The organism is Aquisalimonas asiatica (assembly GCF_900110585.1).
In the GTDB taxonomy this organism is placed as follows: domain Bacteria; phylum Pseudomonadota; class Gammaproteobacteria; order Nitrococcales; family Aquisalimonadaceae; genus Aquisalimonas; species Aquisalimonas asiatica.
The window spans coordinates 114,212-160,728 of record NZ_FOEG01000007.1 but is presented as its reverse complement, the minus strand read 5'-3'; the positions used below and the strand labels follow the sequence as shown (position 1 = coordinate 160,728).

40 protein-coding genes and 1 tRNA gene (1 of these 41 cut by a window edge) are annotated in these 46,517 nt (G+C 66.4%); 13 read left to right on the top strand and 28 right to left on the bottom strand.

Going from position 1 to position 46,517, the window contains the following annotated elements:
- The coding region (locus BMZ02_RS14545) for an AMP-binding protein (protein ID WP_091645206.1) at window positions 1-1,085 on the top strand (1,085 nt) is incomplete at its 5' end.
- Between the two features lie 60 nt (window positions 1,086-1,145).
- On the opposite strand, the gene BMZ02_RS14540 is transcribed toward BMZ02_RS14545, so the two are convergent.
- The 3 genes from BMZ02_RS14540 to BMZ02_RS14530 form a co-directional block, all read right to left on the bottom strand.
- Window positions 1,146-2,051, bottom strand: coding sequence for an MBL fold metallo-hydrolase (locus tag BMZ02_RS14540; protein WP_091645204.1), 906 nt, complete (start codon window positions 2,049-2,051; stop codon window positions 1,146-1,148).
- Between the two features lie 65 nt (window positions 2,052-2,116).
- On the bottom strand, window positions 2,117-4,162 hold the full coding sequence (locus BMZ02_RS14535) for a cytochrome c biogenesis protein ResB (protein WP_091645203.1): 2,046 nt from the start codon (window positions 4,160-4,162) through the stop codon (window positions 2,117-2,119).
- Between the two features lie 72 nt (window positions 4,163-4,234).
- Window positions 4,235-5,176, bottom strand: coding sequence for a cytochrome-c peroxidase (locus BMZ02_RS14530; protein WP_245754045.1), 942 nt, complete (start codon window positions 5,174-5,176; stop codon window positions 4,235-4,237).
- A gap of 275 nt (window positions 5,177-5,451) precedes the next feature.
- On the opposite strand from BMZ02_RS14530, the gene msrP reads away from it, so the two are divergent.
- Both msrP and BMZ02_RS14520 read left to right on the top strand, forming a co-directional pair.
- Complete coding sequence (gene msrP / locus BMZ02_RS14525) at window positions 5,452-6,399, top strand: protein-methionine-sulfoxide reductase catalytic subunit MsrP (RefSeq protein WP_091645200.1); 948 nt, start codon at window positions 5,452-5,454, stop codon at window positions 6,397-6,399.
- Entirely contained in the window at window positions 6,396-7,040 is a 645-nt protein-coding gene (locus tag BMZ02_RS14520) for a ferric reductase-like transmembrane domain-containing protein (protein ID WP_171909941.1), read from the top strand. The genes msrP and BMZ02_RS14520 overlap by 4 nt, the downstream gene beginning before the upstream one ends.
- On the opposite strand, the gene BMZ02_RS14515 is transcribed toward BMZ02_RS14520, so the two are convergent.
- Complete coding sequence (locus tag BMZ02_RS14515; protein WP_091645197.1) at window positions 7,003-7,479, bottom strand: RrF2 family transcriptional regulator; 477 nt, start codon at window positions 7,477-7,479, stop codon at window positions 7,003-7,005. The genes BMZ02_RS14520 and BMZ02_RS14515 overlap by 38 nt on opposite strands.
- Window positions 7,480-7,650: 171 nt before the next feature.
- On the opposite strand from BMZ02_RS14515, the gene BMZ02_RS14510 reads away from it, so the two are divergent.
- On the top strand, window positions 7,651-8,574 hold the full coding sequence (locus BMZ02_RS14510) for a malate dehydrogenase (RefSeq protein WP_091645195.1): 924 nt from the start codon (window positions 7,651-7,653) through the stop codon (window positions 8,572-8,574).
- A gap of 40 nt (window positions 8,575-8,614) precedes the next feature.
- Here BMZ02_RS14510 and BMZ02_RS14505 read toward each other — a convergent pair whose 3' ends face one another.
- Window positions 8,615-9,637: a histone deacetylase family protein gene (locus tag BMZ02_RS14505; RefSeq protein ID WP_091645193.1), complete on the bottom strand. Its 1,023-nt coding sequence runs from the start codon at window positions 9,635-9,637 to the stop codon at window positions 8,615-8,617.
- A gap of 94 nt (window positions 9,638-9,731) precedes the next feature.
- Window positions 9,732-11,756 (bottom strand): excinuclease ABC subunit UvrB, encoded by a 2,025-nt coding sequence (gene uvrB / locus BMZ02_RS14500; RefSeq protein WP_091645191.1) that lies wholly within the window; start codon window positions 11,754-11,756, stop codon window positions 9,732-9,734.
- A gap of 159 nt (window positions 11,757-11,915) precedes the next feature.
- On the opposite strand from uvrB, the gene BMZ02_RS14495 reads away from it, so the two are divergent.
- The 3 genes from BMZ02_RS14495 to BMZ02_RS14485 all read left to right on the top strand — a co-directional run bounded on the left by BMZ02_RS14495 (window position 11,916) and on the right by BMZ02_RS14485 (window position 14,061).
- Entirely contained in the window at window positions 11,916-13,097 is a 1,182-nt protein-coding gene (locus tag BMZ02_RS14495) for a pyridoxal phosphate-dependent aminotransferase (RefSeq protein ID WP_091645189.1), read from the top strand.
- A 68-nt stretch (window positions 13,098-13,165) separates the two neighbouring features.
- Window positions 13,166-13,241, top strand: a tRNA-Asn gene (locus BMZ02_RS14490).
- 178 nt (window positions 13,242-13,419) lie between these two features.
- Window positions 13,420-14,061, top strand: a complete 642-nt coding sequence (locus BMZ02_RS14485; protein ID WP_091645187.1) for a VTT domain-containing protein — start codon at window positions 13,420-13,422, stop codon at window positions 14,059-14,061.
- A gap of 1 nt (window position 14,062) precedes the next feature.
- On the opposite strand, the gene BMZ02_RS14480 is transcribed toward BMZ02_RS14485, so the two are convergent.
- The 16 genes from BMZ02_RS14480 to BMZ02_RS14405 all read right to left on the bottom strand — a co-directional run bounded on the left by BMZ02_RS14480 (window position 14,063) and on the right by BMZ02_RS14405 (window position 32,833).
- Complete coding sequence (locus BMZ02_RS14480; protein WP_091645186.1) at window positions 14,063-14,527, bottom strand: hypothetical protein; 465 nt, start codon at window positions 14,525-14,527, stop codon at window positions 14,063-14,065.
- The gene (locus BMZ02_RS14475; RefSeq protein WP_216110850.1) at window positions 14,524-14,916 is read right to left on the bottom strand and encodes a DUF6152 family protein; all 393 of its coding nucleotides are present in this window, start codon (window positions 14,914-14,916) and stop codon (window positions 14,524-14,526) included. The genes BMZ02_RS14480 and BMZ02_RS14475 overlap by 4 nt, the downstream gene beginning before the upstream one ends.
- Before the next feature lie 86 nt (window positions 14,917-15,002).
- On the bottom strand, window positions 15,003-17,591 hold the full coding sequence (locus BMZ02_RS14470; protein WP_091645183.1) for an EAL domain-containing protein: 2,589 nt from the start codon (window positions 17,589-17,591) through the stop codon (window positions 15,003-15,005).
- Window positions 17,592-17,729: 138 nt separating this feature from the next.
- Window positions 17,730-19,193, bottom strand: coding sequence for a hypothetical protein (locus tag BMZ02_RS14465; RefSeq protein ID WP_091645181.1), 1,464 nt, complete (start codon window positions 19,191-19,193; stop codon window positions 17,730-17,732).
- A gap of 111 nt (window positions 19,194-19,304) precedes the next feature.
- On the bottom strand, window positions 19,305-19,607 hold the full coding sequence (locus BMZ02_RS14460; protein WP_139209226.1) for a hypothetical protein: 303 nt from the start codon (window positions 19,605-19,607) through the stop codon (window positions 19,305-19,307).
- Window positions 19,608-19,713: 106 nt separating this feature from the next.
- Window positions 19,714-20,604 carry an SMP-30/gluconolactonase/LRE family protein gene (locus tag BMZ02_RS14455; RefSeq protein ID WP_091645177.1) on the bottom strand — a complete coding sequence of 297 codons (891 nt, stop codon included), beginning with the start codon at window positions 20,602-20,604 and terminating at the stop codon, window positions 19,714-19,716.
- A 39-nt stretch (window positions 20,605-20,643) separates the two neighbouring features.
- Complete coding sequence (locus BMZ02_RS14450; protein ID WP_091645212.1) at window positions 20,644-22,443, bottom strand: IlvD/Edd family dehydratase; 1,800 nt, start codon at window positions 22,441-22,443, stop codon at window positions 20,644-20,646.
- Between the two features lie 84 nt (window positions 22,444-22,527).
- Entirely contained in the window at window positions 22,528-23,934 is a 1,407-nt protein-coding gene (locus BMZ02_RS14445; RefSeq protein WP_091645175.1) for a sugar porter family MFS transporter, read from the bottom strand.
- A gap of 36 nt (window positions 23,935-23,970) precedes the next feature.
- Window positions 23,971-25,131 (bottom strand): endo-1,4-beta-xylanase, encoded by a 1,161-nt coding sequence (locus BMZ02_RS14440; RefSeq protein ID WP_091645174.1) that lies wholly within the window; start codon window positions 25,129-25,131, stop codon window positions 23,971-23,973.
- 65 nt (window positions 25,132-25,196) lie between these two features.
- The gene (locus BMZ02_RS14435) at window positions 25,197-26,102 is read right to left on the bottom strand and encodes an aldose 1-epimerase (protein ID WP_091645172.1); all 906 of its coding nucleotides are present in this window, start codon (window positions 26,100-26,102) and stop codon (window positions 25,197-25,199) included.
- Between the two features lie 23 nt (window positions 26,103-26,125).
- On the bottom strand, window positions 26,126-27,172 hold the full coding sequence (locus BMZ02_RS14430) for an ABC transporter ATP-binding protein (protein WP_091645171.1): 1,047 nt from the start codon (window positions 27,170-27,172) through the stop codon (window positions 26,126-26,128).
- A gap of 62 nt (window positions 27,173-27,234) precedes the next feature.
- Window positions 27,235-28,839 (bottom strand): glycoside hydrolase family 43 protein, encoded by a 1,605-nt coding sequence (locus BMZ02_RS14425; protein WP_091645169.1) that lies wholly within the window; start codon window positions 28,837-28,839, stop codon window positions 27,235-27,237.
- 12 nt (window positions 28,840-28,851) lie between these two features.
- Window positions 28,852-29,679 carry a carbohydrate ABC transporter permease gene (locus tag BMZ02_RS14420; RefSeq protein ID WP_091645168.1) on the bottom strand — a complete coding sequence of 276 codons (828 nt, stop codon included), beginning with the start codon at window positions 29,677-29,679 and terminating at the stop codon, window positions 28,852-28,854.
- Window positions 29,676-30,608 (bottom strand): carbohydrate ABC transporter permease, encoded by a 933-nt coding sequence (locus BMZ02_RS14415; RefSeq protein WP_091645166.1) that lies wholly within the window; start codon window positions 30,606-30,608, stop codon window positions 29,676-29,678. The genes BMZ02_RS14420 and BMZ02_RS14415 overlap by 4 nt, the downstream gene beginning before the upstream one ends.
- 74 nt (window positions 30,609-30,682) lie before the next feature.
- Complete coding sequence (locus tag BMZ02_RS14410; protein ID WP_216110848.1) at window positions 30,683-31,984, bottom strand: ABC transporter substrate-binding protein; 1,302 nt, start codon at window positions 31,982-31,984, stop codon at window positions 30,683-30,685.
- Between the two features lie 78 nt (window positions 31,985-32,062).
- Window positions 32,063-32,833 (bottom strand): SDR family NAD(P)-dependent oxidoreductase, encoded by a 771-nt coding sequence (locus BMZ02_RS14405; protein WP_091645164.1) that lies wholly within the window; start codon window positions 32,831-32,833, stop codon window positions 32,063-32,065.
- A 364-nt stretch (window positions 32,834-33,197) separates the two neighbouring features.
- On the opposite strand from BMZ02_RS14405, the gene BMZ02_RS14400 reads away from it, so the two are divergent.
- The 3 genes from BMZ02_RS14400 to BMZ02_RS14390 all read left to right on the top strand — a co-directional run bounded on the left by BMZ02_RS14400 (window position 33,198) and on the right by BMZ02_RS14390 (window position 37,297).
- Entirely contained in the window at window positions 33,198-34,400 is a 1,203-nt protein-coding gene (locus BMZ02_RS14400; protein WP_091645163.1) for an ROK family protein, read from the top strand.
- A 136-nt stretch (window positions 34,401-34,536) separates the two neighbouring features.
- The gene (locus BMZ02_RS14395) at window positions 34,537-36,114 is read left to right on the top strand and encodes an aldehyde dehydrogenase (NADP(+)) (RefSeq protein WP_091645161.1); all 1,578 of its coding nucleotides are present in this window, start codon (window positions 34,537-34,539) and stop codon (window positions 36,112-36,114) included.
- 4 nt (window positions 36,115-36,118) lie between these two features.
- A complete protein-coding gene (locus BMZ02_RS14390) occupies window positions 36,119-37,297 on the top strand; it encodes a fumarylacetoacetate hydrolase family protein (protein ID WP_091645159.1) in 1,179 nt (392 codons plus the stop codon).
- Window positions 37,298-37,317: 20 nt separating this feature from the next.
- On the opposite strand, the gene BMZ02_RS14385 is transcribed toward BMZ02_RS14390, so the two are convergent.
- From BMZ02_RS14385 to BMZ02_RS14360, 6 genes are read right to left on the bottom strand one after another with little or no spacing between them, the layout of a single operon-like run.
- A complete protein-coding gene (locus BMZ02_RS14385; protein ID WP_091645158.1) occupies window positions 37,318-37,977 on the bottom strand; it encodes a hypothetical protein in 660 nt (219 codons plus the stop codon).
- Between the two features lie 31 nt (window positions 37,978-38,008).
- Complete coding sequence (locus tag BMZ02_RS14380) at window positions 38,009-39,661, bottom strand: OmpA family protein (RefSeq protein WP_091645156.1); 1,653 nt, start codon at window positions 39,659-39,661, stop codon at window positions 38,009-38,011.
- A 47-nt stretch (window positions 39,662-39,708) separates the two neighbouring features.
- Complete coding sequence (locus BMZ02_RS14375) at window positions 39,709-40,911, bottom strand: toxic anion resistance protein (protein WP_091645154.1); 1,203 nt, start codon at window positions 40,909-40,911, stop codon at window positions 39,709-39,711.
- Between the two features lie 50 nt (window positions 40,912-40,961).
- Complete coding sequence (locus tag BMZ02_RS14370) at window positions 40,962-41,846, bottom strand: glycine betaine ABC transporter substrate-binding protein (RefSeq protein WP_091645152.1); 885 nt, start codon at window positions 41,844-41,846, stop codon at window positions 40,962-40,964.
- 46 nt (window positions 41,847-41,892) lie between these two features.
- Window positions 41,893-43,614 (bottom strand): hypothetical protein, encoded by a 1,722-nt coding sequence (locus BMZ02_RS14365; protein ID WP_171909940.1) that lies wholly within the window; start codon window positions 43,612-43,614, stop codon window positions 41,893-41,895.
- 8 nt (window positions 43,615-43,622) lie between these two features.
- Window positions 43,623-44,054, bottom strand: a complete 432-nt coding sequence (locus BMZ02_RS14360) for an OmpA family protein (protein WP_091645149.1) — start codon at window positions 44,052-44,054, stop codon at window positions 43,623-43,625.
- 223 nt (window positions 44,055-44,277) lie between these two features.
- Between BMZ02_RS14360 and BMZ02_RS14355 the strand changes: the two genes are divergently transcribed.
- The 3 genes from BMZ02_RS14355 to BMZ02_RS14345 form a co-directional block, all read left to right on the top strand.
- Window positions 44,278-45,294, top strand: coding sequence for an ABC transporter ATP-binding protein (locus BMZ02_RS14355; RefSeq protein ID WP_091645147.1), 1,017 nt, complete (start codon window positions 44,278-44,280; stop codon window positions 45,292-45,294).
- On the top strand, window positions 45,291-46,052 hold the full coding sequence (locus tag BMZ02_RS14350; protein ID WP_091645145.1) for an ABC transporter permease: 762 nt from the start codon (window positions 45,291-45,293) through the stop codon (window positions 46,050-46,052). Before BMZ02_RS14355 ends, BMZ02_RS14350 begins: the two co-directional genes overlap by 4 nt.
- A 130-nt stretch (window positions 46,053-46,182) precedes the next feature.
- Window positions 46,183-46,517, top strand: partial view of an SDR family NAD(P)-dependent oxidoreductase gene (locus tag BMZ02_RS14345; RefSeq protein ID WP_091645143.1) — the 5' portion only. Its footprint extends 403 nt past the window's final position; only the first 335 of its 738 coding nucleotides appear in the window; its start codon is at window positions 46,183-46,185; its stop codon lies beyond the right edge, outside the window.

The following is a 46,517-nucleotide window of genomic DNA, read 5'->3' as shown; positions in this document are numbered from 1 at the left end:
ACGAGTGGGACGCCATTGCCCTCAACTACACCTCCGGCACCACGGGCGACCCCAAGGGCGTGGTCTACCACCACCGCGGCGCCTACCTGAACGCCGTGGGCAACACCATGGTCTGGGATCTCGGCCACAGCCCGGTCTATCTGTGGACCCTGCCCATGTTCCACTGCAACGGCTGGTGCTTCCCCTGGACCATCACCGCCTGTGCCGGCACCCACGTGTGCCTGCGCAAGGTGGATCCGGAGAAGATCCTGCAGTTGATCCGCGACGTGGGCGTCACCCACATGTGCGGCGCCCCCATCGTGCTCAACGCCATTCTCAATGCGCCGGAGGCCTCCAAGCAGGGCATCAACCACGCGGTCAAGGCCATGACCGCCGGTGCCGCCCCGCCGGCGCAGGTGATCGGCGGTGTCGAGGCGATGGGCATCAGCGTCACCCACGTCTACGGGCTCACCGAGGTCTACGGGCCGGTGATGGTGTGCGCCTGGCACGACGAGTGGGATGAGAAGCCGCTCGAGGAGCGGGCGCGGCTGAAGGCGCGCCAGGGCGTGCGTTACCCGACGCTGGAAGGGGTGATGGTGGCGGACTCGGAGACCCTGGAGCCGGTGCCGCAGGACGGCGAGACCATGGGCGAGATCTTCATGCGCGGCAATACGGTGATGAAGGGGTATCTCAAGAACCCGAGCGCCACCGACAAGGCCTTCAAGGGCGACTGGTACCACACCGGTGATCTGGCGGTGTGGCACGCCGACGGCTACGTGGAGATCAAGGACCGGCTCAAGGACGTGATCATCTCCGGGGGCGAGAACATCTCCACCATCGAGGTGGAGGACACCCTCTACCGGCACCCGGCGGTCATGGAGGCGGCCGTGGTGGCCCGACCGGACGAGAAATGGGGCGAAGTGCCGTGCGCCTTCGTGACCCTGCGCCCGGGGCATGAGCACACCACCGAAGAGGACATCATCAACTTCTGCCGGGAGAACATGGCGCGCTTCAAGGCGCCGAAGAAGATCGTTTTCGGCGAATTGCCCAAGACGTCCACGGGCAAGATCCAGAAGTTCCGGCTGCGCGAACAGGCCGGGCAATGACGACGGGCCGGACCGGTGATACCGCACCGCTGGGTATCACCGAACGGTCCCCCGTGCCGGTCACTCCCCCCAGCTCGCGCCCTCCAGGGCGTCCAGCGGCAACTTGAGGTAGCGCCTGCCGTTACCTTCCGGTTCCGGCAGGCGACCCCCGCGGATGTTCACCTGCAGCGAGTGCAGGATGAGCTTGGGCATGGGCAGATCGGCATCACGGCGATCGCGCATGCGGATGTAGTCAGCCCGGCTCATGCCTGCAATGTGCGGGTTGCTCGCCTTCTGCTCGGCCACGGTGCTCTCCCACAGGGGCTCACGGCCATCGGGCATGTAGTCGTGGCCCGTGAAAAGCCGCGTGCTGTCCGGCAGCGCCAGGATCTCCTGCATGCTGTCCCACAGGCGGCCGGCATCGCCGCCCGGGAAGTCCGCCCGCGCGGTGCCGAAATCGGGCATGAACAGCGTATCGTGGACGAAGGCGGCGTCTCCGATGACGTAGGTCACCGACGCCAGAGTATGCCCCGGGGAGAAGAGCACGCGCCCCTCCAGGTTGCCCACGCGGAAGGTATCGCCGGCGGCAAACAGGCGATCCCACTGGGAGCCGTCCGTGCTGACCGCGTCACCGAGGTTGTAGAGCGTCTGCCACAGGCGCTGGACATCGGTCACGTGGGCGCCGATCCCGGTCGGTGCGCCGAGGGTGTCGCGCAGATAACCCGCGGCGGAGAAGTGATCGGCGTGCGGATGGGTATCCAGAATCCACTCCACCTCCAGCCCCTCCCGGCTGATGTAATCCAGCAGCGCATCGGCGGAGTGGGTACTGGTGGCGCCGGATTTCTCCTCGAAATCGAGCACAGGGTCGATGATCGCGCACCGCGCAGTCTCCGGGTCACTGACCACGTACTGGATGCTGAACGTGCGCGGCTCGAAGAACCCCGCCACCACAGGAATCCCTTGTGAGATACGGCTGACCTGGGACACGGAACCGACCCTCCTTAAGCTATTTCGTTATATAATTATAACCTATTGGTCTTATGCTTCGGAAGTCACTCCTGTCCACGGCCCGGGTCGCGCTCCAGCCGATCTGCCAGCGCCTGGAACTCGGCACCGAACAGGCTGCTCCGGCGCTGCTCCCACCCGGCCAGCAGCCAGCCCACGCGGCCATCGCTCCCCTGCTGCAATCGCAGCCAGACACGCCGGTGCCGGACGTAGAACATCAAACCCAGGCCGATGACCAGCATCAGTGATCCAGCGTAAACCACCCCTTCGCCGGGCGCGCGGGTGATCTGTAGCCCGGTGGCCTGCCGGTGGTCGAAATCACGCAGCTCGGGAAGCAGCGGGGCACCATAGCCCGGCAGGACCATCAGCACGTCCATGGCATCGCTGAAGAAGCGGCGATCCGCCTCCCCCATCTCGGCGGGGGACACGGTGCGCTCGTACTCCCGCTCGAGCACGTCGGCATAAGCCTGCAGCAGCGCCGCATGAAAGGCGTCCCGCATCAGCCCCCGCACCACCTCTCCGGCGTCGTCTTCCAGCCCACCCTGGCGCACCAGGGCGTCGATGCGCGCTTCCACAGCTGGCACGCCCCCCTGGAGCAGTTCACCCACAAGGCTCTGGGCAACCCCGGCCAGATAGGGCGCCAGCCCGGCCTGGGAGCCCTCGGCGCCACGGAGCATGCCCGCAACGCCGGACTCCGCCGACGCGCGCAGGCGGGTGTCATCCTTGAGCGCGTCCTGGAACGCCATGAACCGGTCAAGACTGTCATCCGCGTCCGCGGGAATGTAGAGGTACTGGTAATCCTGTCCCGGCGCCTCACGCATGCCGGTCAGAAAATACATGCCGTCATCCACCCGCTGGGGGCGCATGAAGTTGCGGTACTGCCGGGCCTCCCCGGTCGGACCGCGCAGCCGATACGTGAAGCTCGGCCCGAAATCGGTCCCCTCGCCCGCAGCGTGATCGTCCGGCCGGGTGGTCCGGCGGGAGAAGTCCTCCATCTCCAGGGTGTAGGTACGCTCCCCGAGCGTGATGGGCAGCTCCCCGTGCACGGCGACACGGCCATCCACGGGCGCCGCCGCGGTGGAGTGCATGGGCCAGAAACGGAGATCCATCATGGTACCGCCATCGCTGTAGCTGGACTGGTAGATGGCGTGACCGCGGTGATGCACCGGATCGTTGACGGCCACCGTACGCTCCAGGGGCGCGTCCAGATCGGGATCGTGGATCAACAGATCACTCTCGTAGGAACGGGGCTCACCGTTGGCGTAGTAGTCGATGCGGAACTCCACGACCTCGATGATGAACGGCAACTCCTGGGCCAGGTAGCCGTCGCGCACGTCGATGTAGACGGCCCGCCCGGCGTCACCTTCGGGCAGGCTGATGGTGCCCCGGAAGGCCGTGCTGCCGGGAGACAGACGACTCTCCGGGTCGAGCTCGCTGAGCGGCAGATCGTCACGGGTCTCGATGCGCAGCTGGCCCGCCCACTGCTGGAACTTGAGCCCCATGTTCGCATCCATCAATCCGCCCACACAGATCACCACGATCGCCAGATGGCTGAACAGGTAACCCAGCCGGTTGCCCCGCCCACGCATTCCGGCCAGCACCACGCGGCTGGCGTCCTCGTGCGCCCGCACCCGATAGCCCTGCGCCTGCAACCCATGCCGGGCCCGGGCAAGCGCCGCGTCCAGCGACTCCTCGGTATGCCACTCACGCCGGTGCCGGTGCGCCCGCAACGCGCCGTCGCGCTGACGCTCCCGGAACCGCGTCGCCTCCTTCCACACCACCGGGCCATGCCGGTAGATGCACACCGACGTGGACAGCACCAGGAACAGCAGCATGGCGATGAACCAGGGCGCCGAGTAGACGTCGTAGAGCCCGAGCACACGGTAGAGTTCGAACCAGAACGGGCCGAATTTCTGGAGGTAGGTGTTCCAGGCCTGGTCCTGCTGGAGCACCGAACCGATGACCGACGCAATGGCCACGGCGACCAGCAGCGTGATCGCGAGGTTCATGGAGCCCAGGAAAACCAGCAGACGCTGGGTCTTGACACGCTTCTCCCGCGGGACAGTGCGGGCGGCTGGCGAGGCAGCACTCATGGCGGTGGTACCAGGGTCTTCATGGGGTGAGGCACGCTGGCCGGTCACCCGACCGGCCAGCGGCGAACCGCATCAGGGCAGTGCGGGGAAGGAGATGTCGGGCATCTCCCCGGTCATGGCGTGCAGGAACTGCTCGATGTCCTCGACCGTGTCGTCGTCCAGCTCGCTGCCCAGCATCTGCTCGGCCATGATGTTGATGGCCTCGCCAAGGTCGTCGACCATGCCGTTGTGGAAGTAGGGATAGGTTACCCCCACGTTACGCAGGCCCGGCGTACGGAACGCGTACTTGTCGCTCTCGTCCCCGGTGATCACGTAGCGCCCCTCGTCGGTGGGACCGTCGGGCAGTTCAAACCGGTGGAACTGGCCATCGGTCAGCGCCGGCCCGCTGTGGCAGGCGATGCAGCCGTTATCCACGAACGCCGCCATGCCCCGCTTCTGCTGTTCGCTCATGGCTTCCGTGTCGCCGCGCAGGTAGCGGTCGAACGGTGAGTTCGGCGTGTTCAGCGTGCGCTGGAAGCTGGCCAGGGCCTTGGCGACGTTCTCTTCGTTCACCGGGTCGTCCTGGCCCGGGAACGCCTCGTCGAAACGCTCCGTGTAGGCCTCGAAGGACTCCAGCTGCTCGATCGCCTCGTCCAGGTCCATGGCCATTTCAATGGCATCCTCGATGGGGCCGAGTGCCTGGCCCTCGAGATCATCCTCACGGCCGTCCCAGAACTGCGAGTCCAGGAACCCGGAGTTGAGCACCGTCGGCGTGTTGCGCTTGCCGACCTGCCCCTGGTGACCTACTGCCTGGGGGATCCGGTCGGCCCAGCCGAGCGCGGGGTTGTGGCAGGTCGCGCAGCTGATGACACCACTCGAGGAAATACGCGGCTCGAAGAAGAGCATTTTGCCGAGTTCAATCTTCTCTTTCGTCAGGGAATTGTCCGACGGAATTGGCGGGAGAGCCGGCAATGGCTCGAATCGATCCCGGTACTCCGCATAGCCGTCATCATCGGCAAGACTCTGCCCGGCCATACCGAGTAACGATACGCCCGCAACGGCGATGATCCCGCGTCGCAGCACTCCTGAGGCTTTCACTCTACGCATGGCAGTTGCCCTCCGTTTGACCGTATGACCGACACGTCGGCACGGCTCACATTTGCTTGGACTCAAAATTAACCGCCCGGCGGCGCGGTGTAAAAACGTAATTCAACTACCGCTTTGCAGATGAATGATTCACTCAAAATACTGATTAATAATGACGGTCGTTTCCGGTGTAATGAGGCCAGCGTTCCGAACTCGAGGTCGTCATGCCTGTTTTCCGCTATCCGCAACCCAAACCCTCCGAGATTACGCCACAGAGGCTGTTCGAGCGCCGCCGCGAGTTCCTGCGCCGCTCGGCCGGATCGCTGACGCTGGCCGCCGTACCCGGCCTCTGGCCACTGGGGGCACAGGCATGGACCGGGCGTCTCGGCGACGCGGAGAGCACACCGTTCGCCACCGACGGTGACCTGACGCCCAAAGACGCCATCACCAGCTACAACAACTTCTTCGAGTTCGGCACGTCGAAGGACGATCCGGCAGAACACGCGCACAGGCTCAAGACCGACCCCTGGACCGTGACCATCGACGGTGAGGTGGAGAAGGCCGGGACATTCGACCTGGAGGATGTGCTCGCGCCCCATGCCTTCGAAGAACGGATCTACCGGCTGCGCTGTGTGGAGGCGTGGTCCATGGTCATCCCCTGGGTGGGCTTTGAACTGGGCGCACTGCTCAAGCGCCACGAACCCACCTCCAGGGCGAAATACGTGGTCTTCGAAACGCTCCACGACCCCGAGCAGATGCCCGGTCAACGGCGGGACATTCTCGACTGGCCCTACCGCGAGGCCCTGCGCATCGACGAAGCCATGCATCCGCTGACCATCCTCGCCGTGGGGTTGTACGGGGATGTGCTGCCCAACCAGAACGGCGCCCCGCTGCGGCTCGTGGTGCCGTGGAAGTACGGTTACAAGAGCATCAAGTCCATCGTACGCATTCACCTCCAGGAAGAGCGGCCCACCACCACGTGGGAGGCGGAGCGCCCCAATGAGTACGGGTTCTACGCCGTGGTGAACCCCGAGGTCCGGCATCCCCGCTGGCACCAGGCCACCGAGCGCCGGATCGGCGAATCCGGCCGCCGACGCACCGAGAAGTTCAACGGTTACGGCGATTACGTGGCCGACCTGTACGACGGTATCGACCTGAGCGAGCACCTGTGACCCGCCGAGGACGCGAGCACCGCCCGCGCACGGCCGGGCGGGGGCCGGCGCTGGCCCTGAAGACCGGAGCCGCGGTCTGCTGTGCGCTGCCGCTGTTCTGGCTGGCGTGGCAGTGGCACACCGGTGGCCTGGGCTTTGATCCGGCGGAGGCGGTGGTTCACACCCTCGGGCGCTGGGGGCTTGCCCTGCTGATTCTGACGCTGGCTCTCGGCACCGTCGCCCACGTGCTGCGCAGCCCAGGGCTGCTGACACTGCACCCGCTACTCGGCGTCGCCGCGTTCATGTACCTGCTGCTTCACGGTGCGGCCTGGTATGCGCTGTTCATGGGCGCGGACCTGGCGCTGATCCTGGACGAGCTGGCGGCCCTGCGCTATCTGCAGGTGGGCCTGCTGAGCCTGCTGCTGCTCATCCCCCTGTCGCTGACCTCGGGCCGGGAACTGAGCCGCCACTGGGGCTCCAGCCTGTGGCACTGGCTGCACCGTCTCGGCTACCTGGCCGCGGCTGGCGGCATCACCCACCTGTGGCTGGTCACCCGTGCGGACTACATCGTCCCCTGGCTGTACGTCGGCGCGTTCGCAGCCATCCTGTGCCTGCGCACGGGGTTCAGCGCCCGGATGCTCCTGCGCCGCTCGCAGTCGTAGACTCAAACCCCAGCAACGCCCCGAGCCGCTCCGGGTCGGCAAGCATGTCGGCCAGCGTGTAGCGGTCAAGCACGGCGTAGAAGGCGTCCATGGCTTCACCCATCGCGTGATGGAGCGGACAGTCCGGTTGCAGCGGGCACTCCCGGTCGCCGTTGGAATCCAGGCACGCGTTGACCTGATCCTGCCCCTCCGTGACCCGCGCAACATCGCCAAGGCGGATGTCACCGGGGCTTACTCCCAGGCAGACCCCACCATGCTTGCCGCGCGTGGATGCAACGAAACCGTTCTGCACCAGTTTCTGCATGACCTTCATCAAATGATTACGGGAGATGGCGTAGTCCTCGGCGATCCGGCCGATGGTCACGAGCTCCCCGCGGTCCAGCAGGCCCATGTAGATCAGGGCGCGGAATGCGTGATCCGTGTGTCGCGTCAGACGCATGATTTGCCTCGTTCAATGCTTGCAGACTATCTATTTCGATAGACTACACACCACCTCGATGAGCTAATTGATTTATATCAATAATGATCGAAGCGCCCCCAGAACCGGCCACCTTCGCCCACGTGCTGTGGCGGGCTATCATGGCGCCCTGACCTGCTGCCTGGAGCCCTCATGAAGATCGGCATCATCGGCACCGGCCGCGTCGGTTCGTCCCTGGCCTACACGCTGGTCACGCGCGGCCTCGCCGAAGAGCTGGTGCTCTACAACCGCAAACCGGAAGTGGCCGTGGGCGAAGCGCTGGACCTTGAGCACGCGCTGGCGTTCACCCAGCGGCGCATGACAATCCGGGCGGGTGGCGTGGACGCCTTTGCCAACGCCGACGTGATCGCCCTGTGCGCCTCCCGCCCGCTGCCCGAGGGGGCGACCGACCGGCGCATGCTGGGGCCGCAGAACGTCGCCCTCAGCCGGGATCTGCTGCCGGCATTCGCCGCTGTGGCGCCGAACGCCCGACTGGTGATTCTCTCCAACCCCGTGGATGTGCTGACGTACTACGCCGTGGAGCACACCGGCTTTCCGGCCGAACGGGTTCTGGGCTGCGGCACGCTGGTGGACTCAGCCCGATTCCGGGCCATGCTCTCCCGGGAGATCGGCGTCAACCCGTCGGACGTGCGTGCTTACGTGATGGGCGAGCACGGACCGGCGCAGTTCCCGGTGATGACTTCGGCCCAGGCGGGGGGCGAACACCTGGCCGATACCCCGCAACGTCAGGCCATGTTCCGGGACGTGGTCAACGCCGGCATCACCATCCTGAAGAACAAGGGGTACACCAGCCACGCTGTCGCCATGGCGGGCTCGCTGCTGATCGAGGCCATCGCCTTCGACACCCGGCAGACGTTTCCCGTCAGCCAGCGTCTGAACGGCTACCTCGGGGAGCGGGACGTGGCCCTGAGCGTGCCGGCGGTGGTGGGTGCCGGCGGTGTGGAGAAGCTGCTGCAGCCGGAAATGAACGACAAGGAGCGACAGGCGTTCCGGGATGCAGCCACCAGCGTCCGCGATGCCATGCGCATGGCGCTGCAGGGAAGTCAGTCCATGTGAACACCCCGCGGACCGGGCAATCCGCGGGGCGTGACCGGGTTCAGCGCACGGCCTGCAGGCCGGAGAAGAACTGCCGCGTGTTCTCGGTCAGGCTCTCCAGGTGATACCCCCCCTCCTGCACCACCAGCACGGGCACGTCCACACCGCCGACCGTGCGCGCGAGGCGATTGAAGCCCTCGTGGGTGACCGCCACCTTGGCCTGCGGGTCGTGCTCGTAGATGTCGAACCCGAGTGTGACGATCAGCACATCCGGTTCATAGACCCGGATGCTGTCCATGGCGGTATGCAGATGATCGAAGAAGACCTGCTCCGGCGAGCCGTGGGGGATGGGCAGGTTGATGGTGTAACCGTAGCCGGCCCCTTTGCCGCGCTCGTCCTCGTGGCCGCTGACCACGGGGTAGAAGTTGGTGCTGTCCCCGTGGATGGAGATGTAGAGCGTGTCATCCCGGTCGTAATACAGCTCCTGGATGCCCTGACCGTGGTGCATGTCCGGGTCGAGGATGGCGATGCGCGGGAAGCGCTCGCGCAGGGCTTCCGCCGCAATGGCCGCGTTGTTCAGGTAGCAGAAGCCGCCCGCGGCGTCGAACCGCGCGTGGTGCCCCGGCGGCCGGCACACGGCGTAGGATTCGCGGGCGCCCCCGAGCAGAGCATCGGCGGCGCTGAGTGCCGTCTGCGCCGACCAGTACGCGGCCTCCCAGGTCTTCTCGCCGATGGGGCAGCTGCCGTCGGCCTGGTAGCAGGCAGACTCGGCAAGAATCCCCCGCAGCGGGTTGGGTGAGCGCACGAAGACGTTGGACATCACCTCGTCGCCCCAGTCATCGGGGATCTCCTTCCAGCGACGATGGGCGCTTTCCAGGAACCGGAGGTAACCGAAATCGTGGACGCGGTTGATGCCGCGCATGCCGTGGTCCGTCGGCCGCTCCACGGCCACGTCCACCGCGTCCAGCCCCTTGAGGATGTACCCGGTACGCTCCGGGATCTCCAGAGGCGTGCGCATCTGCCCCCGGGACAGGTAGCTCCGGGGAATGTGGCCATCCTGCGTCGGATCGAAAAAGGCTTTCACGTCGGTACCCCTTCATGTAATGACACAACACTGAAGCGCCCTTCGTACCACAGAGACGGCGGCGAAAGGAACACTCCCGCGGCGCGGGTATGATTCACGCGGTCTTCACGTCCGGACGATCCAGGGCGTAGTGCTCCAGCTTGCGGATCTCGTCGCGCAGCTTGCCGGCCTCCTCGAACTCCAGGTTGCGGGCGTGGGCATACATCTCCTGCTCCAGCGCCTTGATGCGTTTCACCGCCTCGGCCGGGGTCAGCTCGCCGTACTTTGCTGTCTCCTCGGCAACCCGCGCCTGCTTGCTCAACGGCTCCGGCACGCCGGCGCCGCCCCGCGCCATGACGTCGGCCACGGCCTTGCGGATGGTCTGCGGGGTAATGCCGTGGGCCTCGTTGTGGGCGATCTGTTTGGCACGCCGCCGCTCGGTCTCATCGATGGCGGCGCGCATGGAGTCGGTCACCGTATCCGCATACAGCATGGCCTTGCCGTCGGCATTCCGGGCAGCGCGGCCGATGGTCTGGATCAGCGAACGACCCGAGCGCAGGAACCCCTCCTTGTCGGCGTCGAGGATGGCGACCAGGGTCACTTCCGGCAGGTCCAGCCCTTCACGCAGCAGGTTGATCCCCACCAGCACGTCGAACGTGCCCAGGCGTAGATCACGAATGATCTCCATGCGCTCGACGGTGTCGATGTCGGAGTGCAGGTAGCGGACGCGCACGCCGTTCTCGGTGAGATACTCGGTGAGGTCCTCGGCCATGCGCTTGGTGAGCGTGGTCACGAGCACACGCTCCTGCCGCTGCACCCGCTCGTTCACCTCCCCCAGGAGATCGTCCACCTGCGTGGTTGCGGGCCGCACTTCGATCTCCGGGTCCACCAGCCCCGTGGGCCGCACCACCTGGTCCACGACCCGGGCGGCGTGCTCCTGCTCGTAGGGCCCGGGCGTGGCGGAGACGAATACCATCTGCGGCGCCAGCCGTTCCCACTCGTCGAACCGCAGCGGCCGGTTGTCCAGCGCCGACGGCAGCCGGAACCCGTACTCCACCAGCGTCGTCTTGCGCGCCCGGTCACCGCGGTACATGCCGCCGATCTGCGGAATGGTCACGTGGGACTCGTCGATGAACAGCAGGCAGTCCGAGGGTAGATAGTCGAACAGCGTCGGCGGCGGCTCCCCCGCCTTGCGCCCGGAGAGATAGCGGGAGTAGTTCTCGATGCCGTTGCAGTAGCCCAGCTCCTGCATCATCTCGATGTCGAAGCGGGTGCGCTGCTCCAGCCGCTGCGCCTCCAGGAGCTTGTCGTTGTCGCGCAGCTCCTTGAGCCGCTCGCGCAGCTCCTCGCGGATCTCCTCGATGGCATCGACGATGGTCTTGCGCGGCGTGACGTAGTGCGTCTTGGGGTAGACGGTCAGCCGGCTGACCTTGCGCAGGGTCTCGCCGGTAAGGGGATCGAAGTAGCTGAGCGCCTCCACTTCGTCGTCGAACAGCTCCACCCGCACCGCCTCGGATTCCGACTCCGCGGGGAAGATGTCGATCACCTCGCCGCGCACGCGGTAGGTGCCGCGCCGCAGCTCGGTGTCGTTGCGGGTGTACTGCAGCTCCGCAAGCCGCCGCATGATCTGGCGCTGCTCGGCCACGTCGCCCTCCACCAGATGGAGCACCATGCTCAGGTACGACTTAGGGTCACCGAGACCGTAGATGGATGACACCGACGCCACGATGATGGTGTCGCGCCGCTCGATGATGGCCTTGGTGGCCGACAGCCGCATCTGCTCGATGTGTTCGTTCACCGAGGCATCCTTCTCGATGAAGGTGTCGGAGGACGGCACGTAGGCCTCGGGCTGGTAGTAGTCGTAGTAGGAGACGAAATACTCAACCGCGTTGTCCGGGAAGAACTCCCGCATCTCGCCGTAGAGCTGCGCCGCCAGCGTCTTGTTGGGCGCCAGCAGCAGAGCCGGCCGCTGCACGTCCTGGATGATGTTGGCGACGGTGAACGTCTTGCCCGACCCGGTCACCCCCAGCAGGGTCTGGTGATACAGCCCGTCGTTGAGCCCGCCGACCAATTCGCTGATCGCCTGGGGCTGGTCACCGGCGGGCTCGTAATCCGACTGCATGCGGAAGGGCTTGGTCATGGCGCAACATCACTCTTGCCGAGGCGGAACAGCCGCCGTTCCTTCATGTCCAGCGGCGTTTCCACTATCATTGAACACTGCGATTTGCCCGGAAAGGCTGGACGAAGCGGTCGCCCGGGCAACTCAATCAACCGGTCCCAGAACCAGTCGGAGGACGATTTGGACAATTCGCTCGCGAACCGGGTTCAGCGCGTAAAACCCTCTCCCACCCTGGCCGTGACTGCGCGAGCCGCCGAGCTCCGCGCCGCCGGGAAGGACATCATCGGGCTCGGCGCCGGAGAACCGGATTTCGACACGCCGGAGCATATCAAACAGGCCGCGATCGAGGCGATCCAGGCGGGTCAGACCAAGTATACCGCGGTGGACGGTACGCCGGAGCTGAAGCAGGCCATCCAGAAGAAGCTCGCCGGGCAGAACGACCTGAGCTACGAGCTCAACCAGATCCTCGTTTCCGCCGGCGCAAAACACAGCATCTACAATGTGATGCAGGCGATTCTGGATGCTGATGATGAAGTCATTATCCCGATCCCCTACTGGGTCTCCTACCCGGACATGGCGCGGCTCGCCGACGCCGTGCCCCGGGAGATCGAGGCCACCAAGGATCAGCGTTTCAAGATCACCCCCGAGCAGCTGGAAGCCACGCTCACCAGCAAGACCAAACTGGTGATCCTGAACAGCCCCTCCAACCCCACCGGCGTGGCGTATACGCGCGCGGAGCTGCAGGCGCTGGGCGCCGTGCTGGAGAACTACCCGCGGGCGTACGTGCTCACCGACGACATCTACGAGCACATCCTCTGGGCGGACGAGCCGTTCACCAACATCGTCAATGCCTGCCCGGGCCTGAAGGAGCGCACCATCGTCATCAACGGCGTCTCCAAGGGCTACTCCATGACCGGCTGGCGCATCGGCTACGCCGCCGGGCCGGCGGACGTGATCGGCGCCATGAAGAAGATCCAGTCCCAGAGCACGTCGAACCCCTGCTCCATCGCCCAGGCCGCTTCCGTGGCCGCGCTCACCGGTGACCAGGGCTGCATCGCGCCCATGCTGAAGGCGTTCAGGGAACGACACGACTTCGTCGTGAATGCCCTGAATAACATGAAGGGCGTCGAGGCGGTGGAAGGCGACGGCACCTTCTACACCTTCCCGCGCGTGCAGGGCGCCATCGACAACCTGGGCCTGAAGACCGACGTGGAGCTCGCCGAACACCTGATCAACGAGGCCAACGTGGCCCTGGTACCCGGCTCCGCCTTCGGTCTGGATGGCTACGCCCGGATCTCCTTCGCCACGAGCATGGAGAACCTGGAGAAGGCCATGGATCGGCTGGCGAAGGCGCTGGGCTGAGACCGCGGGCTCACGGGCTTTGACGGTTGACGGAAGGCCGGGGTTATGTAGAATACCGGCCTGACGATTCCCCGGTAGCTCAGTTGGTAGAGCAAGTGACTGTTAATCACTGGGTCGGCGGTTCGAGCCCGTCCCGGGGAGCCAACCATTCGAGAGCCCTGGCCGTTGTCGGCCGGGGCTTTTTTCGTTGCGACGCCCGGTCGGGCCGTGCAGGGCCACGGCACCGGAGGCGCTCGGCGCTGACCCGCGCCGGCAAGAACCCGACCTGCGCCGGTGCGCCCGGACTACCTGCCGGTCATGGCGCCCTCTCAGGAGCAAGGCGATGAGTCACTGGCGCGTGATGGCACTCCTCGGGCTCCTGATCGCCGGGCCGGCACTAGCGCTGTGGGAGCCGATGTCGCTGCGGGAGCTGATGGAGCTCGGGCAGGACTACGCCCGCAAGCCCTGGGTCGGCGCCGGCAGCGTGCTGTTGCTTGCGGTGATGTTGACCCTCGCCCTGCCCGGCAGCCTGGTCTTCTGGCTCATCGCCCCGTTCCACCCACCGGCCGTGGCAGTCCCCATGTTGCTCGCCGGGAGCGTGCCCGGCTGCATCGGCGCATACTGGGTGGCCGCAACCCTGGGCGACCGGCTGCGCCACGCCCGCAGGACGGCGGGCATCGTGGATTTCATGCGTGAGCGCAGCGATACAATGTCCCAGTGCGCGCTCCGCGTTCTGCCGGGGTTTCCGCACGCGGTGGTGAACTACACGGCGGGTGTTCTGCGCCTGCGCCTCACCGGATTCATCATTGCCGCGATCATCGGCCTTGGCATCAAGTGGAGCCTGTATTCCGCCGCCGTCTACGGGAGCGTCGAGTCGGTCCGGCGCGGTGAAGGCATTGACGGGGGCACCATGCTGTTGATGGGTGCCATCGCCGCACTGATGGTCACCGCTGCATGGCTGAAACGCCGCATGGCCCGGGACTGACTCAGAAATACCCCACCAGCCGCCCCAGCACCAGCACACCGACCCAGGCGAAGATGGACGCCACCGCCGCAGGCCGCACGACGGCGGGGGACGGCCCCAGCAGCGTCCTGAACCGGCGGGCAAGCCAGGCGGCGTTCAACCCGGCCGCCAGGATCAGCGCCAGCTTGGCGAGAAACAGCATCGACTCCACGTATTCCGTGGCGCGGGTGGCGAACAGAAGCAGCCCGGTGAGCAGCGCCAGCAGGAATCCGCTGGCCGCGGTGCGTGAGAGCATTCGCCACACCGGGACGAGTCTCACCTGCGGCCACAGGCCGGCAAGCCTCAGATCCAGCGGCAACACACTGCCTACCAGCAGTGCCACGCCGAGAATATGCCCGGCGTTGACCAGGGGGTAGACGAGCATGGAGTTCCTGAGCGCGGCGATGGGCGCCCAGGCTTCAATGGCAGACAGCGCCGCGTCAATCAATCCGAGTCCGGGATGCGGCCGGGGTAGAGATCGTGGTGGCCTTCAGCGGTGGTGACGCGCACCGCCTTCACCAGGCGTTCGCCCTCACGTTCGGATACGTTCCCGAGCACCGTGATCTCGCTGCCGGACTCCAGCAGCTCTTCCGAGAGGCCCGCCCGCTCATTGCGCCAGGGCTGGCCGACTTCGATGGTCCAGGTCTCGCCATCGATCACGATATCCACTTCCCCGTGGGGATTCCCCAGGCGCACGTCGGCGATCTCGCCGGTCATCTCATCCAGCTCATCGCTGGCCCAGCCCCACCCGTGATGAGCGAATGCGACGGGAGCCAGGCCCACCAGCAGGACCAGACCGGACACGAAACCACGCACGGGAGCAAGCCAACGCATCATGCACCTCCAGCCGTCGGGGCAACGTTCGTTTGTTCATTGATAGCACACACAGGGCTGCCATGCCCACGCACGGCATTGTTGCCGCGTCAGGATGAGGGGCGCGCGCCGGCGAGCAGTTGCGTCGCCGCGGACGGCCTGGCAAACAGGAATCCCTGCCCGGCCTGGCATCCCTCGCGCAGCAGGAATGCCCTCTGCTCATCCGTTTCCACACCTTCAGCCACCAGCGGCAGCTCCAGCGCCGCAGCCAGGGCGATGATGGCGCGGATGATGGAGTCATTGCGCGGGGCCCTGCCGATGTCCCATACCAGTGAACGATCAATCTTGAGCCGGTCCAGGGGCAGGCGCTCCATGTGGGCAAGGTTGGAGTACCCGGTGCCGAAATCATCCATGGCGATGTGCACGCCCCGCTCCCCCAGCTTCTGCAGGACGTGCACCGCATTCTCCGGGGAGGCCATGAGCATGGTCTCCGTGATCTCCACCTCCAGCCGCGAGGCGGCCAGCCCGAACTCGGCCAGCTGCCCGATCAGCCAGTCCACCAGATCCGGCTGCTCCAGCTCGCTGGTGGACAGGTTCACGGAGAGCCGGTCCACATGGAAGCCCCGGGCGTCCCAATCCGCCAGTTGCCGGCAACTCTCCGTGATCACCCAGCGGTCGATCCACTGGATCAGGCCCATCTGCTCGGCCAGGGGAATGAAGTCGTCGGGTGGCACCATGCCCCGCTCCGGCTGCTGCCACCGCACCAGCACCTCCATGCCGATCATGCGCCCGTCGTCCAACCGGTACTGCGGCTGGTAGTGAAGCACGAATTCATCGTTGATCACGGCGCGACGCAGGTCATTTTCCAGTAACAGCCGCTGCATGGAGCGTTCGCCGAGAAACGCCTGATAGATGGCCCACCGGTCACCACCGGCGCGACGGGCATTGCCGACGGCGAGTTCCGCCGCGGACATGAGCGCCTCCGGCGTCTCGCCGTCACCGGGAAAACTGGCGACACCGATGCTCGCCGTGACGATCAGCTCGTGGTCGCCGAGCCGGTGCGGCTCCCGAAGCGTGGCAAGCAAGCCGTCCAGGAGCTCCGCCAGGGACTGCCGGGACACGTCCCGCCCCAGTACCGCGCAGAAGCCGTCGTCACCGACCCGGGCGACGGTATCGCACTCCGCGATGGCACCGTTCAGCCGCGCCCCGACCGCCTCCAGCACCTGATCGCCGGCCGCCTCGCCGAGCGTCTCGTTGATCCGCTTGAAGCCGTCCAGGTCGAAGAAGACCACATGGCAGCTGCGGTTCTCCGACTGCGCGTGGGCGATGGCCTCGTCGATACGCTGGCGCAGGAATGCGCGGTTGGGAAGCCCGGTGCGCGCATCGTAATTGGCCAGCGCATGCACCCGTGCACGCTGCTCATAGGCATCGGTCAGGTCCGTCCAGGTGCCAATGACTTCCTGCGGCAGGCCGTCCTCGGTTCGTGCCACGACCTGCTTTTCGTCGCGGATGTGACGGACCCGTCCGGACGGGTCGATGAACCGGTACTCCTGCACCAGGTGATCGGTAAACCCCTGGTTACGGCGGATCACGGCGTCGCGATCATCAGGGTGCAGGCGCTCCCGCCACCAGCCCCGCTGCAGGGCCACCTTCGGCGACACACCCAGAATGCGGCGGATGTTGCCACTGACCCATTGCGCCTCCAGCTCCGGCCCACGCAGGGAGTAGAGAATCGCCGGACTGCTGTCGAGCAGGTGCTGGAGCTGCAGGCGGGACGCCTCCAGCTCGCGGGTGCGGCGCAGAACCTGCCACCGCGTCAGCCACGCCAGCGTGGCGGCCAGCGTCGCCAGGCCCAGGGCCGCGGCCAGCAGGGGTGACAACCACACGGGAATCCGGCCGGCCTCGGCGTCGGTGGTTGTCTCGTAGAGCACTTCGTAGTAAGGCGACCCGGGATCCGTCTTCCAGCGGGTGATGTAGCGGTCCAGCGTGTCCAGAACGGCGTCAGCACGCCCGGGAGGAGCGGCAAAATACAGGTTGATCAGCCCGAAGGTGACCGGCGTCTCCACGAGGCCGAAATCCGAGGCATTGCGGCGTCCGAAGAAATTGTTGGTCACACCGGCATCCGCCGCACCCGACGCCACTGCCTCCAGGACATCCGCCATGCTGGAACGGGGCAGCAGCTCGTAGCCGTACGCCGCCTCCGCGGCCCAATCCTCAAGCTGTATCTGCTGCTGGCTCTCGGCAAGCACGGCAACGCGCAGCCCTTCCAGGTCCTCCAGGGCACGGATCTCCGAGTCAGGTTGTGCGTAGAACTGACTCCAGCCCTGGGTGACCGGGACGTCGTGAAAATCGAACACCGCCTCCCTGGCCTCGGATGCCGCCACATCGGGCATCAGATCGAGATCGCCACGCCGCAGCGCCGTCAGGCACTCGGACCAGGTACAGGGCGCGAACTCGAGTGCCCATTCCTCTTCGGTGGCAATGCGTTGAAGCAGGCGCGGGAAAAAACCGGCGGGGTCGCCGTTGGAATCCGTGTAGATCTTGGGCGGATTCTCGTAGAGCCCGACGCGGAGCACCTGCTCGGGCGGCTGGGCGCTGTGCAGATAAAGCGCCGCGGCGGCCGCGACGGAGACTGCGAGGACGCCCAGCAACCAGCGCCGACGGCACACACCCGTTGCAAGAATGCTCCGCACGTCCATTCGTCAGCGCCCACCCCTCTCAGGTGCAACCAACAGCGAGCGGCGCGGGAGACGCTACGCCTTCGAGCAAGTTATCACAGCCGGGCACGGGGGTAACGGGCGCCAGCGCCTGCAACACGCCGGCAGCCAGGGGGTCGGTCAGTGGCACGCCAGCGTGTTCTGGGGGCGCACCGCCTTGTCGAGGGTCCAGCAAGGCGACTGCTCATAGGCCCCCGGCCCGTCTCCGGCCCGGGGGTTGCCGTCGAAATCCACCAGGTCGGCATCCACCCAGTCGGGCAGCGCCCAGGCCGTGGTGGCGGGGAGCACGTCGGGCGAACGGAGGTGCAGCTCGGGCAATCCGCCATCCTCCGGGAACGGGTTTTCCAGTACACCATCGGCGGCATCGAGCGCGCCGGTCTCGTCGGTGCCACTCTCCGGATCGGTGTCGGGCGCGTACGCGCGGCCGGCGAAGATGAGATTGCCGCCCACGGTCTGGCTGTAGGCCGCATCCGCATTACTTAGCTGCAGCGCCGTCTCCTTCGAGACCACGGTGTTGCCCATGAAGGCCACGTTGCGCGGCCGGGCATTGTGCTTACGAATGCGAACCGCCGGCCCGTCAGCGTTATAGAACAGGTTGGAGAACACCGCAAGGCTGCTGTCGGACTGCAACAGGGATTCATCGGTCGGGTTGCCGTAGAACAGATTCCCGTACACGAGGTAGTGGTGGTCGGAACCCGGCCCCTCCGGCGGGAAGTGACCCAGCAGGACGTTGGGGCGCGCACTTCCCCCCTCCGCCCCGCCTGTTGCCTTGCTGAAGACGTTGTAGCGAATGACCGTCCGGGCGCCGGTTTCCGGAATGTCGGGAATGCCTTCGTCCGCCCAGGGCTCCTGATGCTTGATCTGCATGTTGTAGCCGACAGTATCCCGGACGAGGTTGTGCTCCACGAGCCCGTCGACGAAGGGCGCGGTGCCATCCGGCCGGCCAAGGTAAAGCCCGGTGCCCGTCGCCTCGATGATGTTGTTGCGAATCACCCATCCCCACGCCGCCTCGCGGGTGGTGATGCCGGTCATGCCCTGGGACTGGTCGTGGTTGCGGATGACCAGCCCCTCCAGGGTGACGTGGTGGCTCGGTTCCGACCGGTCCGGGTTGCGCTCCAGCACGACGCCGGCCGCGTTGGTGCTCATGCCGTCCAGTTCGACGTTGCGCAGGGTCAGGTGTGACACGCGCCGCAGGCTGACGGTGTTGCTGCCGCTGCGGGCCTCGAACACCGCATCGCCATCAGTGGGGCCCTCGATGACAATCGGCGCGCCCGCCTCACCGTGAAGGTCGTTGAGATTCAGGCCGTTAACGTACACACCCGCTTCCAGCTGCAGGCAGTCCCCCGGGCCCAATTCGTCCACAACGTCCTGGTAATCGAAGGGATCCGCGGTCAACAGCCGGCCGTCGATCGCTCCCTCGTCACAGTGGTCCGCAGCCGGCGGGCCGTCGCCTCCGGTGCCGACGTCCCCGACGTCCGAGTGACTCCCGCCATCGCTGATGCAGCCTGTTGCGGTAACAACCAGGCCAAGGCCCAGGACCAGAAGAGCCCGGGAAAACCGCTGGGAAGCGTGCGAGTGTGACATGTGGCGGCCCTGCCTGACGTCGCGTCATCCAGACTCAACGGCGCCCAACCCGGGACCGGTTGGCGCAGTACACCACCGGACGAACACCCGCTGACCCGCAGCGGGCGGCATTCACCGTTCGGGACGTGCGCGCGCCTCGCTGCCACTGGTGCGCTCGGCACTGCCGGCAGCGACCGCCGCTGGCGCCTCGTCCACCTCCTCCGGGGTGAACTGGTCAACATCACCCCAGGGCGGAGGCCCCTGCGGGCGCCATTCCATCACGTGCTGCGTCGTGGTGGGCTGCAGGGTGCTCACGGACGTGGCGCTGAACTCCGGGATCATGGGCGGGTTCAGCACCAGCACCACACCGGTAACCACCGACAGAAGACCGAGACCGAGTCGCGGATCACGTTCAGAAACGGCGTAATGGCTCACGGGATGCACCTGCAACGTTGTTCGACTTCCTCCCATGATACACCTCATGGACACGGACGCATCCCTGAATGTCACCAACCCCCTTGGGCCGCCATGCAGGCCGGGCTCACCCGGCGAAGCCCGGCTCCGGAAGGCCGGCCGTCGGCGCGGGCATGCGCAGCAGGTTGCCTGCCCGTGGCCAGCGCCGCAGTGCCTCGGCGTCCAGGTGCTGAGTCGCGGTGGTCACATAGAGCGTCTGCAGTTCGGGGCCACCGAAGGCCACCATGGTGGGGTGCGGACAGGGAACCCCGTAGCTGGCCACCAGGTTTCCCTCCGGCGAGAAGCGCACCACCTGCCCCCCTCCGTACAACGCTGCCCAGTAATAGCCATCGCAATCCACGGCGGCCCCATCCGGAACGCCCGGCAGCTCCAGGGCATCCAGGTCGACCCACGTTTCAGCAATACCGGTGGCGCCGCTGTCCACGTCGAAGGGGTAGCGCAGGATTCTCCGACTCACCGAGTCGGTGTGGTAGAGCCAACGCCAATCGGGGCTGAACGCCAGGCCGTTGGAGATGCTGATCTTCGACCGGTGGCTGGTCAGGCGCCCCTGCTCGAGGCAGTAGAGGGATGCGACCGGACTCGCCTCGTCAAAGGCAATGGTGCCGGCCCAGAACCGCCCGGCGGCGTCACAGCGGCCATCATTGAACCGGTTGCCGGCGTTACCCAGCCATTCGGGGTTGGCCACCAGCCGTTCCGGCTCTCCGGACGGCGGAAGACGAAGCCGCAGGATTCCCGAGGCGGTTGCAGCCACCAGCCCCCCGTCGCACAGGGCAATGCACCCCACCTTTTCATCCAGCGTGAAGCGGTGGGGCACGTCACCGCAATCCGGCCGCCAGGCGTAGATGTGGCCGTTGTTGATATCCACCCAGTACAGCGTCTGGCGCTCCACCGACCAGACCGGGCACTCGCCCAGGCTCATGCGCAAGTCAGCCGCCACGTCCATCGCGTTATCGTTCATAGGAGACGCCTCTTACAGTATCCCGGGCCCTGGTCGGCCTCAGTGGTTGTCCCGCGGTGGGCTGCGCCGCGCCACATCGCGGTACCCGGTGGCCGCCTCCAGGGTCATGCCCCGATCCAGCGGCTCCACCAGATCCCGCTGGATCTCCTGCCAGGGGGTCTGGTGATCCGGATAGGAGTAACCGCCCTGCGCCTCCAGACGCTGGCGGCGCGCCGCCAGCTCGGCGTCGTCCACCAGCACCCGGACTTCGCCCTTGGCAAGGTCCACGCGCAGCCAGTCACCGGTCTCGAGCAGCGCCAATCCTCCGCCGGTGGCGGCCTCGGGCGCGGCATTGAGGATCGACGGGGAGCCGGAGGTGCCGGACTGGCGACCGTCGCCCATGCACGGAAGGGATTCAATGCCGCGCTTGATCAGGGCCTCGGGCGGCTGCATGTTGACCACCTCGGCACCACCGGGATGACCCACCGGCCCGGCCCCCCGTATGACCAGAACCGTGGTCTCGTCGATCTCCAGGGCGGGGTCGTCGATGCGGGCGTGGTAGTCCTCGGCGCCGTCGAACACCGCCACCCGCCCCTCGAAGGCGTCCGGATCCCCGGGGTCACTGAGAAACCGTTGCCGGAAATCGGCGGAGATGACACTGGTTTTCATCAGCGCGGAGTCGAACAGGTTCCCGCGGACGTTGAGGAACCCGGCGTGCTGCACCAGCGGATTGTGGTAGCGGCGAATCACGTCGGGATCGCGCGTTTCGCACCCGTCGATGTTGGCCTCCAGCGTGCGGCCGTTGACCGTGTTGGCCGTACCGTGGAGCCGGCCGGCCTGGAGAAGCTCGTGCAGTACGGCGGGCACGCCGCCGGCGCGGTGGAACTCCTCGGAGAGGTACGCCCCCGCCGGCATCACGTTGGCCAGGAGCGGGACCGTGTGGCCGAGGCGCTGCCAGTCGTCGTTGGTCACCTCGACCCCGGCATGGCGAGCGATGGCGTTGATATGGATGGGCGCGTTGGTCGACCCGCCCAGGGCCGAGCAGGCAACGATGGCGTTCTCGAACGCCTCGCGGGTGAGGATGTCCGCCGGACGCAGATCCTGCCAGACCATCTCCACGACCCGTTCGCCGGTCTGGTAGGCGACCATGGAGCGCTCCTTGTACGGCGCCGGAATCATCGCCGAACCCGGCAGGCTCATCCCCAGAGCCTCCGCCAGGGAATTCATGGTCGAGGCGGTGCCCATGGGATTGCAGTGCCCCACCGACGGGGCGGAGTCGGTGGCGCGGGCGAGGAACTCGGCGTAGTCGATGTCACCGGCGGCAAGGCGCTTGCGCAGCTCCCAGATGATGGTGCCGGATCCGACCCGCTCGTTGCCGCGCCAGCCGTTGAGCATGGGTCCGCCGGAGAGCACGATGGCCGGGATATTTATGGTCGCCGCGGCCATCAGGCAGGCAGGCGTGGTCTTGTCACAACCGGTGGTGAGCACCACGCCGTCCAGCGGATACCCGTGCAGCACCTCCACCAGCCCCAGGTAGGCCAGGTTGCGGTCGAGGGCAGCGGTGGGCCGCCGGGCGTTTTCGTGAATCGGGTGCAACGGGAACTCGAAGGGCACCCCGCCGGCGGCGCGGATGCCATCCCTGACCCGCTGCGCCAGCTCCAGGTGGTGGCGGTTGCACGGCGTCAGATCCGAGCCGGACTGGCAGATGCCGATGATCGGCCGGCCGCTGGTGAGCTCCTCCAGCGTGACGCCGTAGTTCATGTAGCGCTCGATGCACAGCGCCGTGGTGCCGGGATGCTCAGGGTTGTCGAACCAGTCCCGCGAGCGCAGCTGATCGGGGGTGATCTTGCGGTGGGTCATGTTCCGCTCCTTGTACAGGCCGGCAATCCCGGCCTGATCGGCTTTGGTTGTACGGACAGTGACGCGCGACATGGGGCGGTAACGTCATCCATAAGCCATCTCCTCGAGCTCCTTGCCGCGCGTCTCCTTGACGAAGCGCAGCACGAAGAGCACCGATACCACGGCACAGAACGCGTAGAAGCCATAGGCCCCCGCCAGGCCGATCGAGGCGAGCATGATGGGAAACGTCATGGTGATGCCGAAGTTGGCCAGCCATTGGAACAAGCCCGCCACGGCCAGACCGGAACCTCGCATCTGGTTGGGGAACATCTCGCCGAGCATTACCCACATCACCGGGCCCCAGGAGGCATTGAAGAAGAAGACATAGGCATTGGCCGACAGGAGCGCAAACACGCCCATGCCGTCGCCGAGCTGCAGGCTGCCATCAACCATGGTGGCCGTGGAGAAGGCGTAGGCCATACAGACCAGCGTCATGGCCATGCCCGCTGACCCCGCCCACAACAACGGTCGGCGTCCGACCTTGTCGATCAAGGCAATGGTAACCAGGCAGGCAGCGATACTGACCGCCCCCGAGATGACGTTGATCAGCAGCGCATCCCCCTCGGAGAAGCCCACCGACTGCCACAGCACCGCGCCGTAGTAGAACACCACGTTGATGCCCACCAGCTGCTGGAAGACCGCCAGGCCGATACCGACCCAGACGATACCGTGCACCCTGCCGGTGGCCTGATTGATGACGTCGCGCAGCCTCGGCGGGCGGTCCCGGGCCAGGGTGGCGTTGATCTCATCGAGCTTGGCACCGACGTCACGTTCCGGCATCACCAGGCCCAGCACGCGCCTCGCTTCCCCCTCCCGGCCGACGCAGATCAGGTAGCGCGGGCTTTCGGGGATGAATAACAGGGCCACCAGGAACACCGCAGCCGGCAGCAGTTCGACCCAGAACATCCAGCGCCAGGTGGCAAACCCCAGCCACAGTTCGTTGACCGCCGAGCCTGACAGGTGGGCCAGCACGTAGTTGCTGACAAAGGCCATGAACAGCCCCGAAATGATCGCCACCTGCTGGGTGGTGGCGAGTCGGCCACGATAGGCGGCCGGCGCCACCTCACTGATGTAGGCCGGCGTCATCACGCTGGCGGCCCCCACGGCCATGCCACCCAGGATCCGATAGACGACGAACTCCAGGGAACCGGTGGCGATACCCGAGCCCCAGGCGCTGATCAGAAAGAAGATCGCCGCCACGATCAGGAGCGTGCGGCGGCCGAAACGGTCCGCCAGGCGCCCGGCGAAGAAGGCGCCTACCGCGCAGCCCAGCAGCATCGAGGCGACATTGAAGCCGGTTCCCGCGGCATCGGAGTCAAAGGCGGTTTGCAGGCCATCGACGGTGCCATTGATCACACCGCTGTCGAAGCCGAACAGAAAGCCGCCGAGGGCAGCGATACAACAGATCACGAAGATATAAAGCGAACGACCCATGACTGTACGTCCCTGCATCACGAGCACTCCTTGAAAAGGGTGAAACCTTCGCTGTCATCGCGTGATATGGCCGACTTCATTGCCGAGCACCTTGAGCGCGTCGTAGGCCGGCTTGGGCTCGCGGTCACGATCGAACAGCAGCGGATAGTTGGTGCGCCCTTCCACCGGGAAGTCGTTCTTCCAGGACTCGCCGTCGTAGGTGCCCCAAGTGGTCACCCGGTCGATCGTGTCGCGATGCCGGAGGAGGAGTTCGAAGAGTTCCACGTAGCGCGCGGTGAGCTGCTCCTGGACGTCCTGCGGCAGGCCGTCGACGTAGGGGTCGTATTCATCGGCGTAGTCGAAATCGGTGTCGATATCGGCGCCGGTGTGGTCCCAGGCAACCGGGAGCACGTCGACGTCCACCTCGGTGATGTGGATCCGCATGCCCTCCGCGGCATACGCCTCGATGCTGCGCTCGAACTCCGCCAGGTCGGGGAAATCCAGGCCCACGTGGCCCTGGAGGCCGACACCGTGAATGGGCACGTTGCGGCGCCGGTAGTCCTGCAGCACATCGACCAGGAAGCGGCGCTTGCCGGGGTCGTGCATGTTGTAGTCGTTGTAGAGCAGCTGCGCCGAGGGGTCGATTTCGTGCGCCAGGTGGAAGGCGCGCTCCATGTAGCTCGCGTCGCCGAAAATCTCGTACCACGGGCTGCGGCGCCAGCCGCGGTCCTCGTCGATGGCCTCGTTGACCACGTCCCAGATGTCCACGGCACCGCGGTAGCGCTCCATCAGGGTGGTGATGTGGGTGTCCATGCGCTCCTTGAGCGTGTCGCGGGACACGGTGCTGCCGTCCCCGGTGACAAACAGGTCGTCCGGCGTCTGGGAGTGCCACACCAGGGCATGCCCCACCACGGTCATGTCATGCTCGCGGCCGAAGTCGATAAACCGGTCCGCCAGCGACCACTCCCACTGGCCCTGAGCGGGCTGGATCTGGCCGGACTTCATGCAGTTCTCGGCGGTGATGGCATTGAACTCCCCGCCAATGAGATCGAGCAGCTCCCGATCCCCGGTCTCCAGCGTGCGGTTGCTGATGGCGGTCCCGATCAGGAAATCACCGCGGAAGGCGTCTTTCAGGCCGGTTCGCTCGAGCGCGTGCACGATGGCCACGTTCTTGAGCTGAGCCAGCCCCGCCAGGGCGGCGCCGGCCTGCAGGAAACGGCGACGTGTCAGTGGCATGGTTCAATCCCCTCTCGTTGACGGCGGCGTAGCGGCACCGTGTGGAGCCGCTCGCCGCTCTGTGGTCAGGCCACCGGTGCATTCCTTGCTCCCGAATCTCCACCGGCCACCCATGAAAAGCAGTAGCGACTCGCATAGCGCTCGCCGGTATGGAGCTCCACCAGCCCGTGTTCGGGCGCGCCCAGGTGGTGGGCATTCACCACATGGCTGACGGGCTCGAAACAGAAGACGTCGGCGTCCTGGCCGGGCGAGAAGACCAGGTAGTGCGAGACATCGGCCGTGACCTCCAGCGCGACCCCGCGTGCCGGCCAGTGCAGCCGCGCACGCCCGTCCCAGCCGGTGAAGAGGTTGTCGATCCTGTCCCGCGGCAGCGGCGCCGGTCGCCGGAAGTCCCAGGGGTCGTCAGCGCCCAGGGCGCGCCAGCCGCTGGGCAGCTGGTCAGCGTCCACGTCCCAGACCCCGTCTGCAGGCGCTTCCAGGCGCACATCGGCGCTGCGCGGAAACCAGGGATGCAGCCCCAGCCCGTAGGGCGCGCTCCCGGCACCCTTGTGGGTCACCGCCAGATCCACCACCAGGCTCGTGCCGGCGAGGCGGTAGATCAGCTCCGCCTGGTAATCGAAGGGTGGCTGTTCCCGGGAGCGCAGGGTGAGGCGCAGCCAGTCCGCCTCCTGGCCACTGACCCACCAGGGCTGCTGCCAGCCGTCGCCGTGGATTGGCAGGGGCTCGCCGGGGCGGTTGGCGGCCAGACCATAGCGCCGGCCGCGCCACGGCACCTCGCCCCCGGCGATCCGGTTGGACCACGGGACAAGGGGAAACAGGGCGAGGCGCATCGGGTCCCGCTCGCCCGGGGAGGACGGTCGCATCAACGGCACCGGTCCGCTGCGGGTCAAGGCGTCAAACCGCGAGACGCTGCCGCCGGCGGAGGGGTCCACCGTAAGGCGCAGTTGACCGTTGTCGAGAATGATCGCCATGGCGTATACCCGCTACGCGATGGTCACGCGGACCCGGCGCTCGCCACGTCCGGCCGCCAGGTGTCCTCGGGGAGCCGCCGTCCCTCCCGGTCGAAGGCGTGCAGCGCCTCGTGCCGCGGCGTCAGGTAGAGCGTCTCGCCGCTGCGCGCGGTGGAATCGCCTTCCAGGCGCACCGTCAGCGACCCCAGCTGCTCGCTTTCGACATAGGCGAAGGTATCGGCGCCCAGGTTCTCCACCACCCGGACCCGCCCTTCCCACTCGCCGCGCTCACGGTCCACGTCGAGGTGCTCCGGGCGGATGCCGATGGTGGTGGCCCCGTAAGCCTCGGCCACCGGCCCGTCGAGCAGGTTCATGCGCGGCGAGCCGATGAAGCTGGCAACGAACCGCGTCTCGGGGCGCTTGTAGAGCGTCATGGGCGAGCCGACCTGCTCGATACGCCCGGCATTCATCACGACGATGCAGTCGGCCAGGGTCATCGCCTCGATCTGGTCGTGGGTGACGTAGATCATGGTGGCGTCGAGCCGGTGGTGGAGCTCCGCCAGCTCCACCCGTGTCTTGGTCCGCAGGGCCGCGTCGAGGTTGGACAACGGCTCATCGAACAGGAACACCCCGGGGTTGTGCACGATCGCCCGCCCGATCGCCACCCGTTGGCGCTGACCGCCGGAGAGCTCGGCGGGCTTGCGGTCAAGCAGGTCCTCCAGGTTCAGCAGCCGGGCCGCCTCCATCAGCTTCGCCTCACGCTCCGCCGCGGGCGTCTTCGCCAGGCGCAGCCCGAAGTCGATGTTGCGCGCCACGGTCATGTGCGGAAACAGCGCGTAGGACTGGAACACCATGGCGATATCGCGGTTGCTGGGCTCCACGTCGGTGACGTCGCGGCCCCCGATCTCGATGGAGCCCTGGGTGACCGGCTCGAGCCCCGCGATCATCCGCAGCAAGGTGGACTTGCCGCAGCCGGACGGCCCGACCAGGACAGTGAATGACCCCTCCCGCACTCGCAGGTTGAGATCCGGGATCACGGTGAGGTTGTCGCGGAATGTCTTCTCGATGTCGCGCAGATTGACTTCAGCCATACTATGCTCTCACTGGTCAGGCCACTGAATGGTGGTGGTGCGGATCCCTTGAACCCTGCTCGTCATGGCGTGCGGCGGTAGCGGAACCAGGCGAAATCCGCCGGCGTTCCGCGGCCACTGATGTCGTGGGCGGCCATGCCGAGGAAGTTGCCGGTGAAATAGCCGTGCGCACGGCCATTGCCTTCATCCGACAGCAGGCTGACGTCCAGCGTCGGCCCGATCGGGATCCACGCCCCGTCGCTCCCCTGGTAGCGGAACCGCAGCGCCTGCTCGTGAATATCCACACCGAGGCGTACCGGACTGTCCGGCTCCAGTACCACCCCGTCCGCATCGGTAATGTCCAGGTAGCCGTTCGGCCAGTCGTCGTTGCAGCTGATGACCACCAGCACCTTGTCGCCGCTGTCGCCCCGGGTCACCGCCAGGTAGTGGAACTTGAACCGGTTGTAGTAGGCGATCAGCCCGGCGAACTGCTGCAGGTCGTCCGGCTCGAAGGTGATTTCGGTCTCGGCGCTGCAGGCGGTGCTGTCCTGCCGGCGCGCCACCAGCCCCTGCTCGAACCAGGAGCCCGGCGACTCGCGCCCGAACACGCGCAGGTACCCGGGGCGCTCGGTCAGGGAGAAGATCCGCTCCCGCTCCGGCGTGCGCAGCCACTGGAAGGCCGCCGGCAGCAGCTCTTCTTCGAATCGGAAGACCTCCTCCTCGGGCAGTGCCTGCGGGGTCACGTCCGGCATGGGCACGTCCAGGGCGGGGGTATTGCCGCCGTGGGCCAGGCGCAGCCAGCCGTCGTCGCACCACTCCACCGGCTGCAGGGCCGTCTCCCGCCCCAGGGGCGAGCGCCAGGTCCCCGGCAACGGCCGGCCGCAGAGGTGCACCATCCACGTCTGCCCCGACGGCGTTTCCACCAGATCAGCGTGGCCGGCGCGCTGCAGCGGGTTGTCCGGAGCGTACCGGGATGTCAGCACCGGGTTGTCCGGGTGCACTTCGTAGGGGCCGGTGATCGACCGCGAGCGGGCCATGGTGACGGCGTGGTCGTAGCTGGTACCCCCTTCCGCCACCAGCAGGTGGTACCAGCCGTCGCGCCGGTACAGGTGCGGCCCCTCGGTCAGCTTCATCGCCGTGCCGGTGAAGATGATGCGGTCCGGCCCGATCAGGCGCTTCTCCGCCGGGTCGTACTCCTGCAGGAGAATGCCGCCGAAACGATCCTGGCCGGCGCGCGGCCGGTAGTCCCAGCGCAGGTTGACCAGCCACTTGCGGCCGTCGGTATCGTGGAACAGCGACGGGTCGAAGCCGCTGGAGTTCAGGTAGACCGGGTCACTCCAGGGGCCCTCGATGGCCGGTGCCGTCACCAGGTAGTTGTGGCCGTCCTTGAAGTTGCCCTCGTAGCGTTTCATGTCGGTGTAGATCAGCCAGAACACCCCGTCGGCATGGGACAGGCAGGGCGCCCAGATGCCGCAGGAGTCAGGATTGCCCCGCATGTCGAGCTGCGACGCGCGCTCCAGCGGGCGAGCGGCCAGCTGCCAGTTGGCCAGGTCCCGCGAATGGTGAATCTGCACCCCCGGGTACCACTCGAAGGTGGAGGTGGCGATGTAGTAGTCCGACCCGACCCGGCAGATCGATGGGTCCGGGTTGAAACCGGGCAGGATCGGGTTGCGAATGGTCTCCGTCATCAGTCTTTCTCCTCAGCCCTTCACGGATCCGCCGGTCAGGCCGGCCACGATGTATTTCTGCGCCGCCAGGAAGAAGATCACCGCCGGCGTGATGGAGAGCGTTACGAACGCCAGAATCATGTTCCACTCGGTGAGATACTCGCCCTGGAACTGCATCATCCCCAGCGGCCAGGTGTAGAGTGCGCGGTCATTGAGCACCACCAGCGGCAGCAGGAAGTTGTTCCAGCTCTGCACGAAGACGAACACGCCCACCGTGGCCAGAATCGGTGTGGACAGGGGCAACGTGAACGACCAGAAGAAACGGAGGTAGCTGCACCCCTCGATGCACGCGGCCTCGAAGAGTTCGCGCGGCATCTGGTCGAAGAACGCCTTGAACAGCAGGATCGCCAGGGACAGCCCGAAGGCGGTCTGCGGCAGGATCACCGCCCAGTAGGTATCCAGCAGCCCCAGGTCCCGCACCTTGATGAACAGCGGCAGGATCGACGCCGCAAACGGGAACATCAGCCCCAGCAGCAGGTAGGAGAGCATCATCTTCGAGCCGAAGAAGCGCATGTGCGAGAACACATACGCCGCCGCCGCACCCACCACCAGGGTCAGGAACACCGTCATGGAGGCGATGAAAAAGGAGTTGCCCAGGTACCGCCAGAAGGCCCCGTCCATCGCGATCTCGATGTAGTGCTCCGGATTCCAGCTCTCCGGAAACCACAACGGGTTGGTGCGCAGCTCCGCGGTGCTCTTGAAGCCGCCGAAGAACGATGCCAGCAGCGGCCCGATGACCAGGCTCGCCACCAGGGTCAGGGTGACCACGCGCAGGACGTTGCGAGTCATTGCCGTCGTCATGTCCGGCCCTCCTGCGACGTACCGCGTTGGTACAACAGCGCCACCGCCAGCGCGAGGAAGAACAGCACCACGGCGGCAGCGCTGCCGTAGCCCATGTTCAGCCGCGTCAGGCCGAAGGTGTAGAGATAGGTGACCACGGTGTGGGTCGAATGGGACGGTCCGCCGTTGGTCATCGGAATGATGATGTCGAAGATCTGCAGCGAGCCGATGATGGCGAAGAAGCCACTCACCACCAGGGCGTGCTTGATCATGGGGATCTGCACGAACAACGCCACCTGCCGGGGCTTGGCGCCGGCGAGCCGGGCGGCGTCGATCATGTCCTGGGGAACGCTCTGGAGCGCAGCGATGTAGATCATCATGTGGAACCCGAAGAACTTCCACACGATCACCGTCATGATGGCCGGAAAGGCCCAGGTGTGGTCCGCGAGCACGTAGACCGGATCCATGCCCAGGGCATCGAGCAGCGACGCGGTGATCCCGTAGTCACCGTCGAAGACGAAGCTCCAGATCAGGCCGGCAGCCACCTCCGCAAGGATGAACGGGAGAAAGAACACCAGCCGGAAGAAGGTATTGGTCGGCGTCTTGCGGTACACCATCAGCGCCAGCCAGAGCGCCAGTGGCATCTGGATGAACAGCGACACCAGAACCAGCTGCGTGGTGTTCCATAGCGCCGTGTGGAACACCGAGTGGTCCAGCAGGCGCTGGTAGTTCTCGCTGCCCACGAAGTCGGTGGGCCTGCCGTAGCCGTTCCAGGAGAAAAAGCTGTAGTAGCTCGCGTCGATCATCGGCAGAACGACGAACAGCGAGAACAGGATCAGGGCCGGCGGCAACAGGAGCAGGATCGCGCTGAGCCGGCCGTTCATCGCGGTGGCATTGATCCGGGCGACGCCCGGCCGCCGCTGCGCACGGGTTTCAGTCGTGGTGGTCATGGCAGCATCTCATTCCGAATCGAGGCATTGGGGGGCGCGGCCCCACAGCCCGCGCCCCACGACAGCACGCGGCGTTACCGGAACTGCCACGCCTCCTCGATCTGGTCAGCCGCCTCTTCCGGGGTGATGACCCCTTGCGCCAGATCACCACTGATGTCGTTCACCGTGGCGCCCACCGAATCCCCCAGTGCCTGGTCCAGGAACACCTGGTGGTGCTCGGACTCGTCGAGGAGCTGGGCGACACGCCGCGCGTAGGGCGTCTCCAGGTCTTCCTCCGAGCCCTCGGCCACTGGCACGAAGATCCCCGTCCGTGCAGCCTTGCGCTGGTTCTCCTCGTTGAGCATGAAGCGCAGGAAGTCCACGGCCTCGTCGGGGGCATCGCGGGTGACGGCAAAGCCATTGATGCCGCCAAAGGTATGCTCATTCCCCTCGCCGTCGGTCACGGCGGGGAACTGCAGGAACTCCAGGTCCTCGTCCGGCACCCCTTCACCGGTCTCGGAGCGTTCCTGGTGGGGAATGTAGTCCCAGTCCCCCATCAGGTGCAGCGCCGCCTCCTGGTCTCCGAACATGGCGCTGGCGCGCTCGTAACTACTCGACATGAAACCGGACTGGAACGGGTCCAGCTCGACGAACTCCTGGAGCATTTCTGCGGCACGCACGAACGACGGACCGGCGAAACCACCGTCAGCACCCTCCTGGGCCGCCTCGATGCCGTGGCCACCGGCCAGTCGGGTGGCCAGATAGCCCCAGTAGAAGTGCATGGGCCAACCGTCCTGGCCGCCGACCACCGCCGGCGTGATCCCCGCTTCCCGCAGCGCCACGACGGCGTCCTCGAACTCCTCCCAGGTCTCCACCGCTTCAATATCGACCCCCGCCTCCTCGGTGAGGGCCGTGTTGGCCCAGAAGCCGACCACGGTGGCATAGAGCGGCGCCCCGTAGATGCGGTCGTCCAGGGTGAAGGCACGCACCGCGCCCTCGGGATAGAGGTCCTTCCAGCCATCACGCATCTCGTCGGAGATATCCCGGACGAATCCGGCATCCACCTGATCGCGCAGCCCTTCGCCGCCCCAGCTGTAGAAGATGTCGGGACGCTGGCTGGACTGAAGCAGTGTCGGCAGGCGGGTCTTGTAGGCCTCGTTGGCGATGTACTCGATCTCGACGTTGACGTCCGGATTCTCGGCCTCGTAGGCCGCCACGACTTCCTCGTCGTACGCCTCCTCGGCGTCACTCGTCTCGACCCGCACCAACCGCACGGTGGTTTCGGCGTCGTCACTTGCGATCGCCGCGGCGGGAGCCAACGCCACGGCGGTCGCCACTGCCGCGACACAGCCTCGGTAGTTGCGCCAGGTTTCCCTGCGTTCCTCGGATGTCATCATCTCGTTCTCCTCCGTATTATGCGGCGCGGACGTACCGCAACCGTTCTTTATCCGGGCTTGATGCCCGGTTTTTCGACGTCAGCCCCAACCGCCATTCACGGGCAGTTCCTGACCCGAGATGGCAAAGCTCTCCTCGCTCGCGAGAAAGAGCGCAACGGGGGCGATATGCCTTGGTTCCAGCCGCGTCTTCAGGCATTGGTGGGCGCGGATCTCGGCCTCTTCCTCGGGGCCAATCCACTTGTTCAGCTGGCGTTCGGTGAGAATGGCACCGGGGACCAGCGTGTTGACGCGAATGTTGTGAGCCCCGAGATCGCGGGCCAGGCTTCGCGTGAGACCATGGGTGCCGGCCTTGGCGGTCGCGTAAGCGGTGAGGTCACCAATGGCGGTCTGCACACTGATCGAGCCAAAGTTGATGATGGAACCGCCACCCGCATCGATCATCTGGTGGGCGGCGGCCTGGGCAGCGAAGAAACTCGGCCGCAGGTTGCGCGCCATGCGCTCGTCCCAGTAGGCGACGTCCACCTCCTGCCAGGAGTGCCGGTCATCCGAGGCAGCGTTGTTCAGGAGCACCTGAACGGGACCCAGGTTGGTGCCGACCTCGGCAATCACTTCCTGCAGCGCGGCCACATCACGGATGTCGCAGTAGTGGTAGTGCGGCGCGCGGCCGGTCTCCGCCCGCAACTCCTCGACCACTCGCCGACTGGCGGCATCGTCGATGTCGACAAAGGCGACCTGCGCTCCCTGGCGATGAAAGGCGCGCGTCATCTCCGCTCCGATTCCACTACCGCCGCCGGTAATGAACACCACACACTGATCGAGACTGGGATACCGCGCCGCGTTGTCGCTCATTCCTGCTTCCCTTGTTTGTTTAATCTTTTTACTAACCGTAGACCATTCACCGAACCCTTGCCAGCAAACGTAGGCGCCTGCATTGGGCTTCCGTATAATGGCTTTTTCTAGCATTAGCACGGCATATTGCGACAAGGCAACCCGGGTTCGGGCACCGGCCCTGACGCACCGGCAACCGGCAAACGGAACCGGACGCGCCGCGCATTCGTTCAGTGTGATTACCAAGACGGGTTACGGAGACCACCGGCCAACGCGGGCCTCAGACGCCGGTCCAAGCAGCCCGATACGCGCCGCTTGACCGCCGCCCGAGCCGCCGGGAAAGTCGTCCCATCGCAGGCGCTGACCACAAGGACCCTATCCACCTATGTCCACCAACTACCCGCAGCACAGGGCCGGGGACCTTCACTTTCTCAAGCGGCTCAACCGCAGTGCCATCCTCGAGCTCATCCGCCGCTCACCGGGGCTGACCCGCGCGGACATCGCTCACCAGGCCCGGCCGACCAAGCCCACGGTCGGGTCCGGCGTCCAGTCCCTGCTTGATCAGGGCTGGCTGCGGGAAGGCGACCTGCAGAAGAGCAGCGGAGGCCGCCCGGGACGCTCGCTGTATCTGGACGAACAGCACCACGTCCTGGTTGGCGCCGAGGTGGGAGTGCACGGCCTGCGGCTGGTGGCCTGCAGCCTGACCGGACAGATCCTGGCATCTCACGATGCCTACCTGGCCCCAACGACGCCCGAGCAAACGGCCGCGCGACTGGCCGAGCTACTCCGGGAGCTACTGGCGTCGCCGGACATCAGCGCTCGCCATTGCCTCGGCATCGGCGTCGCACTCCCCGGCCCCATCGAGCCGGGGAAATCCATCCTCCGCCTTGCCCCCAACCTGGGCTGGCGCGACATCCGCTTTCTGGATCTCCTGCGCCCGCAGCTACCCGACGTGGACGGGATCTGGCTGATGGACAACGAGGCCAAGTCCGCGGCGTTTGGCGAATTCTACTTCCGCACCGACAAGACCACCGACTCGCTGGTCTACGTGAGCGCCGGCACCGGCATCGGCAGCGGCACGGTCGAGGGCGACTACCTGCCGCTGATCTCGCGGGGCAGTCAGGGGCTGGCGGGGGAGATCGGCCATACCGTCCTGCAGCCCGGGGGGCTCTATTGCCGCTGCGGCAACCGCGGTTGCGCCGAGACGCTGGTCAGCGGCTGGTCCATTCGCGCCGCCCTGGGCGTCACCGAAGACGAGGACCTGGTCGACGCCTTGCGCCCCCGCCTCGGTGACCCGGATGTCCAGGTCACCCTGCAGCGGGCCGGCGAGGCGCTGGGAACGCTGCTGCTCAACCTGCACCACAGCCGGAACCCCTCCGAGATCGTCCTCGGGGGGTCTCTCATCCAGCTTGGCGACCCACTGCTGGCGCCGGCGCTGGAGCACTTCCAGGCCAACCAGAACCGCCTGCTCGGTACCACGCGGCAGGTCCCCATCCGGGTGATCCGCGACTCCACCTTTGTCTCCGCCCGGGGCGCCGCCGCCGAGGTTCTGGCCAGCGCCATCCACGGCCCCGACAGCCTGATGTAGCGCTGCCCGCCCGGGGCCGCATCCTGCTAGGGGGCGAGAGCACAGGCGTTCATGTTGCCGTGCAGTAAGTAAAAAGTTTGAACTAAGGTCCGGAATTTCCCATGATGGGTGATGCTCACCATCAGGAGGAGATCCCATGCAACCGAAAGGCGTTCTCATCATTGGCCAGGAGACCAGGAGCGGTGACCGGGATGAAATCCGCGCGGTCAACCCGTCCACCGGCGAAGCCCTCGAGCCGACATACCACGGCGGCGGGGGCGCCGAGGTCGACCAGGCGTGCCAGCTCGCCCTGGAGGCCTTCGACCACTTCCGCGAAACCGGCCTGGAGAGCCGCGCGTCATTCCTGGAGGCCATCGCCTCCGAGATCGAGGCCATCGGCGATGCGCTGATCGAGCGCGCCATGGCCGAGACGGGCCTGCCCCGTGCACGCCTGGAGGGCGAACGCGGCCGCACCTGCAACCAACTGCGCCTGTTCGCCGCCGTCGTGCGCGCCGGCGAATGGCTGGACCTGCGCCACGACCCTGCACTGCCGGAGCGTGACCCCCTGCCCCGTGCCGATCTGCGCCAGCGGCACATTGCCCTGGGCCCCGTGGCCGTGTTCGGTGCCAGCAACTTCCCGCTGGCGTTCAGCGTGGCCGGTGGCGACACCGCCTCGGCCCTGGCCGCCGGCTGCCCGGTGGTGGTCAAGGGACACTCCGCCCACATCGGCACCTCGGAACTCGTCGGTGCGGCCATCCAGCGTGCCGTCGCCAAGTGCAACCTGCCCCAGGGCGTGTTCTCGCTGCTGTTCGGCACCGGCGCGGAGATCGGCGCCATGCTGGTGGCCGACCCACGCATCAAGGCGGTGGGCTTCACCGGCTCCCGGCGCGGCGGCCAGGCCCTGATGTCCATCGCCCAGCAGCGCCCTGAGCCCATTCCCGTCTACGCCGAGATGAGCAGCATCAATCCCGTGTTCCTGCTGCCCGAGGCCCTGCAAGCCCGTGGCGCAGCGATCGCAGACGGTTTCGTCGGGTCACTGAATCTGGGCGCGGGACAGTTCTGCACCAACCCGGGGCTTCTCTTCGGAGTCAAGGGCGAGTCCCTGGATGCTTTCCTCGCCGCCAGCGGCAACGCCCTGCAGGCCACCGCCGCGCAGACCATGCTCACGCCCGACATTCACGGCGCCTACCAGGCCGGGGTAGCGGCGCTGACCGACCACCCGAAGGTGCGCGAAGTTGCCCGGGGCCCGGCGGGAGAAGGCACCTGCCAGTGCCAGCCGGCGCTGTTCACGGTGGACGCCGCCGACTTCCTCGCCGACGCCTCACTCCAGGCCGAGGTATTCGGCGCCGCCGCCCTGGTGGTCCAATGCCGTGACGTCGACGAGATGACACGGGTCGCCGGGCAGCTGGAAGGCCAGCTGACCGCAACCCTGCAGATGGACGATGGCGATCTGGCCGCGGCACGGACGCTGCTCCCGGTCCTGGAGCGCACCGTCGGGCGGATACTCGCCAACGGCTGGCCCACCGGCGTCGAGGTCTGCCACGCCATGGTCCACGGCGGGCCGTTCCCGGCAACGTCGGACGCCCGCACCACGTCCGTGGGCAGCGCCGCCATCCGGCGGTTCCTGCGCCCGGTGTGCTACCAGAACCTGCCGGCGGAGCTGCTCCCCGAGCCGGTCCGGGACGGCAATCCACTGGGTGTAACCCGCCTGGTGGACGGTCAACGGGAGGGATGAGGCCATGAACGTGCGCACCGACAAACAACTGCTCCCGGAGGACCACGAGCAGGCGCTGCTGGTGGGCCGGGTGTGGCGCCCGGGCCCGAACGAGGGGCCGGCGCTGGTGGTCATCCGCGGTGGCCAGGTCATCGACATCACCGCCCAGTGCGCCAGCATGGCCGACCTGCTGGACCGGGACGACGCCGCGGCGTTCGCCGCGGGGGCCGATGGTGACTCCCTGGGGCCGGTGGACCGGGTTCTGGCCAACTCCCTGGCCGAGCCCCAGACCGTACCCCACCTGCTGGCCCCGTGTGACGTGCAGGCCATCAAGGCGTGCGGGGTGACTTTCGCAGTCAGCCTCATGGAGCGGGTCATCGAGGAGCAGGCGGGCGGCGACGCGGCCCGCGCCGGCACGCTGCGCGAGGAGCTGCAGACATTAATCGGGAGTGATCTCGCGCAGATCTCCCCGGGCTCCGAACAGGCCATGGCGCTCAAGACAGAGCTGCAGGCGCGTGGCGCATGGTCGCAATACATGGAGGTGGGCCTGGGGCACGATGCCGAGGTCTTCACCAAGGCGCAGCCTCTATCCGCGGTCGGCTTCGGCGCCAGCGTCGGACTGCACCCGGCTTCGGAGTGGAACAACCCCGAGCCGGAGATCGTGCTGGCGGTGGATGCGGCCGGCCGGCCCAGGGGGGCCACCCTGGGCAACGACGTCAACCTGCGCGACGTGGAGGGACGCAGCGCCCTGCTCCTCGGCAAGGCCAAGGACAACAATGCCTCCTGCGCCCTGGGGCCGTTCATCCGCCTGTTCGACGACCGCTTCACCCTGGACACCGTGCGGGCAGCGCGGGTCTCGCTGCGCATCGAGGGCGCGGATGATGGCTTCGTGCTGGACGACAGCAGCGACATGCGCCAGATCAGCCGCGACCCGCTGGACCTGGTCCGCCAGACCATCGGCGCCCACCATCAGTACCCGGACGGCTTCATGCTCTTCCTGGGCACCATGTTCTCGCCGGGTCAGGACCGCGACGGCCAGGGCAAGGGGTTCACCCACCACATCGGGGACACGGTGACCATCAGCACCCCGGCGCTGGGCGGTCTGGTCAACCGGGTTGACCGCAGCGACCGGCTGCCGCCATGGACCTTCGGCATTCGGCAGTGGCGGAATGCCCTGGCCGGAAAACGGGCCGCAACGGGCTGATCGGTACCGAGCGGCACGATTCAGTCGAGCAGGTCGTCTGCCCGGCTGAACCGGTCTTCCAGAAAACGGCCATGGGCGGAGAGCTCCCGCACCTTGCCGGCGTGCATGTCGGCAAGAATGGCTTCCATCTCACCGGCCAGCACGTCCAGCTGCTCCACGACCATGTCGTGGGGCGTCTGGCCGCCCTGGTCGACGGGTGAAACGGCGACGTCTTCCGGGAGTTGCAGGTAGCGATCCAGGGTGTCGGGGAGATACTGATTGACTGTTGCGGCGACGGTGAACTGCGCCTGCCGACCGGCCATGCTGGCCAGATCGCTGTCGAGGACCGACTGAATAGCCTGATCGATACGGTCCAGCAGCATCTGCATTGGCTCACTGACCCGCCCGTGCGCCGTGTCGACGGTGTGCCGGAGCGCGGCCTGCAGGTCTGCCGGGTCGTCGCTGCGCCCCGGCAACCGCAGCCCCACGTCAACGCCGAGCATGCGCTCCAGCCACCCGGGGCGGGTACTCCAGGCGAGCCGGACGCCCACATACAGCGCGACGCCGGCCCCACCGGCCAGAGCCAGATCCACGCCGGCAATGCCCCAGTGCGGCAAGGTCAGGCCGAAGTGAGCGATCAGCACGGCAGCCGCGCCGACCAGGCCGGCGACCAGTTCACGCGCGGTTTCGAAAGGCTGCATCACCGGGCCCACCCACCAGTTGCCGGCCGTATCACCATGTGGTCGGCGGCGTGAACGCGTCACTCTCCGCCTCGATCTCCACCACCCGGAACACGACCCGCCGATTCTCCGCCTGCTCGTCGCCCGCCACCGGGCAAGGCACGTCATCGCACAGTCCGGTCGCGGGATCGCTGATGCCCAGCCCCTCGGTGATCAACTGGCTGGAGTCCAGGCGAACCGAGTGCTCGCTGGCAAATGCGAGCACCGACTGACGAACCGATTCGGCGCGCGCCTCGCTGAGTTCGGCAAGATTGTCCCGCTGCTGTGCCAGCAGGTCCTCGGATGCCCCCCAGGAGCGGCGCTGCACGTACAGGGACGGATCGGCGTGCCCCTCGACGGTCAGCAGCGCGCCCCGGTAACGCTGGGCTGCATCCAGGACGTCCGCGAAGTCATCGGCGTACTCGCTCGCCGGGAACTGGTCCTGATTGGGCTGAAACCGGATCTCGAACCGCAGGATGGTCCGGCCATCGATATCGCCCCCGTCACGCTGCTCGGAGAGCAGCGTCCGCGCCGCATCCGGATCGAACGAGGAAAGCTCGGCGCGACGCTGGTCGAAGACGCCGTCGGCCAGATTACTGTAGGACATGTCCGCCAGGGCCAGTGTCGGCGTGGCGCTGAGCACGCCCATGGCCCGCAGGGCGCCGGCGATCTCGCCGTTGAGACGGTGAAAGGACCGCAGCCCGGTATCCCCTGACCAGTCCACGTTGCCCTGGACGCCCACCGTCTCCACGTCGCTCCACATGCGACGGGCCTGCTCATGGGCGTCAGAATCGCCCAGCAGGTGCCCGGCCACGGCGTTCCAGTCAACGATCTGGGTGGTGACGTCTTCGCGCACCTGCTCTTCCGCGTTGAACAGGGCGGTGACCAGCCCTTCCACCTGCTCCCGATGCGCATCGAGAAAGTCCCGGCGAACGACGTAGACACTGGACACGGCCCGGCTGGCGGACTGACTCGACAGCAGGACGGCATGCTCTCCCGGGGCATCCGTGGCCACCAGCGCCGCGGTCAGCCGGTCATCCTCTGCCAGCCGCTGCTCCGGCGTATCGCCGCCGGTGCCGGAGGCATCGTCGGTCAGCACCACACTGGGTGACTGCGCCCAGTCACTGCCGGCACGCTCCCGGGCCACTCGTGTCGCTTCAGCCAGGAGGTCCAGCCCGCCCCCGTTCGGCCCGACGGCGACAGTGCCCTGATTGAGCCCGGTCAATTCCTCCACGCCGCTCGCCGCCCGCAGCTCGTGGGCACCAACAGACCACCCGTGCTGATAGAAGGCCGTCATGGCGCTGCCCGCGTTTGCCTCGGTGGCTTTCGCGACCAGAAGTGCCTGGGCCTGGGTCAGCCGCATGATGGGTGTCTCACAGGCCAGATACGCTTCCAGTTGCGACTGCAGCCCTGCCGGCTCGCGCAGCAGCACATCCAGATCCTGTTCGGCAAACGGGCTGCCGTCCGCGGTCTCAAGCTGATAGCCGTTGGCATACAGCGGCACCAGGTCGAGCCCGGAGCGCGCCAATGGCAGCACCAGCGCTGCGGTATCACCACACGGCTGGTACTGCTCCGCGACGGCTGCGGCCAGTCGTCGGTCTTCCGCTCCATGGACCAGACCGACACCCCCGAGCATCAGCCCGGTGAACACCAAGAGATGGCGCATGACAATCCCCCCGAATCGTTCCGCATCCCGCGCAGCGCGCCTGCGGCTTACTCCGTTGTGACGCTGGCGTCCGCGCGGGCCTCGTCCGTACGCTGAAGACGCGCCCGCGCCTTGCCGATCTGGCCGTCCAGCGAGTCGACGGTCTCCTTCATGTTGTCCAGCGCGCGGCTCTTGAAGTCGGCCATGTCGTCCATGGTGGCGTAGATGTTGTTGAAGGCATTGGTGAGCTGCTCCATGTCGATGGTGCTACCCGCCGCCTGCTCGTGGATCTGCGCCGACTGTCTCTGCATGATCTCGCTGGTGCCCTCGATCACGCTGCCGGTGGTCTCGTTCAGGGCCTGGATCTGCTCGAGCACCAGACGCTGGTTGGTCAGCGCCTGTGCCACCACGGTGGCCGTACGCAGGGCCGAGATGGTGACGCTGGTCGCCCGGTCCACCCCCTTGATGAGCTCCAGGTTGTTCTTGCGGATCATGTCCAGCGCCAGGTAGCCCTGCACGGCCACCGCCAGCTGCTGCTGCAGGTCCTGGACCTTCTGGCGCACGTAGAAGAGCATCTCTTCGCGCACGGCCCGCGCCTTGTGTTCGTTCTGCTGCGCAATCTCCTCGATGCGCTGCTCCAGCCGCTCGTCGATGGATCTTGCCAGGTAGACATACTCCTCGATGCGCTGCATCACGTCCCAGAGAAAGCGCTTCTCTTCGTCGATGGCGGCGTTGTCGCGGCGCAGCTCATCCTGCCCCTCGTAGAGACTCTTGATGATGGCGTCGATGTGCGACTGTGCGGACTGGTACTCCCGGAAATAATCGTGCAGCCGATTCCCCCAGGGGATGAAACCGAGCAGTTTGCGCGGCTGGAACAGGTCGCCCCGACGGGACGGATCCAGCTCCTCCACCGTGCGGCGCAGGTCCAGCAGAGACCGGGAGACGTCGCTGTCGCCGGATAACGCGCCCTGGTCCATGGCTTTCACCGGCTTCTCCAGCAGGCGGTTGGACACCTGCGCCGCCTCCTGCATCTGCTGGTTACCCAGCTGGTGCGCCTGCTGGACGTGCTCCCGGAACGGTTCGCTCTCCGGCTCCGCCTCGATCACCCCCTGCACGAAGGCGTCGGCCTGGGCGGCCAGTTCGGTCTGCCGCTCGGCCGGAAGGGGAACCTTGCTCTCCGCTTCCTCGGGCTGCACTTCCGGTGCCGGTGGCGGCGGTGTCAGCGCCGTGTTCATGTCGTCGTCTGCGGTGTTCGTCTCGTTCGTGTTCATGAGTCCCGTCCCTGCCACGCGTTCTTGATTGGTCGTCTGTTTCGCCGGCACTACTGCCCGGCCTCCTCGAACCAGCCGTGGACCCGCTCCTGATTCGCGTTGAGCCAGTCACGAATGGCGTTGCGGTGGCCCTGCTCTTCGGCATCGGCCATCAGCGCCTCCAGCTCGTCCAGTTCGAACGCCATCTGTTCGATGAACGCCGCCACCCGGGGTTGCTCCTCGCGCAGTCCGGCACGCGCCATTGCGTGTACCGCCTCGCTGTCCGCAAACACACCGTCAGGGTCGTCCAGGTAGCGGAGGTCATACGCCGCCCACTTGCTGTGGGGGCGCCAGGCCGTCACCACGACGGGCTGCTCCGCGTCGAACGCGCGCTCGAGGGCCAGGACCATGGCCGGGCCCGTTGATTCGGAGAGTTCGAAGCCGTCCAGGCCGTAATGACGCATCGCCTCCCGCGCATCCGCCATGACGCCCGCCTCCGGATCGATACCGGTGATCACGCCATCGAACAGCTCCGGATGGTCGGCAAGGTCGGCGATGGTCTGAATGGAGCTGTCCACGTAGTCGGGCACTGCCAGCCCCATCGTGGTGCCGTCGTACAGCACACCAAGGTCTTCAAGCCTGTCGCCGTAGTGATCGAGATACGCGGCATGGGTGTGGGGTTGCCAGGACATGAGCATGAGATCCAGATTCTGCTCGGCCAGCCCGCGGTACTGGGCCTGAATGTTCGCCAGGGTCAGTTCCACATCCATCCCGACGCTGCTCAATGTCAGTGCCGTGAGCTTGGAGACCGCTTCAGCGTCGCTCCAGGCTGTCCAGCCGATGCGGACATCCGGCCGGCCCAGGTCCGAGTTGGCAGCCGACGACAACAGCCCCAGTGAGAGGACAAGCGCCAGCACGATGCCATGGCGAACGGGAATGCGGTGTCTGCTGGTCATGGTGTGTTCCTCTGCTCTTCCATGCGTCACGTTGGCCTATCGGGCGTTACCACTCATCCGGCGGGCTGAAGGCGCTGCTCTCCGCTTCCATGCGCACGGCACGAACCACCACGCGCATGTTCGAGCGCCACTCCGCCTCGGTCTGCGGGGCACATGGCTGATCACCGCACACCCCCGTGGCCGGTTCTTCCAGCCCCCGCCCCTCGGTCACGAACTGGCTCTCGTCCAGGTCAACGCCCTCGTCGCCCGCATAGGCCACCAGGCTCTCGCGCACTTCCCGTGCCCGCGCCAGGCTGAGATTGTCCGCCGATTGCCGGATGGAGCGCAGCTCCTCGGAGCCGGCGCCATCGTGTCGGCGCTGAAGATACTTGAGCGGGTCGGCATGCCCTTCCACGGTAAACACGGCGCCGCCGTATCGGGTCGCGGCAGCAATGACCTCGTCGAAATCGTCGGCGTACTGCTCGGCCGGGAAACCGGTCTGGTTCGGGTCGAAGGTAATGGCAAACCGGGTCACCGTGCGCTCATCGAGGTCGCCGTCGGCCCGGCTCTGGTCAATCGCGCGCGCCGCCTCGTCCGTGTCGAAGTCGGGAAGGCTGACGCGCCGCTGGTCAAAGATGCCGTCGGCAATGGTGCGGTAGTCCAGCGACGCCACCTCGAGCGCGTGGGGCTGGCTGATCAGCCCGAGCATCTGCAGCCCCCGCCCGATCTCATTGTTGATGCGGGCGAAACTGCGTGGATGCTCCGGGTTGGCCCAGTTCACGTTGCCCTGCAGCCCCACCGTCTCGACCCGGGACCAGAGCGATTCGGCAACATCCGCATCACCGGCATCATCCAGCAGATGCTCTGCCACCGCCTCCCAGTCAAGAACGCCCGTGGCCACGCTCTCCCGGACCTGTTCTTCGGCGTTGAACAGCGCTGCGATGAAGCGCTCGACCTGATCCTGGTTGGCCTCCAGGTAATCCTTGCGAACCACGTAGACATGCGAGACCACGCGGCTGGCGGACCGCGTGGACAGCGGAATGTGCGCACCGGCCACCGACCCCTCGGCGCCGGTGCCACGTTCACCGCCACTGGTCAGTATTGCCGCGTCGCTCCACTCCATCACCGCGGCATCGACGCTGGTATCGTCGAAGAACCGACCGGCCGGCGAGTCATCGTACAGGCCATGTGTCATGGCCGCGTGCACCAGCTCCGGAGGCGTCCAGTCGTCGATGCCGTCACGCCGGCTCTGGCTGTCCCCGGTCTCCGCCAGGTGCGCAAGCAGGTCGAGACGGGGGCTGAAACGCCCCACGGCGATACGGCTGCCGCCGAAGTCCACTGGCGTTCGCAACGCCTCCCTGGCCACCAGGTGGTCCGCACCGGAGGACCAGCCGTGGTGATAGATCCCGATGAGATCGACATCGCTGTTGTCAGCCAGCAGCTCGGCCACGAGCTGCAGCTGCCCCTGGGTGACGCGCAGCACCGGCGCCTCGCAGCGGAGGAACGCGTTGACACGGGCGGGGAGCGCCTGACCTGCAACCAGCTCCACATCCACGCCTTCCCGGTCAAAGTGGCTGTTGGCGGGTGTCTCGAGGGCATAGTCGTTGGCGAACAGCGGCACCACATCAACGCCCGACCGGCCAAGGGCGACCTGCAGCGTATCGCCACCACGGCAGGCACGGGTGGGTGCATCCACCGCGTCATTCAATGCGGGCGCGTCGGCCGATACGGACGTGGCCGACAGTGTGGCCGTCAGCCACAACACCGGTGCGATAGCGCGCGGTCTCATAAGCCCTCTCATCGGTAGTTCAGTTCGACTTCGACCCGGGCGAGGCGCTGCTGGTAACGGCGCTCCCCCTCGTCATCGCCCCTGGGCAACGGGTCATCGCCACCCAGCCCATGAACGTCGATGCGGTCTTCGTCGATGCCATCGTCGATCAACTGACGGCTGACGACTGCCGCGCGCTCGCGACTGAGCTCGAGGTTGGCACTGTCGTCGCCGCGCGTTCCGGAATGGCCGACCACCACCGCCTGGTAACGTGGCTGGCGGCTCATGAGGGTGGCGATCCGGGCGATGGCCACGTCGCTGTCGTCCGAGAGCGTGTGGCCCTGCCGAAAATCGACAGTGAAGACACGCGTCTGGTGATCACGCCCAAGGAAGGTGAGCCCTGCCACAAGCGCAAGCGTGACCACGACCAGGGCAAGACCGAAATAGCGTTTGGCGTCCATTCGCTGAAGACAATCCGTTCTGTTTATTGTTCTGACATCGTTACTGGAGTCTATCCGACCCTCGCCCCCATCGCCACCCTGTCACCATGTAACACCGATCCCGTTCACAGCCACGGCCGGAGGCGTATAGTGCGGATTACGCACAAGAGGAGCGCTTGACCTCAAGCATACTTGAGCCTTTAGGCTCCCCTCCGTTTCAACGCGACACAGGACAGGCAACCCCATGGACCGCGACCATCTCGCCACTTTCCACGCCGGGTCGTCCCGAGCCGGAGAGGCACCGGCCGCCCATGCGCGGACACCGGCCGCCGCCGCAGAGCCGGCGGTCGCCATTCAGGGCGTCTCGAAAACCTATGACAGCGGCTTCCAGGCGCTGCGCAATGTCGACCTGACCATCCACCGCGGTGAAATCTTCGCCCTGCTCGGACCCAACGGCGCCGGCAAGACGACCCTCATCAGCATCGTCTGTGGCATTGCCATGCTGGGCGAAGGCCGGGTTCTGGTGAACGGTCATGACATACAGAGTGACTGGCGCAAGACCCGGTCACTGATCGGGCTCGTGCCCCAGGAGCTCTCCACGGACTCGTTCGAAACGGTCTGGCGGACGGTGAGCTTCAGCCGCGGCCTGTTCGGCAAACCGGCGAATCCGGCGCACATCGAGAAGGTGCTGCGGGACCTGAGTCTCTGGGACAAACGCAACAATCAGATCCAGACGCTCTCCGGCGGCATGAAACGACGTGTCCTGATCGCCAAGGCACTGGCCCACGAACCGGAGGTGCTGTTCCTGGACGAGCCCACCGCCGGCGTTGACGTGGAGCTGCGCCGTGACATGTGGGCCCTGGTGCGCTCGCTGCGGGAAAAGGGTGTGACGGTGATTCTCACCACGCACTACATCGAGGAGGCCGAGGAGATGGCAGACCGGATCGGCGTCATCAACGGCGGCGAAATCGTGCTGGTGGAAGGCAAGGAGGCGCTGATGCGCAAGCTCGGCCGCAAGCAGCTCACCCTGCACCTGCACACGCCCATGGACCGTATTCCGGAGGCGCTCGCGCGGCACGCCCTGGAGTTGTCGGAGGACGGCGAGGCGCTCACCTACACGCTGGCACAGGACGGCGAGACCGCCGACGTCACAGCGCTGCTGCAGGACCTGGCCGACGCCGGTATCCGCTTCCGCGACCTGCACACGCAGCAGAGCACACTCGAGGACATCTTCGTCGACCTGGTGAGGGAGCACACATGAACATCCACGCCGTCCGCGCCATCTACACCTTCGAAATGGCCCGCACCTGGCGCACCCTGTTCCAGAGCATCGTCTCGCCGGTGGTGACCACATCGCTCTACTTCATCGTCTTCGGCGGCGCCATCGGCTCGCAGATCAACGAGATCGACGGCATCAGCTACGGCGCTTACATCGTGCCGGGGCTGATCATGCTCATGGTGCTCACCCAGAGCACCTCCAACGCCTCGTTCGGCATCTACTTCCCGAAGTTCTCCGGCACCATCTACGAGGTCCTGTCGGCACCGGTGTCCCACTATGAGGTGGTCATGGGCTACGTGGGGGCAGCCGCCACCAAGTCCGTGATGCTCGGCCTGATCATTCTTGCCACCGCCGGGTTCTTCGTGCCGCTGGAGATCGCCCACCCGGTGTGGATGCTGCTGTTCCTGGTGATCACCGCGTTCACGTTCAGCCTGATCGGCTTCATCATCGGGCTGTGGGCGGACACGTTCGAGAAGCTGCAGTTCGTGCCGCTGCTGATCATCACCCCGCTGGTCTTCCTGGGCGGCACGTTCTACTCCATCGACATGCTGCCCTCCACCTGGCAGACCCTGAGCCTGCTGAACCCGGTGCTCTATCTGGTCAGCGGCTTCCGCTGGAGCTTCTACGGCGCCGGTGATGTCAGTGTCGTGGTCAGCCTGCTGATGATCCTGGTCTTCCTGACCGTCGCCATGGCCACCGTGGCCTGGATCTTCCGCACCGGTTACCGCCTGCGCGCCTGAGCCGCCCGCCACGGCGGTGCCGGCCGACGCCGCCGTGGTTTCTCTCCCGGGTTGACCTGGATCAACACCCCTTCCCGTGCCGGGGCGCACGATGCCCTTCACGGGTTCACTGACCAGGGGAGAGCCAGCGATGCGTCTGAAGGGAAAGGGTGTTGTCATTACCGGCGGTGCCAGCGGCATTGGCGCCGAAACGGCCCGGGGCGCCATTGCCGAAGGCGCCAGGGTGGTCATCGCGGACATGAACCAGGCGCTGGGCGAGGCCGTCGCCACCAAGCTCGGCGCGGACCAGTGCCTGTTCGTGCAGACCGACGTGACCCGCACCGGGGACATTCACAACCTGTTCGAACAGGCGGAGGCGTTCTGCGGCGTCGATGCGGTATTCAACAATGCCGGCATCGGTCACCAGGAACTGGCGGTGGACTACACCGACGAGGACTGGCTGCGGGTCATCGACATCAACCTCAA

What these genes read in the sequence shown, in the direction of transcription:
- BMZ02_RS14370 (WP_091645152.1), bottom strand. Translation starts at nt 41,846, where the DNA reads ATGACCAGCAGACACCGCATTCCCGTTCGCCATGGCATCGTGCTGGCG.
- BMZ02_RS14360 (WP_091645149.1), bottom strand. Translation starts at nt 44,054, where the DNA reads ATGGACGCCAAACGCTATTTCGGTCTTGCCCTGGTCGTGGTCACGCTT.
- BMZ02_RS14450 (WP_091645212.1), bottom strand. Translation starts at nt 22,443, where the DNA reads ATGACCCACCGCAAGATCACCCCCGATCAGCTGCGCTCGCGGGACTGG.
- BMZ02_RS14430 (WP_091645171.1), bottom strand. Translation starts at nt 27,172, where the DNA reads ATGGCTGAAGTCAATCTGCGCGACATCGAGAAGACATTCCGCGACAAC.
- BMZ02_RS14380 (WP_091645156.1), bottom strand. Translation starts at nt 39,661, where the DNA reads ATGCGCCATCTCTTGGTGTTCACCGGGCTGATGCTCGGGGGTGTCGGT.
- BMZ02_RS14510 (WP_091645195.1), top strand. Translation starts at nt 7,651, where the DNA reads ATGAAGATCGGCATCATCGGCACCGGCCGCGTCGGTTCGTCCCTGGCC.
- BMZ02_RS14410 (WP_216110848.1), bottom strand. Translation starts at nt 31,984, where the DNA reads ATGATGACATCCGAGGAACGCAGGGAAACCTGGCGCAACTACCGAGGC.
- BMZ02_RS14475 (WP_216110850.1), bottom strand. Translation starts at nt 14,916, where the DNA reads ATGATGCGTTGGCTTGCTCCCGTGCGTGGTTTCGTGTCCGGTCTGGTC.
- BMZ02_RS14415 (WP_091645166.1), bottom strand. Translation starts at nt 30,608, where the DNA reads ATGACCACCACGACTGAAACCCGTGCGCAGCGGCGGCCGGGCGTCGCC.
- BMZ02_RS14390 (WP_091645159.1), top strand. Translation starts at nt 36,119, where the DNA reads ATGAACGTGCGCACCGACAAACAACTGCTCCCGGAGGACCACGAGCAG.
- BMZ02_RS14515 (WP_091645197.1), bottom strand. Translation starts at nt 7,479, where the DNA reads ATGCGTCTGACGCGACACACGGATCACGCATTCCGCGCCCTGATCTAC.
- BMZ02_RS14535 (WP_091645203.1), bottom strand. Translation starts at nt 4,162, where the DNA reads ATGAGTGCTGCCTCGCCAGCCGCCCGCACTGTCCCGCGGGAGAAGCGT.
- BMZ02_RS14445 (WP_091645175.1), bottom strand. Translation starts at nt 23,934, where the DNA reads ATGCAGGGACGTACAGTCATGGGTCGTTCGCTTTATATCTTCGTGATC.
- BMZ02_RS14355 (WP_091645147.1), top strand. Translation starts at nt 44,278, where the DNA reads ATGGACCGCGACCATCTCGCCACTTTCCACGCCGGGTCGTCCCGAGCC.
- BMZ02_RS14425 (WP_091645169.1), bottom strand. Translation starts at nt 28,839, where the DNA reads ATGACGGAGACCATTCGCAACCCGATCCTGCCCGGTTTCAACCCGGAC.
- BMZ02_RS14350 (WP_091645145.1), top strand. Translation starts at nt 45,291, where the DNA reads ATGAACATCCACGCCGTCCGCGCCATCTACACCTTCGAAATGGCCCGC.
- BMZ02_RS14420 (WP_091645168.1), bottom strand. Translation starts at nt 29,679, where the DNA reads ATGACGACGGCAATGACTCGCAACGTCCTGCGCGTGGTCACCCTGACC.
- BMZ02_RS14405 (WP_091645164.1), bottom strand. Translation starts at nt 32,833, where the DNA reads ATGAGCGACAACGCGGCGCGGTATCCCAGTCTCGATCAGTGTGTGGTG.
- BMZ02_RS14395 (WP_091645161.1), top strand. Translation starts at nt 34,537, where the DNA reads ATGCAACCGAAAGGCGTTCTCATCATTGGCCAGGAGACCAGGAGCGGT.
- BMZ02_RS14365 (WP_171909940.1), bottom strand. Translation starts at nt 43,614, where the DNA reads ATGAGACCGCGCGCTATCGCACCGGTGTTGTGGCTGACGGCCACACTG.
- BMZ02_RS14485 (WP_091645187.1), top strand. Translation starts at nt 13,420, where the DNA reads ATGAGTCACTGGCGCGTGATGGCACTCCTCGGGCTCCTGATCGCCGGG.
- BMZ02_RS14440 (WP_091645174.1), bottom strand. Translation starts at nt 25,131, where the DNA reads ATGCCACTGACACGTCGCCGTTTCCTGCAGGCCGGCGCCGCCCTGGCG.
- BMZ02_RS14470 (WP_091645183.1), bottom strand. Translation starts at nt 17,591, where the DNA reads ATGGACGTGCGGAGCATTCTTGCAACGGGTGTGTGCCGTCGGCGCTGG.
- BMZ02_RS14435 (WP_091645172.1), bottom strand. Translation starts at nt 26,102, where the DNA reads ATGGCGATCATTCTCGACAACGGTCAACTGCGCCTTACGGTGGACCCC.
- uvrB (WP_091645191.1), bottom strand. Translation starts at nt 11,756, where the DNA reads ATGACCAAGCCCTTCCGCATGCAGTCGGATTACGAGCCCGCCGGTGAC.
- BMZ02_RS14400 (WP_091645163.1), top strand. Translation starts at nt 33,198, where the DNA reads ATGTCCACCAACTACCCGCAGCACAGGGCCGGGGACCTTCACTTTCTC.
- BMZ02_RS14375 (WP_091645154.1), bottom strand. Translation starts at nt 40,911, where the DNA reads ATGAACACGAACGAGACGAACACCGCAGACGACGACATGAACACGGCG.
- msrP (WP_091645200.1), top strand. Translation starts at nt 5,452, where the DNA reads ATGCCTGTTTTCCGCTATCCGCAACCCAAACCCTCCGAGATTACGCCA.
- BMZ02_RS14385 (WP_091645158.1), bottom strand. Translation starts at nt 37,977, where the DNA reads ATGCAGCCTTTCGAAACCGCGCGTGAACTGGTCGCCGGCCTGGTCGGC.
- BMZ02_RS14465 (WP_091645181.1), bottom strand. Translation starts at nt 19,193, where the DNA reads ATGTCACACTCGCACGCTTCCCAGCGGTTTTCCCGGGCTCTTCTGGTC.
- BMZ02_RS14455 (WP_091645177.1), bottom strand. Translation starts at nt 20,604, where the DNA reads ATGAACGATAACGCGATGGACGTGGCGGCTGACTTGCGCATGAGCCTG.
- BMZ02_RS14530 (WP_245754045.1), bottom strand. Translation starts at nt 5,176, where the DNA reads ATGGCCGGGCAGAGTCTTGCCGATGATGACGGCTATGCGGAGTACCGG.